Origin of the sequence: Streptomyces albidochromogenes (genome assembly GCF_005981925.1) — a bacterium.
Lineage (GTDB): Bacteria > Actinomycetota > Actinomycetes > Streptomycetales > Streptomycetaceae > Streptomyces > Streptomyces albidochromogenes.
The window spans coordinates 1-57,313 of sequence record NZ_VBVX01000003.1; the positions used below are offsets into that span (position 1 = coordinate 1).

Annotated in this window: 48 protein-coding genes and 1 pseudogene (1 of these 49 cut by a window edge); 24 read left to right on the top strand and 25 right to left on the bottom strand. The window is 72.3% G+C overall.

Annotated features, from left to right (window positions below):
* The 6 genes from E2E34_RS00725 to lepB form a co-directional block, all read left to right on the top strand.
* On the top strand, window positions 1–430 hold a 430-nt coding region (locus tag E2E34_RS00725; protein WP_138899936.1), incomplete at its 5' end, for a Zn-ribbon domain-containing OB-fold protein.
* Complete coding sequence (locus tag E2E34_RS00730) at window positions 430–1,476, top strand: thiolase family protein (RefSeq protein WP_138899937.1); 1,047 nt, start codon at window positions 430–432, stop codon at window positions 1,474–1,476. The genes E2E34_RS00725 and E2E34_RS00730, both read left to right, overlap by 1 nt.
* A complete protein-coding gene (locus E2E34_RS00735) occupies window positions 1,473–2,639 on the top strand; it encodes a thiolase family protein (RefSeq protein WP_138899938.1) in 1,167 nt (388 codons plus the stop codon). Before E2E34_RS00730 ends, E2E34_RS00735 begins: the two co-directional genes overlap by 4 nt.
* Before the next feature lie 94 nt (window positions 2,640–2,733).
* On the top strand, window positions 2,734–2,970 hold the full coding sequence (locus tag E2E34_RS00740) for a DUF397 domain-containing protein (protein WP_138899939.1): 237 nt from the start codon (window positions 2,734–2,736) through the stop codon (window positions 2,968–2,970).
* Between the two features lie 154 nt (window positions 2,971–3,124).
* Window positions 3,125–3,625, top strand: coding sequence for a glycosyltransferase family protein (locus tag E2E34_RS00745; RefSeq protein WP_138899940.1), 501 nt, complete (start codon window positions 3,125–3,127; stop codon window positions 3,623–3,625).
* Between the two features lie 99 nt (window positions 3,626–3,724).
* Window positions 3,725–4,372, top strand: a complete 648-nt coding sequence (gene lepB, locus E2E34_RS00750) for a signal peptidase I (RefSeq protein WP_138899985.1) — start codon at window positions 3,725–3,727, stop codon at window positions 4,370–4,372.
* 61 nt (window positions 4,373–4,433) lie between these two features.
* Here the strand turns inward: lepB and E2E34_RS00755 are convergent, their stop codons facing one another.
* The 6 genes from E2E34_RS00755 to E2E34_RS00780 form a co-directional block, all read right to left on the bottom strand.
* A complete protein-coding gene (locus tag E2E34_RS00755; RefSeq protein ID WP_138899941.1) occupies window positions 4,434–6,659 on the bottom strand; it encodes a terpene synthase family protein in 2,226 nt (741 codons plus the stop codon).
* A gap of 170 nt (window positions 6,660–6,829) precedes the next feature.
* The gene (locus E2E34_RS00760; RefSeq protein WP_138899942.1) at window positions 6,830–8,800 is read right to left on the bottom strand and encodes an N-acetylmuramoyl-L-alanine amidase; all 1,971 of its coding nucleotides are present in this window, start codon (window positions 8,798–8,800) and stop codon (window positions 6,830–6,832) included.
* Window positions 8,801–9,018: 218 nt separating this feature from the next.
* On the bottom strand, window positions 9,019–9,312 hold the full coding sequence (locus tag E2E34_RS00765) for a YkvA family protein (RefSeq protein ID WP_138899943.1): 294 nt from the start codon (window positions 9,310–9,312) through the stop codon (window positions 9,019–9,021).
* Between the two features lie 64 nt (window positions 9,313–9,376).
* Entirely contained in the window at window positions 9,377–10,408 is a 1,032-nt protein-coding gene (locus E2E34_RS00770) for a PHP domain-containing protein (protein ID WP_138899944.1), read from the bottom strand.
* Window positions 10,409–10,509: 101 nt separating this feature from the next.
* Window positions 10,510–11,523 carry a glutathione S-transferase family protein gene (locus tag E2E34_RS00775; protein WP_138899945.1) on the bottom strand — a complete coding sequence of 338 codons (1,014 nt, stop codon included), beginning with the start codon at window positions 11,521–11,523 and terminating at the stop codon, window positions 10,510–10,512.
* Window positions 11,524–11,721: 198 nt separating this feature from the next.
* A complete protein-coding gene (locus E2E34_RS00780) occupies window positions 11,722–12,873 on the bottom strand; it encodes an aminoglycoside phosphotransferase family protein (RefSeq protein ID WP_138899946.1) in 1,152 nt (383 codons plus the stop codon).
* Between the two features lie 230 nt (window positions 12,874–13,103).
* On the opposite strand from E2E34_RS00780, the gene E2E34_RS00785 reads away from it, so the two are divergent.
* Window positions 13,104–14,591, top strand: coding sequence for a DNA-binding protein NsdB (locus E2E34_RS00785; RefSeq protein ID WP_138899947.1), 1,488 nt, complete (start codon window positions 13,104–13,106; stop codon window positions 14,589–14,591).
* A 123-nt stretch (window positions 14,592–14,714) separates the two neighbouring features.
* Here E2E34_RS00785 and E2E34_RS00790 read toward each other — a convergent pair whose 3' ends face one another.
* Window positions 14,715–16,136, bottom strand: a complete 1,422-nt coding sequence (locus E2E34_RS00790; RefSeq protein WP_138899948.1) for a PP2C family protein-serine/threonine phosphatase — start codon at window positions 16,134–16,136, stop codon at window positions 14,715–14,717.
* 222 nt (window positions 16,137–16,358) lie between these two features.
* Here E2E34_RS00790 and E2E34_RS00795 point away from each other — a divergent pair, with 222 nt between their 5' ends.
* Window positions 16,359–16,856, top strand: coding sequence for a peptidylprolyl isomerase (locus E2E34_RS00795; protein ID WP_138899949.1), 498 nt, complete (start codon window positions 16,359–16,361; stop codon window positions 16,854–16,856).
* A gap of 118 nt (window positions 16,857–16,974) precedes the next feature.
* Here E2E34_RS00795 and E2E34_RS00800 read toward each other — a convergent pair whose 3' ends face one another.
* The 5 genes from E2E34_RS00800 to E2E34_RS00820 form a co-directional block, all read right to left on the bottom strand.
* Complete coding sequence (locus tag E2E34_RS00800) at window positions 16,975–18,066, bottom strand: glutamate--cysteine ligase 2 (RefSeq protein WP_138899950.1); 1,092 nt, start codon at window positions 18,064–18,066, stop codon at window positions 16,975–16,977.
* Between the two features lie 247 nt (window positions 18,067–18,313).
* Entirely contained in the window at window positions 18,314–19,378 is a 1,065-nt protein-coding gene (gene ku / locus E2E34_RS00805; RefSeq protein WP_138899951.1) for a non-homologous end joining protein Ku, read from the bottom strand.
* 85 nt (window positions 19,379–19,463) lie between these two features.
* On the bottom strand, window positions 19,464–20,480 hold the full coding sequence (locus E2E34_RS00810) for an NAD(P)/FAD-dependent oxidoreductase (RefSeq protein ID WP_138899952.1): 1,017 nt from the start codon (window positions 20,478–20,480) through the stop codon (window positions 19,464–19,466).
* On the bottom strand, window positions 20,477–21,022 hold the full coding sequence (locus tag E2E34_RS00815) for an isoprenylcysteine carboxyl methyltransferase family protein (protein ID WP_138899953.1): 546 nt from the start codon (window positions 21,020–21,022) through the stop codon (window positions 20,477–20,479). Before E2E34_RS00815 ends, E2E34_RS00810 begins: the two co-directional genes overlap by 4 nt.
* 13 nt (window positions 21,023–21,035) lie before the next feature.
* A complete protein-coding gene (locus tag E2E34_RS00820; RefSeq protein WP_138899954.1) occupies window positions 21,036–22,094 on the bottom strand; it encodes a type III polyketide synthase in 1,059 nt (352 codons plus the stop codon).
* A gap of 99 nt (window positions 22,095–22,193) precedes the next feature.
* Between E2E34_RS00820 and E2E34_RS00825 the strand changes: the two genes are divergently transcribed.
* The 5 genes from E2E34_RS00825 (at window position 22,194) to E2E34_RS00840 (ending at window position 26,056) form a co-directional block, all read left to right on the top strand.
* The gene (locus tag E2E34_RS00825) at window positions 22,194–23,096 is read left to right on the top strand and encodes a UbiA family prenyltransferase (protein ID WP_439333670.1); all 903 of its coding nucleotides are present in this window, start codon (window positions 22,194–22,196) and stop codon (window positions 23,094–23,096) included.
* 145 nt (window positions 23,097–23,241) lie between these two features.
* Window positions 23,242–23,517 (top strand): isoamylase early set domain-containing protein, encoded by a 276-nt coding sequence (locus E2E34_RS00830; RefSeq protein WP_138899955.1) that lies wholly within the window; start codon window positions 23,242–23,244, stop codon window positions 23,515–23,517.
* Window positions 23,518–23,695: 178 nt separating this feature from the next.
* Window positions 23,696–23,818, top strand: a complete 123-nt coding sequence (locus tag E2E34_RS36940) for a hypothetical protein (RefSeq protein ID WP_279637867.1) — start codon at window positions 23,696–23,698, stop codon at window positions 23,816–23,818.
* Window positions 23,819–23,829: 11 nt separating this feature from the next.
* Window positions 23,830–24,924, top strand: coding sequence for a carboxylate-amine ligase (locus E2E34_RS00835; RefSeq protein WP_138899956.1), 1,095 nt, complete (start codon window positions 23,830–23,832; stop codon window positions 24,922–24,924).
* Between the two features lie 556 nt (window positions 24,925–25,480).
* Window positions 25,481–26,056 (top strand): TetR/AcrR family transcriptional regulator, encoded by a 576-nt coding sequence (locus E2E34_RS00840; protein WP_138899957.1) that lies wholly within the window; start codon window positions 25,481–25,483, stop codon window positions 26,054–26,056.
* An 84-nt stretch (window positions 26,057–26,140) separates the two neighbouring features.
* On the opposite strand, the gene E2E34_RS00845 is transcribed toward E2E34_RS00840, so the two are convergent.
* A complete protein-coding gene (locus tag E2E34_RS00845) occupies window positions 26,141–27,076 on the bottom strand; it encodes a DUF3048 domain-containing protein (RefSeq protein WP_138899958.1) in 936 nt (311 codons plus the stop codon).
* Window positions 27,077–27,273: 197 nt separating this feature from the next.
* Here E2E34_RS00845 and E2E34_RS00850 point away from each other — a divergent pair, with 197 nt between their 5' ends.
* A complete protein-coding gene (locus E2E34_RS00850) occupies window positions 27,274–29,394 on the top strand; it encodes a SpoIIE family protein phosphatase (protein WP_138899959.1) in 2,121 nt (706 codons plus the stop codon).
* Window positions 29,395–29,418: 24 nt separating this feature from the next.
* Here the strand turns inward: E2E34_RS00850 and E2E34_RS00855 are convergent, their stop codons facing one another.
* Both E2E34_RS00855 and E2E34_RS00860 read right to left on the bottom strand, forming a co-directional pair.
* Window positions 29,419–31,182, bottom strand: coding sequence for a ThuA domain-containing protein (locus E2E34_RS00855; RefSeq protein WP_138899960.1), 1,764 nt, complete (start codon window positions 31,180–31,182; stop codon window positions 29,419–29,421).
* Between the two features lie 20 nt (window positions 31,183–31,202).
* The gene (locus E2E34_RS00860) at window positions 31,203–34,028 is read right to left on the bottom strand and encodes a PQQ-dependent sugar dehydrogenase (protein WP_425573378.1); all 2,826 of its coding nucleotides are present in this window, start codon (window positions 34,026–34,028) and stop codon (window positions 31,203–31,205) included.
* A 309-nt stretch (window positions 34,029–34,337) separates the two neighbouring features.
* Between E2E34_RS00860 and E2E34_RS00865 the strand changes: the two genes are divergently transcribed.
* On the top strand, window positions 34,338–35,090 hold the full coding sequence (locus E2E34_RS00865) for a transglutaminase domain-containing protein (RefSeq protein WP_138899961.1): 753 nt from the start codon (window positions 34,338–34,340) through the stop codon (window positions 35,088–35,090).
* A 90-nt stretch (window positions 35,091–35,180) separates the two neighbouring features.
* Here E2E34_RS00865 and E2E34_RS00870 read toward each other — a convergent pair whose 3' ends face one another.
* A complete protein-coding gene (locus E2E34_RS00870; RefSeq protein ID WP_138899962.1) occupies window positions 35,181–35,627 on the bottom strand; it encodes a subtilase-type protease inhibitor in 447 nt (148 codons plus the stop codon).
* Window positions 35,628–36,059: 432 nt separating this feature from the next.
* On the opposite strand from E2E34_RS00870, the gene E2E34_RS00875 reads away from it, so the two are divergent.
* Window positions 36,060–37,601, top strand: a complete 1,542-nt coding sequence (locus E2E34_RS00875) for an extracellular catalytic domain type 1 short-chain-length polyhydroxyalkanoate depolymerase (protein WP_208765107.1) — start codon at window positions 36,060–36,062, stop codon at window positions 37,599–37,601.
* Between the two features lie 105 nt (window positions 37,602–37,706).
* On the opposite strand, the pseudogene E2E34_RS00880 reads toward E2E34_RS00875, so the two are convergent.
* The 3 genes and pseudogenes from E2E34_RS00880 to E2E34_RS00890 form a co-directional block, all read right to left on the bottom strand.
* A pseudogene (locus tag E2E34_RS00880) lies at window positions 37,707–39,748 on the bottom strand (CocE/NonD family hydrolase).
* A 29-nt stretch (window positions 39,749–39,777) separates the two neighbouring features.
* On the bottom strand, window positions 39,778–41,088 hold the full coding sequence (locus tag E2E34_RS00885; RefSeq protein WP_138899963.1) for an ATP-grasp domain-containing protein: 1,311 nt from the start codon (window positions 41,086–41,088) through the stop codon (window positions 39,778–39,780).
* Window positions 41,089–41,176: 88 nt separating this feature from the next.
* Window positions 41,177–42,193 carry a LacI family DNA-binding transcriptional regulator gene (locus E2E34_RS00890; protein ID WP_138899989.1) on the bottom strand — a complete coding sequence of 339 codons (1,017 nt, stop codon included), beginning with the start codon at window positions 42,191–42,193 and terminating at the stop codon, window positions 41,177–41,179.
* Between the two features lie 283 nt (window positions 42,194–42,476).
* On the opposite strand from E2E34_RS00890, the gene E2E34_RS00895 reads away from it, so the two are divergent.
* From E2E34_RS00895 to E2E34_RS00910, 4 genes are all read left to right on the top strand, one after another.
* A complete protein-coding gene (locus tag E2E34_RS00895; RefSeq protein ID WP_138899964.1) occupies window positions 42,477–43,796 on the top strand; it encodes an ABC transporter substrate-binding protein in 1,320 nt (439 codons plus the stop codon).
* Between the two features lie 94 nt (window positions 43,797–43,890).
* Window positions 43,891–44,874, top strand: coding sequence for a carbohydrate ABC transporter permease (locus E2E34_RS00900; protein WP_138899965.1), 984 nt, complete (start codon window positions 43,891–43,893; stop codon window positions 44,872–44,874).
* 17 nt (window positions 44,875–44,891) lie between these two features.
* Entirely contained in the window at window positions 44,892–45,818 is a 927-nt protein-coding gene (locus tag E2E34_RS00905; protein WP_138899966.1) for a carbohydrate ABC transporter permease, read from the top strand.
* 53 nt (window positions 45,819–45,871) lie between these two features.
* The gene (locus tag E2E34_RS00910; RefSeq protein WP_138899967.1) at window positions 45,872–47,326 is read left to right on the top strand and encodes a GH1 family beta-glucosidase; all 1,455 of its coding nucleotides are present in this window, start codon (window positions 45,872–45,874) and stop codon (window positions 47,324–47,326) included.
* Between the two features lie 69 nt (window positions 47,327–47,395).
* Here E2E34_RS00910 and E2E34_RS00915 read toward each other — a convergent pair whose 3' ends face one another.
* From E2E34_RS00915 to E2E34_RS35195, 5 genes are all read right to left on the bottom strand, one after another.
* On the bottom strand, window positions 47,396–48,388 hold the full coding sequence (locus E2E34_RS00915; RefSeq protein ID WP_167518169.1) for an aldo/keto reductase: 993 nt from the start codon (window positions 48,386–48,388) through the stop codon (window positions 47,396–47,398).
* 32 nt (window positions 48,389–48,420) lie between these two features.
* Complete coding sequence (locus E2E34_RS00920; RefSeq protein WP_138899969.1) at window positions 48,421–49,410, bottom strand: Gfo/Idh/MocA family protein; 990 nt, start codon at window positions 49,408–49,410, stop codon at window positions 48,421–48,423.
* 126 nt (window positions 49,411–49,536) lie between these two features.
* The gene (locus E2E34_RS00925; RefSeq protein WP_138899970.1) at window positions 49,537–49,995 is read right to left on the bottom strand and encodes a CBS domain-containing protein; all 459 of its coding nucleotides are present in this window, start codon (window positions 49,993–49,995) and stop codon (window positions 49,537–49,539) included.
* Between the two features lie 51 nt (window positions 49,996–50,046).
* The gene (locus E2E34_RS00930) at window positions 50,047–50,343 is read right to left on the bottom strand and encodes a hypothetical protein (protein WP_138899971.1); all 297 of its coding nucleotides are present in this window, start codon (window positions 50,341–50,343) and stop codon (window positions 50,047–50,049) included.
* 66 nt (window positions 50,344–50,409) lie between these two features.
* Window positions 50,410–50,577, bottom strand: a complete 168-nt coding sequence (locus tag E2E34_RS35195; protein WP_167518170.1) for a hypothetical protein — start codon at window positions 50,575–50,577, stop codon at window positions 50,410–50,412.
* A gap of 256 nt (window positions 50,578–50,833) precedes the next feature.
* On the opposite strand from E2E34_RS35195, the gene E2E34_RS00935 reads away from it, so the two are divergent.
* The 4 genes from E2E34_RS00935 to E2E34_RS00950 all read left to right on the top strand — a co-directional run bounded on the left by E2E34_RS00935 (window position 50,834) and on the right by E2E34_RS00950 (window position 55,213).
* Window positions 50,834–53,260 carry an ATP-binding SpoIIE family protein phosphatase gene (locus tag E2E34_RS00935; RefSeq protein WP_244315451.1) on the top strand — a complete coding sequence of 809 codons (2,427 nt, stop codon included), beginning with the start codon at window positions 50,834–50,836 and terminating at the stop codon, window positions 53,258–53,260.
* Between the two features lie 94 nt (window positions 53,261–53,354).
* A complete protein-coding gene (locus E2E34_RS00940; protein WP_138899973.1) occupies window positions 53,355–53,831 on the top strand; it encodes a DUF5709 domain-containing protein in 477 nt (158 codons plus the stop codon).
* Between the two features lie 225 nt (window positions 53,832–54,056).
* Window positions 54,057–54,692 carry a hypothetical protein gene (locus E2E34_RS00945; protein WP_138899974.1) on the top strand — a complete coding sequence of 212 codons (636 nt, stop codon included), beginning with the start codon at window positions 54,057–54,059 and terminating at the stop codon, window positions 54,690–54,692.
* Between the two features lie 128 nt (window positions 54,693–54,820).
* Window positions 54,821–55,213: a hypothetical protein gene (locus tag E2E34_RS00950; RefSeq protein WP_244315452.1), complete on the top strand. Its 393-nt coding sequence runs from the start codon at window positions 54,821–54,823 to the stop codon at window positions 55,211–55,213.
* Window positions 55,214–55,367: 154 nt separating this feature from the next.
* On the opposite strand, the gene E2E34_RS00955 is transcribed toward E2E34_RS00950, so the two are convergent.
* Window positions 55,368–57,313 carry the 3' portion of a transglycosylase domain-containing protein gene (locus E2E34_RS00955; RefSeq protein WP_138899975.1) on the bottom strand. Its footprint extends 100 nt past the window's final position, so 1,946 of the gene's 2,046 nt are visible here — the last part of the coding sequence; the start codon falls outside the window, past its right edge; it ends in the stop codon at window positions 55,368–55,370.

Sequence of the window (57,313 nt, forward strand, 5' to 3'; positions counted from 1 at the left end):
CGACTACACGTACAGCCCCGGCCGGGCCCCCACCGACTACATCAACGCGCTCGCCGAGCGGCGCACCGTCGGCGAGCGCTGCCCCTCCTGCCGCAAGGTGTACGTGCCGCCCCGGGGCGCCTGCCCCACCTGCGGCATCGCGACCGCCGAGCGCGTCGAGGTCGGCCCGCGCGGCACCGTCACCACCTTCTGCATCGTCAACATCAAGGCCCGCAGCCTCGACATCGAGGTCCCGTACGTCTACGGGCACATCGCACTGGACGGCGCCGACCTCGCCCTGCACGGCCGGATCGGCGGCATTCCGTACGACCAGGTGCGCATGGGCCTGCGCGTCGAACCGGTGTGGACCGAGGGCGGCCGCTACCCCGACCACTACCGGCCCACCGGCGAACCGGACGCCGACTACGACGCGTACAAGGAGCTGATCTGATGCCGCGCGAGATCGCCGTCGTCGCCTTCGCGCAGACCGACCACCGCCGGCGTTCCGACGAGCTGTCCGAGGTCGAGATGCTGATGCCGGTGCTGCACGAGGTGCTGGCCGGCACCGGCCTGAGAACCGGCGACATCGGCTTCACCTGCTCCGGTTCGAGCGACTACCTCGCGGGCCGCGCGTTCTCCTTCACCATGGCCCTCGACGGAGTCGGCGCCTGGCCGCCGATCTCCGAGTCCCACGTGGAGACGGACGGTGCCTGGGCGCTGTACGAGGCCTGGGTCAAGCTCCTGACCGGCGAGGCCGACACCGCGCTCGTCTACGCGTACGGCAAGACCTCGCCCGGTGAGATCCGGGACGTCATGACCCGCCAGCTCGACCCGTACTACGTCGCCCCCCTCTGGCCGGACTCGGTGTCGCTCGCCGCGCTCCAGGCCCAGGCGCTGATCGACACGGGCCACACCGACGAGCCCGCGCTCGCCGCCGTCGCCTCCCGCAGCCGCACCGCCGCCCGGACCAATCCGCACGCCCAGCTCAGGGGCGCCGTCCCCGCGGGCGACTACCTCGTACAGCCGCTGCGTAAGGGCGACTGCCCGCCCATCGGGGACGGCGCGGCGGCGGTGATCCTGGCGGCGGGCGACACCGCGCGTGAGCTGTGTGAGCGCCCCGCCTGGATCCGCGGCATGGACCACCGCATCGAGGCGCACAGCCTGGGCGTACGCGACCTCACCGACTCTCCGTCGGCGCGGCTGGCCGCCGAGCGGGCCGGGGTCTTCGAGCGGCCCGTCGACACCGCCGAGCTGCACGCGCCGTTCACCTCGCAGGAGGTCGTCCTGCGCAGGGCGCTGCGCCTCGGCGGGGACGTGAACGTCAACCCGTCCGGCGGGGCGCTCGCCGCCAACCCCGTGATGGCGGCCGGGCTCGTCCGGATCGGCGAGGCGGCGGCCCGTATCCATCGCGGAGCGTCCGACCGGGCGCTCGCCCACGCCACCTCGGGGCCCTGCCTCCAGCAGAACCTCGTCGCCGTCCTGGAGGGGGAGTCATGAGCAAGGAACCCGTAGCCGTGGTCGGCATCGGCCAGACCAAGCACGTGGCCGCCCGCCGGGACCTCTCCATCGCCGGTCTCGTGCGCGAGGCCGCACGGCGCGCCCTGGACGACGCACAGCTGGACTGGGCGGACATCGACGCCGTCGTCATCGGCAAGGCCCCCGACTTCTTCGAGGGCGTGATGATGCCGGAGCTCTACCTCGCCGACGCGCTCGGAGCGGTCGGCAAGCCGATGCTCCGCATCCACACGGCCGGATCCGTCGGCGGCTCCACCGCCCTCGTCGCCGCGAGCCTGATCGCCGCCCGCGTCCACGGCACCGTCCTGACCCTCGCCTTCGAGAAGCAGTCCGAGTCCAACGCCATGTGGGGCCTGTCCCTGCCCGTCCCGTTCCAGCAGCCCCTGCTCGCCGGGGCCGGCGGCTTCTTCGCGCCGCACATACGCGCGTACATGCGCCGCAGCGGCGCCCCCGACACCGTGGGCTCCGTCGTCGCGTACAAGGACCGCCGCAACGCGCTCAAGAACCCGTACGCCCACCTGCACGAGCACGGCATCACCCTGGAGAAGGTCCAGGCGTCACCGATGCTCTGGGACCCCGTCCGCTACTCCGAGACCTGCCCCTCCTCCGACGGGGCCTGCGCGATGGTCCTGACCGGACGCGACGGCGCGGCCCGCGCCCCGCACCCGCCCGCCTGGGTGCACGGCGGCGCCATGCGCAGCGAGCCGACCCTGTTCGCGGGGAAGGACTTCGTCTCCCCGCGGGCGGGCAAGGACTGCGCCGCCGACGTCTACCGGCAGGCGGGGATCACGGACCCGCGCCGGGAGATCGACGCCGTCGAGATGTACGTGCCGTTCTCCTGGTACGAGCCGATGTGGCTGGAGAACCTGGGCTTCACCGCCGAGGGGGAGGGCTGGAAGCTCACCGAGTCCGGCGCCACCGAACTCGACGGCGATCTGCCCGTCAACCCGTCCGGCGGCGTCCTGTCCACCAACCCCATCGGCGCCTCCGGCATGATCCGCTTCGCCGAGGCGGCCCTCCAGGTGCGCGGGCAGGCCGGGGAGCATCAGGTCGACGGCGCTCGCCGGGCCCTGGGGCACGCCTACGGCGGCGGCGCGCAGTTCTTCGCCATGTGGCTGGTCGGCTCCCAGCCGCCCCCCGGCTGAGCCGCCGCCCCACGGCGCTCCTCACGCGGCCTGTCCGTCGCCGGGGACGATGGCTAGGCTGACCGGCGGACGACGAACCGGGAGGAGCAGGGACGTGGCCGAGACCATCACCGCGCAGCGGCTTGCGGGCCGGGACAAGCCGGAACTGGACCTGAGCAGAGCGGACTGGCAGTCGGGGAGTCAGGGGGCGGGCGACGTCCAGATCGCGTTCGTCGAGGGCTTCATCGCGATGCGCAACGCCGCCGCCCCCGGCAGCCCGCTGATCTTCAACCCGGCCGAGTGGCGCGCCTTCGTCCTGAACGCGCGCAACGGCGCCTTCGACCTGACGTAGCACCGCCGCGCCAGGGGGCCCCGCCGGCTCCCCCCGGCCGCCGTACGGCGCAGAGCCGAGCCGTACGGCGACCGGGCCCCGGGGCCGGCGGCGGCCCCGCGCCCCGGGCCGCCCCTGACGCCGCAAGGCCCCCCGGGCCACGTACCATGGCGGCATGTCCTTCCTCCGCCGCCGCCCCTCCGCCACGCCCGCGGGCCCGGAATTCGACGTCCTGGCCATGGACCCGGGCGACTGGCCGGGCAACCTCGGAGCGGGCCTGCTGCCCGCACCCGACGGCAGCTGCCAGGGTGTCTTCCTGCGCTACGACCTGTTCGGCGGCCGCGGCCCCGCGATGATCATCGGCAACCTCCCCGAGGGCTCGCCCGCCCGGGAGCTCGAGGAGGGCCAGGTGCCCTTCGAGGTGGCGCAGCTCCTCCTGGCGCTGGAGAACGACGAGCCCGTCACGGTCACCGGCAGCGAGGACATGCCGGTCATGCAGGGCGACAACCTGCTGATCGTCCGCCGTATCAAACTCTCCGAAACCCGCATCTCCTGCGTACAGTTCGACCGTAGCGACCAGGTGCTCGTCACGATCGCCAGCTGGGACCGGCCGATCACCGACGACCTGTACGCGCTGCTGAAGCCCCTGCCCGCGGAGTTGTTCCAGCAGGGCTGAGTCCCTGTGAGGCGAGGAGTGGTTGTGGCGGACACGGCGGTCGGAGCACCGGAGAGCCGGTACCGGAAGCCGGGGAGGAGGCAGCAGCGCTCCTTCTGGATGGAGCTGCCGCTCCTCGTCGGGATCGCGCTGGTGCTGGCGCTGCTGATGAAGACCTTCCTGCTCCAGGCGTTCTCGATCCCCTCGGACTCCATGCGGAACACCCTGCTGAAGGGCGACCGGGTCCTCGTCGACAAGCTGACCCCGTGGTTCGGGTCCCAGCCGGAGCGCGGCGAGGTCGTTGTCTTCCACGACCCGGGCGCCTGGCTGAAGAACGAGCCGACGCCGCGCACCAACGGTGTGCAGAAGGCCCTGAGTTTCATCGGACTGATGCCGTCCGCCGAGGAGAAGGACCTGATCAAGCGGGTCGTCGGAGTCGGCGGCGACACGGTGGAGTGCAAGGGCGAGGGGCCGCTGAGGGTCAACGGCAAGGCACTCGACGAGCCGTACGTCTTCCCCGGCAACACCGCGTGCAGCACCGACGAGGGCGGCCAGTTCAAGGTCACGGTGCCCGCGGGCCATCTCTGGGTGATGGGCGACCACCGCCAGGCCTCCGGCGATTCCCGCTACCACCAGCACGAGCCCGGCGCCGGCATGGTGCCCGTGGACGACGTGGTGGGGCGCGCGGTCGCGGTCGCCTGGCCGCTCGACCGGCTGGACAGCCTGCCGGTGCCCGACACGTTCGACCACCCGGGCCTCGACAAGTAGGCCGGCGGGCCGGCCGGCGCGGGGCCGCCCGCGCCGGTGGGCCCGCCGGCCCGCCTCCTCCTTACGCGAGCGCCGCGGCCGGCCGGCCCAGCAGGGTGCCGATCCGCGCGGCGGAAGTGCCGATCCCCGTCGGACCGCTCAGGTGCCACGGGGCGCCGCCCGAGCCGCCGCGCAGGTCCTCGTCGTGGTAACGGACGCATTCGCGGTGCCAGTTCAGGATCCCGGCCATCCAGTCCTGGAGTTCGCGCACATAGCCGTCGAGGATCTCACGGGCCTCGGCGTCCAGCGCGAAGTCGTCGTACAGCACCGGCAGTTCCACCGCGATGACGTGCTGGAACTGCCGCATCCGTCCCTTCATCAGCTCGTGCACCATGTCGACCCCGGTCGGGTAGTCGACGGCGAAGAAGTCCTGCACGACCAGGACCGCGTTGTGCACCTCGCCCTCGTACTCGATCTCCTTCTGGTACGAGAAGAGGTCGTTGAGCAGCGTGGCGTAGTCGACGGCAGAGTTCTCCAGCGAGCGGATGGGGCCGCTGCGGTAGATCTCGTCGGGTACGCGGTCCCCGTGCGACAGCCGGCACAGCCGCATCGTCATGTCCGCCCCGAAGGTGAACCGGCGCATCTCGATGTAGTCGACCGGGTCGGGAATCCGGTGCAGCGCCTGATTGGCCAGTTCCCACTCCCAGCTCGCGATCATGTCGTCGACCGACGTGCGGAAGGTCCGCCGCGAAGCGTCGTCCATCGGCCCCGCAGTCCGCTGCCACAGATCGGCCAGCCCCCGCTCCATCGCGTCGGCCGGCTCGGGCACGGGCTCCCCGTCCAGTGGCATGAACAGCCGCAGCCGCTCGTTGGCCGCGTGGGCGCCGGCCAGGTCGCGGGTGCGCCCGTAGATCACGGGGTACAGGTCGTCGCCGTACGTCCCCCAGGTCAGCCAGTTCGACGACAGGTCCAGCTCCTGCGGCGTCGCGTCCGGCTGGAGGCCCGCCGAGCAGAGCGGCAGGTCGATGTTGCGCGCCCGCCGCTCGTCCCAGACGTGCGAGGCGGGCCGGCCCGGCTGCGGCTCCAGCATCCCCATCCGCCGCGCCCACTCGATGTTGCGCTCGCGCGCCCCCGCCAGGTGCGGGCTCAGCTGGAGCCGGTACGGGAAGTCCAGATCGGGCACGATCGACGGGCCGACGTGCTGGTACGGCACATGGCTGTGCCGGCGCAGCCGCGCGGCCTCGGCCCGCGGCGTGAGGTGGATCGTCGCCGCCGCCATGCCCCAGCCGGTGCCGGCGGGCCCGGCCGCCTTCCCGCCGCCGTTCATGTACCGGCTCGACCGCATGTGCCACTCGTGGCCGCCCGACTGCCAGTCCTGGAGGCCCTTCGCGTACGCCAGTACGGCGGCGGTCTCCCCGGGGCTCAGCCCCTTCTCGGCGCAGAGCGGACCGACTTCGGTCAGCACGGTGTTCTCGAACTGCTGGAGCCGCGACGTCAGCAGGTCGTTGACGGCTTCGGCGGCCTCCTGCGTCGTGCAGCCGAGGAAGTGTTCGAGGACCAGCACGCCGTTGCTGTTCTCCTGCTCGTCCTCGACCTCGCGCTGGTACGAGAAGAGGTCGTTGCGCAGGTGCACCGCGTCCGAGAACGTGTCGCGCAGTACGCCGAGAGCCCGCTCGTGCGCCACCGACGCCGGCACCTCCGCGTTCGCCGCGAACTCGACCAGCCCCGCCGACCAGGGCGCGCCGCCCACCTTCCGGCGCATCTCGATGTACTCGACGGGGTTGGCGATCCGTCCCTCGTCCATGTTGGACAGTTCCCACAGCGACTCGTTGAGGAGGTGGCGGGTCGACTCGGCGAATCGTTCCCGCCAGGCCTGCGTCATGCTCGGCACGGTCCGCGCCCACAGATCCGCGAGACCCGCCTCCACCGGATTCTCCGGCTCCGGGGTGCCGTCGGCCAGATCCATCGGCATGAACGCGGGCAGCCGGTCGAGGTAGCGCTTGCCGCCCTCCCGGTCCAGCGAGCGCTTGAAGGTCTCCAGGAAGTGGTCGTCGAAGAAGAAGACCCACACGTACCAGTCGGTGACCAGCGCCAGTACCTCCGACGTGCAGTCGGGATGGGTGTACGCGCAGAGCAGTGCGTAGTCGTGGGCCTCCAGGTCGCGCTCCTCCCAGATGCCGGAGCCTTCCAGCATCTCCATCCGCCGCGCCCACTCCCTCGTGTGCCGACGGGCCTCGTCGACGTGGGGGTTGAGCCGCGCCGGATACGGAACGTAGAAGTCCGGCAGTGTGAAGGGCTGCTGTGCCATGTAACGTCCGGCCTTTCCAGGACGTCCGCGCGTCCACCGTCGCGCGGACCGGTCAATTCCGCCCAGCCCTACCCGTAGCCCGTACGGCCCACGCCCCGCGCCGGTTAATCACTCGAAAGGGCGCCATCGCCGCCCGCGGCCGATGGCGCCCCCGCGCTCGCCCTTCCTCGCTACGACGTGAGTACGCGCACGTCAGAGGCCTTCACATAGGCCACCCGGTGCCCGAACTGGACCACGTAGTACGCCTCTTCGCCCCGGATCACCCGGTGCCCCGAGGCGTCGAACACGGGGGCGAAGTAGTACTCGCCCGGTGCACGGTCGCCGATCACGTACCGCTGACCGGCGAGCAGCTTGTACGGCAGCGGCGAGAGGGCCTGCACCGGCACGGACGTCCCGGCATATGCCGCCGCCTCCGGGTAGGCCCGCCCGTACACCGGCACCTCGGTGGCGCCGTCCTTCGGCGTCAGCACCAGAGCGCGCGCGTTCACCGCCGTCGGCCGGCTGCGCGGGTTGTGGAACCAGGCCTTCTGCCCCAGGTACCAGATCGCCGTCCAGTCGCCGTTGCGCCCGGCGACGGCGTACTGCTGCCCCGTCGAGGCGCGGGCGCCCGTGTCGTTGACGCCGTTCGTCGAGTCCTGGCCGCCCGGGCGCAGCCCGATGTCCTTCACCAGCGGAGCGTCGTCGGCCGGCGCCGTGTGCAGCCGGACGGCGCCCGAGCCGTGCGGGGCGCAGGGTTCGCCGGCCTTCACGCAGCCCGTGTAGAGCGGCTGGTGGCGCGCGTAGTCGGGCCGGACGGTCACCACGCCGCCGTTCGGGCCCGCCGTCGGGGTGAAGGGCCTGCCGAGCAGCTCGAAGTAGTGCGCCCAGTCCCAGTACGGGCCCGGGTCGGTGTGCATCGAGCGGATGTTGGCGGTGACGGTGCCGGGGACGTTGTCGTGGCCGAGGACGTGCTGCCGGTCGAGAGGGATCCCGTAGCGCTTCGCCAGGTACTTCACCAGCCGCGCCGACGTGCGGTACATCGCCTCCGTGTACCAGGCGTCCGGCGAGGTCAGGAACCCTTCGTGCTCCAGGCCCACCGACTTGGAGTTGACGTACCAGTTCCCGGCGTGCCAGGCCACGTCCTTCAGCGGGACGTGCTGGGCGATGTGCCCGTCCGAGGAGCGCAGCGAGTAGTGCCAGGACACGTACCGCGGGTCCTGGACCAGCTTCAGGGTCGTGTCCCAGGTGGCCTCGGTGTCGTGGACGACGATGTAGTCGACGCCCTGGCTCCGGGGGCGGTCGGCCTTGTCGTGATTGCCGTAGTCGCCGTCACCGAACTCCTCGTACGGCGCCGGGAGCCACTCGCAGGCCACCGTCCTCGGGCACTCCGTGAGTCCCGTGCGGGCGGTCCGCAGACCCAGGTCCGCCGACTGCGCGCGGTCGGGCTCGATCCCGGGCGTGCCGGGCAGGACGATCCGCCGGCCGCTGTCGGTCGTACGCCGCTCGCCCCCGCGGATCACGTCGTAGACGTCGTCGGCGTACGTCGTCGCGGTCGCCGTGTCGTCGGCCCCGGAGAATCGGGCGACCGCCCCGTACCAGTCGGCCGGATCGGGGCTGAGCGGCCGCCCGAGGCGCTTCTGGGCGGCGGCCAGCAGCGCGGCCCCGCCCCGGATGTTCGCGGCGGGATCGCGCCGCAGCTCCGCCTCGGGAAGGCCGGTGAGGCCGGCGGCCCGCTCCAGGGTCCGCAGCCGCGCGGGGAGCTCGGAAGCCTCCGGGAGGCCGGCCTCCCCGCCGGTCCGCGCGGGGCGCGCGTCGTCACCGCGCGGGTCCTCGCCGGAGTCCGAGTGGTGCGGGGCCCGCGCGAGGGCGGTCCGGGCGTCGGTGAGATGCATCGGGCCGTAGCCGCCGGTCACACTCGGCGCGCCGCCGTGCGCGTCCCACCGGGACTGGAGGTACGCCACACCGAGCAGCACCCGCGCCGGCACCCGGTACTCGGCGGCGGCCGCCGCGTACGCGCGCTGCGACGCGACCGGCGCGACCGACGCGGGTCGCCCGGCCGTGGCGGACGGGCCGGCCGACAGCAGCGGCAGCACCAGCGCGGAACAGGCCACGAAGCTCCCCGCCCGCCAGGCACGGCTGCGCGCGCTCGTCCGACGAGACATGACGGATCCTTGCAAGGCGGCCTCCAGGGACGGGTGGTGCGCGAAGGACCTGCGGGGGAGAACTCGCCTTCAGGGGTATCGGCTACCGGACGATCCGTCAATGAGGCTCAGCAGCGCGGCATCGCGCACGTCAGCGCCGGTGCGGCGGAGTTTCGCGGCGACGGCGTGCGGGCCTGCGGCGCGTCAGTGGTGTGGACCAATCACCGTGCGCCGAAGCATCACTGACGTTTGGTCACCTGCTTGGTCACCTGGTGTCCGCCCCGCACCGACTTCAGCGCGAGCAGCAGCACGCCGATGTCGTCCAGGAACACCGGATCGGGCATCAGGTCCGCCGGCAGCACGAGGTAGGCGACTGCTGCCCAGAAGACCCACGGCCGCCCCTCCGGCAGTCCCGCCTCCCGCAGACTCCGGCGGGCGCGGACCAGCCGTACGAGCACGAAGACGGCAGCCGCGAGCGTCGCCACCACCAGCACCACGGCGATGACGAGCAGGGTCCAGGCTTCGGTGCTCATACGGCCTCCAGGCGGCTCACGTCCAGCGCACTTCCATGCCTCGTCTGCCCGCCCGAGGAGCGGTTCAGGCACCGGAGGACGGTACCGCGCGGGTACGGGTCCATGTCAGCAGATCGTCCATGGCCCAGGTGTTCACGACCCGCTCCGGCGGCACGCCGCACTCCTCCGCCCTTGCGCACCCGTAGATCTGCCAGTCGAGCTGCCCCGGCGCGTGCGCGTCGGTGTCCACGGAGAACAGCACACCCGCGTCGACGGCACGGCGCAGCAGCCGCCGGGGCGGGTCGAGACGCTCCGGCCGGCTGTTGATCTCCACCGCGGTGCCCGAGGCCGCGCAGGCGGCGAAGACCTCGTCGGCGTCGAACTGCGACTCGGGCCGCCCGCGCCCGGTGATCAGCCGGCCGGTGCAGTGCCCGAGGACGTCCGCGTGCGGGTTGGTCACGGCGGCGACCATGCGGCGGGTCATCGACGGGGCGTCCATGCGCAGCTTGGAGTGCACGGACACGACGACCAGGTCGACCCGTTCCAGCAGCTCGGGCTCCTGGTCGAGCGAGCCGTCGAGCAGGATGTCGCACTCGATGCCGGTAAGGAGCCGAAACGGCGCCCAGCGTTCGTTGAGTTCCGCCACCACGTCCAGCTGTTCGCGCAGCCGTTCGGGGGACAGGCCGTTCGCGACCGTCAGCCGGGGGGAGTGGTCCGTGAGGACCGCCCACTCGTGGCCCAGCGCCGCCGCCGTACGCCCCATCTCCTCGATGGGGCTCCCGCCGTCCGACCAGTCGGAGTGCAGGTGGCAGTCGCCGCGCAGCAGCGCGCGCAGCCGCTCGCCGCCCTCCGTCCGCGGTCCCGCGCTCTCCTCCTCCAGCCGCTCCAGGTACGCGGGCGTCCCACCGGCCAGCGCCTCGCGGACCACCTGCGCGGTCTTGGGCCCGACGCCCTTGAGCCGCTCCAGCGAGCCCGCCGCCGCGCGGCTCGCCGTCTCCTCCTCGGGGAGCGCGGCGACGGCCGCTGCGGCGGTGCGGAACGCGCGTACCCGATAGGTGGGGGCCTGGGCCCGCTCCAGCAGGAACGCGATCCGCTCCAGCGCCTCGACAGGATCCATCGGCACCTCTCGTACGTACCCGGGCCGGCAGGGACGTCCAGCTTCACCCGGCGCCGCGGCCGGCGCACGTCCGGATACGGCAGTGCCGCCGGGCAGCGGCCCTACGGCTGCCCCGCCGCCGACACCCGCTCCGCCACCGGCACCGGACCCGGCGGCGTACCGTCCCCGAACGGGCGGCCGCCCAGCTCCTCGCGGTGGTGCGGCGTCAGCCACCCGGACAGGTCCGGCCCCAGCGGCACGATGCCGGTCGGATTGACACCGGTGTGCACCCGGTAGTAGTGGCGCTTGATGTGGTCGAAGTCGACGGTGTCCCCGAACCCGGGCGTCTGGTACAGGTCTCGTGCGTAGGCCCACAGCACCGGGTTCTCGGTCAGCTTCCACCGGTTGCACTTGAAGTGGCCGTGGTAGACCGCGTCGAAGCGCACCAGGGTCGTGAAGAGCCGGATGTCCGCCTCCGTGACGGTGTCCCCGACGAGGTAGCGGCGGTCAGCCAGCCGCCGCGCCACCAGCTCCAGCCGCCGGAACACGTCCTGGCAGGCGTCCTCGTACTCCCGCTGGTGCGTGGCGAAGCCCGCCCGGTACACCCCGTTGTTCACATCGCGGTAGACGCCGTCCATGACCTCGTCGATCTCCGCGCGCAGCGGCTCGGGGTAGAGGTCCGGCGCGCCCGGCCGGTGCAGCGCCGACCACTCGGTGGCGAAGTCCAGTGTGATCCGCTGGTAGTCGTTGGTGACCAGTGCGCCGCTCGGCACGTCCACGACTGCGGGCACGCTGACCCCTCCGTCGTACCGCGTCTCCCGCGCGTCGTACGCCTCGCTCAGGAACCGGATGCCCAGGACGGGGTCGCGGTCGCCGGGATCGAGGGTGAACCGCCAGCTCCGGTCGTCCTGGACCGGATCGGCGACCGCCAGGGAGACGGCGTTCTCCAGCCCCAGCAGCCGCCGCGAGATCACCGCGCGGCTCGCCCAGGGGCAGGCGCGGCTCACCACGAGCCGGTAGCGGCCCGCCTCGACGGGCCAGCCGTCCGTGCCGTCGGCCGTGATGCGGTCCGCGAAGTGGCTCTTCGACCGTACGAAGGGGCTCTTCCCGTACGCGGCGTTGCCGTCCGTGCTCATCGTGGTCCTCCCTCCGGGGTGGATACACGGAGCCTTCCCCGTCAGCGCCCGATGCCTCACGGTCGATGACACACAGGCGGGTGACACCCATTGTGCCGCCGTTTCCGGGCCCTGGCCCGGGCCACGTGCCCCCGCACATGACGAAGCACCGGCCCACCCGGTGTCGAACCGGGCGCGGCCAGTGCTTTCCCCTCTCCGTCAGCGGGTGCCGACGGCGGCGCGGACGGCCCGGCGGGCCATCGCGCAGTCGTCGTGCAGCCGCCGGAGCAGCAACCGCTGCTCCTCACCGGTCGACAGCGCGCCCGCCGGTGTCTGCCCCGCCGCCCCGCCCACCGGGGCGGCCTCGCGCATGGTGCGCTGGACGGCGGTCTCGTACGTACGGATCTCCCGGGTCAGTACGAGCATCAGGTTCACCAGGAACGCGTCCCGCGACGCCGTGCCGGGTGCCTGGGCCAGCTGGCTGATCTGCCGGCGCGCCGCCGGCGCGTCACCGAGCACCGCCCACAGCGTCGCCAGGTCGTACCCCGGCAGGTACCAGCCGGCGTGCTCCCAGTCGACCAGGACGGGCCCGGCCGGCGACATCAGGATGTTGGACAGCAGCGCGTCGCCGTGACAGAACTGCCCCATGCTCTGCCGGCCGCCGGACGCGTGCGCCACCCCGTGCAGCAGTTTCTGGAGGTCACCCAGATCGCGGTCCGTGAGCAGCCCCAGCGCGTGGTACCGGGAGATCCGCGAGGCGTAGTCGAGCGGCGCCTCGAAGATGCCGGGCGGCGGACGCCACGCGTTGACCCGCGTGATCGCGCCGAGCACGGCCCGCAGGTCGGCGCGCGGCGGCGCCTCGACCGGGTGCCGGGTGAGCGCGGCGACCCGGCCGGGCATCCGCTCGATCACCAGCGTGCAGTTGTCGGGATCCGCGGCGATCAGCCGGGGCACCCGCACAGGCGGGCGGTGCCGGACGAACGCGCGGTAAGCAGCTATTTCGTGCCGGAACCGCTCCGCCCAGGCGGGGGAGTGATCGAGTAAGCACTTGGCGACCGCGGTGGCGCGGCCTGTGGTGCCGACGAGCAGTACGGAACGTCCGCTGCGACGCAGTACCTGCACCGGGTTGAACTCCGGGCAGATCCGGTGCACCGAGGCGATGGCCTTCCTCAGCTGCGCGCCCTGGGGGCCGGACAAGTCGAGTCTCCCGCTGAGCGGTGGGGATCCCAGCCCTGCCGCCGCGCGCCGGGCCCGTCCCGCGCCGAGAGACGCTCCGCCGGCGTGGTTGGGGTCGAGATACGGTCCGCTGCCCGTCGCCACGGGACGGTACGGCCGGGGCGGGGCGGACACGGAGGACGATGCTGTGTACATGGGACAGATCCCTTCGCGCGCCGACGAGTTACGTGCGCCGCCCGCCCCGGCAACCGGTCAGCACCCTGGGGAATGCCGGCCGGTTGCCGGAACGGGGTGGCGCTTTCTTACCTGACACCCGCCCGCGGGTGGCACACCATCTGGCGGACCCTGGCGAACCCTGGCGAATATGCCCGGCGCCTCTGACACGGGGCTACTGTCGAAATCAGCCGAGAACCTGGGGGCTTGAAGTGACCGGAGAACCCAACACCCGCCTGGCAGACCTGTTCGGCCTCGCCGGCTGGTCCAAGGGCGAACTCGCGAGACTGGTGAACCGGCAGGCGGCGGCCATGGGCCATCCGCAACTGGCCACCGACACCTCGCGCGTTCGACGCTGGATCGACATGGGGGAAGCCCCGCGCGATCCCGTGCCCAAAGTGCTGGCAGCTCTGTTCACCGAGCGACTCGGCCGTGTCGTGACCATCGAGGACCTCGGGTTCGACCGGCACGGGCGCACGGGGAAACGGCGGGACGTCAGGAACACGGATAATCCCGACGGTCTTCCGTGGGCGCCCGAACGGACGGCGGCGGTCCTCACCGAATTCACGGGAATGGACCTCATGCTCAACCGACGCGGCTTGGTGGGCGCGGGCGCCGCGCTCGCCGCAGGCTCCGCACTCAGCAGCGCCATGCACGACTGGATGCACACCGACCCCGCTCTGACGGCCGACGCTCCACGCTCCGACGATCCCCTGCACGCCGACCCCGCTGGGTACGACCGCTACGAGGCCGCCCCCATCGGGTCGCAGGAGATCGAAGAGCTCGAACGATCCGTCGAAGTGTTCCGCGCCTGGGACGCCGCCCGTGGCGGCGGGCTCCAGCGCAAGGCGGTGGTGGGCCAGCTCAACGAGGTGGGCGGCATGCTCGCCTACCACCACCCCGACCATCTCCAGCGACGGCTGTGGGGCGTCGCCGCCAACCTGGCGGTGCTCGCCGGCTGGATGTCGCACGACGTCGGCCTCGAACCCACCGCTCAGAAGTACTTCATCATCGCAGCCCACGCGGCCCGCGAGGGCGGCGATCGCCCCCGCGCGGGCGAGGCCCTCTCCCGGGCCGCCCGCCAGATGGTGCATCTCGGAAAGCCCGACGACGCACTCGACCTGATGAAACTCGCCAAGTCCGGGTCCGGCGACCAGATGCTGCCCCGTACCCGCGCCATGCTGCACACCATCGAGGCCTGGGCACAGGCCGCCATGGGCCGCGGTCAGGCGATGCGGCGCACCCTGGGGGAGGCGGAGGACCTCTTCGTCTCGGACAAGGGCGACGTCCCGCCGCCGAGCTGGATGCAGATGTTCGACGAGGCGGACATGCACGGGATGCAGGCCCTCGCCTTCCGTACGCTCGCCGAGCACGACCCCTCGGCGGCGATCACGGCCCAGCGGCACGCCAAGCAGGCGCTCGACCTCCGGGCCGGCGGCCGGCAGCGGTCGAAGATCTTCGACTACCTCTCCCTGGCCTCCGCGTGCTTCATCGCGGACGACCCGGAACAGGCCGACCGTTACGCACGCCTCGCGCTGGTGTCGATGGGGGAGACCTCGTCGCACCGCACGTGGGACCGGCTGCGCCAGATGTACCGGCTCACCGGTGAGTACGCCGGCTACCCGAAGATCGAGGACCTGCGCGAGGAGATCCAGCTCGCGCTGCCGACGAAGAAGGCGAACCCGAGCACCAGCATCTAGGCGGGCCGTTCCGGTCCACCGACTCCCCCCACCCTTCGAGAGCCCTACGACGTCCGCGCTTCCATCGACCACACGACCACCACGACCGCGACGAGCGCCACGGCCACTTCGGCGTTCCCGCCCCTATGCGGCGATCCGGGCGATCAGCACGCACGCGTCGCTCTCGCGCTCCGCCTCACCGAACTCCTCGACGGCCAGCCGTACGCACTCCTGCGCGCTGCGGGCCTCGGCGAAGCGCGGGGCCAGGTCCAGCAGCCTGGACGCGCCGGCATCGTCGGTGGCGGTGCGGCGCGAGATCCCGTCGGTGTGCAGAACCAGCAGGTCACCGGCGCGAAGCTGCACTTCGGCCTGCTCGTACGCGGCCCCGGACGTCGCCCCGAGCAGTACACCCTCGGGCGGCGTCAGCGAGCGCCCCGTCCCGTCGCGGAACAGCAGCGGGGCGGGGTGGCCCGCCTGCGCCCAGGTGAGGACCCGGGTGACCGGGTCGTAGCGGCAGCACATCGCGCTGCCGAGCGCGGGCTGGGTCGACGCCTCCAGCAACTGGTTGAGGTGCCCCATCAGGGCGCCGGGCGCGATCCCGGCCACCGCCATCCCGCGCAGCGCGCCCAGCAGCATGGCCATGGCCGACGTGGCGGCCACGCCGTGACCGGTCAGGTCGCCCACGGTCAGCAGCGTCTGCCCGTCGGGCAGCTCCAGCGCGTCGTACCAGTCGCCGCCGATCAGCTCGCTCGACGCCGAGGGCAGGTAGTGGGCGGCGAGGTCGAGCGCGGCCGGGCCGCCGTGCGGGAGCCGCAGCGAGCCGCGCCACGGCGGCAGTACGGACTCCTGGAGCTCGACGGCGATCCGGTGTTCGGTCCGGGCGATGTGCTGCTGGCGCCGCAGGGTGTCCTGGGTCTCGTGCACGGCCTGCCGGCTGCTGCGCAGCGCGGTGACGTCCCGCAGTACCGCCCACATCGAGGCGGTGCAGCCGTCGGAGTCGAGTACGGGCTCGCCCATCATGTGCAGCGTCCGTACGGCGCCGTCAGTGCGCCGGACGCGGAACTCGCCGTCGATCGGTTTCCCGTCGACCAGGCAGTCCGTCACCATCGACGCGAGTAAGCCCTGGTCCTCGGGCAGCAGCATGGACGGCAGCTCGTCGAGGGTCAGCGGTCCGCTCTCCGGGGCCCGGGCGAAGATCTCGTACAGCTCGTCCGACCAGTGCGCCTCGTCGGTCAGGAGGTTCCACTCGGCGCTGCCGACCCGGCAGAGCAACGACGTGCCGCCGGCGGCCGGAGGACGGCCGGCGGGAGCCTCCGCGGCCGGGGCGGGCAGCCCGGCCTTGAGGTGCCCCAACTGCGCGCCTAGATCGTCGAGTTGATGGACCGCCAGATCGCACAGGGCCCGCTGCCAGCGCCCCTGCGGGTCCTCGTCGTCCCCGGCGGCCGCGTCCCGGCGCACCGCGTCCACGTCCACGCGCAGCCTGCGCGTCTGCGAGATCAGCGCGTCGACGGAGCCCCGCTCGGGAGGGTGGGGCGCCGGAGGGTCCGCGAACAGATGGGACGGCATGTCGTACTCCGATACAGGCGCGGCCAAGCCAGGTCTGAGGGATGGACCGGAAGGATGGACCAGTACGACTGTGGCACAGCCGGGAAAGGCCCGTAAGGGCTTTGGCAACACTCGATACGGTGGTGCTCGCGGCATATGCCTTCGGCCTCGCGGAAGACACCAGAATCGCCTTCACGGGATGCCGGATGCACGAGACGTCGCCCGGGATGTCAGGATGGAACCATGACGATCAAGGCTTACTTCGACATCACCATCAACGACGAGCCCGCCGGGCGGATCACGTTCAACCTGTTCGACGACGTGGTCCCCAAGACGGCGGAGAACTTCCGCGCCCTGGCCACGGGCGAGAAGGGCTTCGGCTACGCCGGCTCCTCCTTCCACCGCGTCATCCCGGACTTCATGCTCCAGGGCGGCGACTTCACCCGCGGTGACGGCACCGGCGGCAAGAGCATCTACGGCGAGAAGTTCGCGGACGAGAACTTCCAGCTCAAGCACGACCGGCCGGGCCTGCTCTCGATGGCCAACGCCGGCCCGAACACCAACGGCTCCCAGTTCTTCGTCACCACCGTGGTGACGCCGTGGCTGGACGGCAAGCACGTCGTGTTCGGCGAGGTCGCCGACGAGGACAGCATGAAGCTCGTCAAGAAGATCGAGAGCTTCGGCACCTCCGGCGGCCGCCCGAAGGCCAAGGTCACGATCGCCGACTCCGGCGTTCTCTGACCGGCTCCCGGTCACCGGGTCTCCGCCGTGAGCGCGCCGGCCGACGCCATCCGTCGGCCGGCGCTCCCTCTCGCGCCCCTTCCGGCCCCCTGGGCCCGACCCGGACGGGGGCGGGCGACTACCCGCGGGTCCTGTTCACGCATTCGGTGACCACTTCGCGCAGACCACCGAACCGGCTCAGCAGCTCCCGCTGGACACGCGCCCCGTTTCCGACCTTGAGCAGCGTCGCGAGCCCTTCCTGCGCGGGAACCACGTCGCCGCTGTCCTCCAGGGCGTCCCGGACATGGTCGAACAGCGCTCGTACGACCGTCTCGGCCGGCGCCGGGCGCATCGTCAGCGGGTGGATCAGCTCGCCTTCGAGCCCCGACCGGCCCGCCCGCCACGCGGCCAGCCGCAGCAGCCCGACGCCGTGCCGCGCGGGCGGCTCGCCGTCACGCCACTGCCGGGCCGCCGTCTCCACCAGGCCGCGGACCAGGGTGGCCATGAGTACCGTGGTGGACGGGTCGAGGCACACGTCGGCGACCCTCACCTCGACGGTGGGGTAGCGGCGGGAGAGCCGGGCGTCGAAGTAGATCATCCCCTCGTCGCGCAGCGCCCCCGTGCCGACCATGGCGTCGACCTGTTCGTGGTACCGGTCGGCGCTGCCGAAGATCTCCACGGGTCCGGACGACGGCCACCGGCCCCACACCCGGCTGCGGTAGCTGCTGTACTGGCTGTCCTTGCCCTGCCAGAAGGGCGAGTTCCCGCTCATCGCGAGGAGGACGGACAGCCAGGGGCGGATCCGGTCCAGTACCGCCACGCCCTCCTCGTCGGACTCCACCGACACATGGACGTGGCAACCGCACGTCAGCTGCTCCTGCGTGGTCAGCCCGAACTGCTCCTCCAGCCACTGGTAGCGCTCACCGTGGCCGATGGACGGGCTGACCGGGAGCGGGGAGGTCGCCAGCGCGACGACGGCGGCGCCGAGGCCCTCGGCGTGGCGCGCGGCCTCCGCCCGCCAGCGGACGATCTCCTCCGCCAGATCGCCCATGCCGGTCTGCGGCCGGGTGCCGAACTCCAGCATCTGCCGGTGCAGCTCGGCCTCGAAGACCTCGGCGTCACCGCCGCCCTCCCGGGAAACCGAGGCCAGTACGGCCGTGGACAACGCCTGCGGCTCACCGGTCCGGGCATCCACCAGGAGGAGCTCCTCCTCCACTCCGACACTACGCACGACGACTGCCTCTCCGCGGCACGGCCGGCCGGAGGGACGCGGCACGGGCGCAAGCTCTAGTTCCGTATCTGCACCGCACGCGGCTGACGTCACACGGGGACGAAGGAAGCCCGCGAAGCGGTTTCTATCCCTCTGCCCTGCACCGGGGTCTTAATGCAACCGCTCTCGCCGCCGAGGCCGGTCAGCGGCACCACGCCCCGTGGACGCGATCAACGGGAGCCCGGTGCGGGCCCCGGCGGGGACGCGCCTAGGACGCCCGGGCCCCGCGCCGGCCACGCTTGCCGCCGAGGGCCTTGACCAGTTCCTCGCGGCTCATGGAGGAACGGCCCGGGACGCCGGCCTCCGTGGCGCGCCGGTAGAGCTCCGCCTTGGTCAGGGAGTCGAGCGACGACGCCTTCGTCCGCTTGTCCTCCGCCTTGCCCTTCCCCTCGGACTTCGCCGCGGTGCGGCCGGACCGGCGCTTGTCGGCGGCGTCCTTGATCCGGGAGACGGGGGCGCCGGAGGCGGTGGCCTTCTCCTCGCCGCCGGCCTTGGGGCTCTTGGCCTGGTCGACGCTGGCGCGCAGCGCTTCCATCAGGTCGACCACGTTCGTGGACTTTGCCGGGGGCTCCGCCTTCTCGACCGACTCGCCGCTGCGCTTCGCCTCGATCAGCTTCGTCACCTGCTCCTGGAAGGTGTCGTGGAAGTCCTCGGGGTTCCACTCCATGCTGAGCGTGTCGATGAGCTGTTCGGCCATCTTCAGCTCGCGGCCGGTGACCTCGGTGTCCTGCGGCAGGGCGCCGATCTCCTTGCGCGGATCGCGGATCTCGTCGGCCCAGTGCAGGGTGTGCAGCGTCAGGAGACCGCCCTCGGCCTTCACGGCCACCAAGTACTGGCGGTTGCGCATGACGAACGTGGCGATCCCCGCCTTGCCCGCCTCCGCCAGCGCCTTCTCCAGCAGGGCGTAGATCTTCGCGTACTCCTTGCCCTTGGGGCCGAGGTAGTACGTCTTGTCGAAGAAGACGGGTTCGACCTGTTCGAGATCGACGAAGCCGGTGATCTCCACCGCCTGGGAGCGCCCGGGCGCGATGTCCTCCAGTTCGCCGGGCTCGATGAGCACGTACTCGTCCCCGGCGTCGTAACCCTTCACGATCTCGTCGAGCGGCACCTCGTCGCCCGTGCGCTCGTTCACCCGCTTGTTGCGCACCCGGTCCGACGTACCGCGCTGCAACTGGTGGAAGTGCACCGTGTGACTGTCCGTCGCGGTGAACATCTGTACGGGCAAGGAGACCAGCCCGAAGGTCAGGGTCCCACTCCACACCGGACGCGCCATGGCCGCTGCCACCTCCTTCTGCCCTCCATGGCACCCCCGCCGGCCCCGATCCGCATCCGGGGGGCGGGCCCGCCGGCCCGGGGCGTCACTGGAGCGCGCGGACGGCCGCAGTGAAGAGGGACGGCATCCTCGCGGCCGCCGGTACGACCAGACGGGCGACGGCCGCGTGGCCGCTCATCCGCACGAGCCCCTCGGTCAGCAGGCGGTGGCGCAGGGACAGCTGCCGCCAGCACCGCTCGTACGCCTGCGGGCTGCCCGCCCGCAGGCACCGCACGGCGGCCTCGGCCGACGCCAGCGCGAGGGCGACGCCCTCGCCGGTCAGCGCGTCGGTGTAGCCCGCCGCGTCGCCGACGAGCAGGACCCGGCCCGCGGTACGGCGACGGGCCCGCTGCCGCAGCGGACCCGCCCCCCGCACGGAGCCGTCCGGGGGCCTCCCGTCCAGGAGTGGGCTCAGCTGCGGGAAGTGGCGCAGGTGCGCGTCGAAACCACGCTTCGCCGTGCTCAGGACGGCCACCCCGACCAGGCCGTCGCCGACCGGCGTCACGTACGCCTCGCCGCAGCCGGACCAGTGCACCTCGACGAAGTCCGTCCACGGCTCCATCCGGTAGTGGCGGCGCAGCCCGAAGCGCCGGGGCCGGCCGCTGGGCATGTCCAGGCCGAGCGTGTGGCGCAGCGGCGAGTGCAGGCCGTCCGCCGCCGCCAGCCAGCGCGCCCGCAGGCCGCCCGCCGTGACCGCGTCCGCGCTCTGGCTCACCCGCGTGATCCGGCCGGGGACCACCTCGACGCCGGCTTCGGCGGCCCGCCGCGCCAGCGCGGCGTGCAGCTCCGTACGGCGGACCCCGAGGCCCGGCGCTCCGGCGAAGGACGCCTGCGCGTGGTGGCGCCCGTCGACGTAACGGATACCGCGCAGCGTCCGCCCGCCCACCCGTACGCCCAGCGCCTCCAGTGCCAGCACGCCGCCGGGCATGATGCCCTCGCCGCACGCCTTGTCCACGGGCGCGGCACGCGGTTCGACGACGACCACCTCCATGCCGGCCCGCGCGGCGTGGATGGCGGTGGCCAGCCCCGCCGGCCCGCCGCCCGCCACGAGCAGGTCGATCACAGGCCGGCACCGGCCCGGCTGCCGGCCGCGCGCCCCGGGGCGAGCCCGAGGGCCGTGTTCTCGCAGCGGATCCGCACGGTCAGCAGCGCCGCGTTGAGCGCGGTGAAGAGCGCCGCCGTCACCCACGCCCCGTGCACGAGCGGCAGGGCCAGGCCCTCGGCGACCACCGCCACGTAGTTCGGGTGGCTCATCCAGCGGTACGGGCCGCCCGCCACCAGCGGCAGACCGGGCACGACCAGCACCCGGGTGTTCCAGCGGCGCCCCAGCGTACGGATGCACCACCACCGCAGCGCCTGCGCGGCCACCACGACGGCGGTCATGCTCCAGCCCACCACGGGGTCGAACGGCCGCCCGCCGAAACGCACCTCGGCCAGAGCGCCGACGAGCAGCCCGGTGTGCAGGACGACCATGGCCGGGTAGTGGCCGCGTCCCGCCTCGACGGCGTCCCGCGCCAGGCTCCAGCGGGCGTTGCGGCGGGCCACGACGAGTTCGGCGACGCGTTCCGCGCCGACCGCCAGGACGAGCGCGGTGTAACCGAGCATGCGTGTCCTCCTTCTACCAGCGCAGCAGGACGAGTTCGGAGCAGAATCCCGGCCCCATGGCGAGCATCAGACCGGCGGTGCCGGCGGGCGGGCGGCGTTCGGCCAGCGTGTCGCGCAGGACGTGCAGCACCGAGGCCGAGGACAGGTTGCCCACCGCCGCCAGGGACCGCCAGGTGACGTCGAGCGCCCCGGCGGGCAGTTCGAGGGTTTCCTCGACCGCCTCCAGCACCTTCGGGCCGCCGGGGTGACACACCCAGGCCGTGATGTCCTCGCGGCGCAGACCGTGACCGGCGAGAAACCCGTCGACGTCCGCGGCCAGGTTCTTGCGTACGACGTCCGGGACGCTCGCGTCCAGCACGACGCGGAAGCCCGAGCCGGTGATGTCCCACCCCATCACATGCTCGCTGTCCGGATAGAGATGACCGCGCGAGTCGACGACGGTGGGCCCGGCCCCGGACCCGGCCCGGCGGGCTCCGCACGCGACCACCGCCGCCGCCCCGTCCCCGAACAGCGCGCCGGCGACGAGGTTCGCGGGTGAGGCGTCACCGCGCTGGAAGGTGAGCGAGCACAGTTCCACCGACAGCAGGACCGCCACGCCGTCGGGACGCCCCAGCAGGCAGTCGTGCAGGCGCGCGACGCCGGCGGCCCCCGCGACGCAGCCCAGACCGAAGACGGGCAGGCGCTTGACGTCCGGCCGCAGCCCCAGGGGTCCCACCAGGCGCGCCTCGATCGAGGGCGTGGCGATGCCGGTCACCGACGTGAACATCAGCAGGTCGACGTCGCGCGGCGAGAGCCCGGCCGCGTCGAGCGCCGAGCCGACGGCCTCGGCGCCGAGAGCCACCGCGCCCTCGATGAAGGCGTCGTTGACCGCGCCGAAGTCGTGGAGCCGCGCGTACGCGCCGAGGGGGAGGGCGGTGTGCCGGGTGCTCACCTTCGCGCTGTCGTGGAGGCGGTCGAGAACGCGGCGGTCGGCGCCCTCGGGCAGGCTCACCCGGGCGATCATGTCCGTGATCTCTCGTTGGGCGTGCCGGTGGGGAGCGAGCACACCGTGAACAGCTGCGATCCGGGTCATGTGCGGTCCGAGGCCGGGGGCGGGAGACCTTGCAATGAGTAGCCCCGGCGCGCCGTCGCCACACGCCATGTCGCTCGTCCGGCGGCCTAGCATGACCGCGTGGACGTGGACGCCGACGTGAACCCGCGGGCAGCTCCCGCCGCCGGCCCGCCCCCGCCCGCCGTCGCCGCGAGGCGCCGGCTCCCGGCGGTTGCCGGGCTGCTGACGGCGTGCCACCCGGGCGCGACACTCGCCGTCGTCGCCCTGGTGACCGCGATGGCGGCCGCCGGCGGGCAGGACACGGCCGGATGCGCGCGGGTGGCCGGCGCGGTGCTGGCGGGGCAGCTGTCCGTCGGCTGGAGCAACGACGCCGTCGACGCCGCGCGCGACGCCGCCACCGGGCGGCGCGGCAAACCCGTCGTCGCCGGCGCGGTCGGCGTCGGCGCCGTACGCCTGGCCGCCGTCACCGCCCTGGCCCTGTGCGTTCCGCTGTCCCTGGCGTGCGGGCTCCTCGCCGGTACGGTCCACCTCGCCGGAGTGGCTGCGGGCTGGGCGTACAACCTCCGGCTCAAGGCGACCGCGATGACCTGGCTGCCGTACGCGGCGGGGTTCGCGGCGTTGCCCGCCTTCGTGTCGCTCGGGCTGCCGGGGCGGGCCTGGCCGCCGTGGTGGATCGTCGTCGCCGCGGCGCTGCTCGGGGTCGGCGCCCACCTGGCCGACGTGCTTCCCGACATCGGCGACGATCTGGCCACCGGGGTACGCGGCTGGCCCCAGCGGCTGGGGCCAGCCCGGGCGCGGTTGCTGCTGCCGGTCCCCCTGGTGGCGGCCACCGCGCTGCTGGTGTTCGCAGGGCCCGGTGCGGTGGGCGCCGCCGGGGCCGCCGCGTCGGTGGTCGCCACGGCACTGGCGGCGGGAGGCGCGCTGCTGGGCCGGCGCCGGCCCGGGCTGCCGTTCCTCGCGGCGGTCCTCGTCGCGGCGGTCGACGTGGCCCTGCTGCTGGGCCGGGGGGCGGCCCTCGCCTGACCCGGCGGCGCGGGGCGGCCCTCGCCTGACCCGGCGGCGCGTGCGGCCATCCGGGCGACCGGGGGCGGCGTCGGCGCAGCGACACGGGCCCCGAGGGCCGGCGGGCGGAGATCCTGAGGCACTCCCTCCGAGGAAAGGTTCAGCGATGCTGGAGCGCAGCCGACGCAAGAAGCACACGGAGATCACCTTCGTCATCCCGGCGGGCCGGGCCTGCGGGCAGGTCAGCGTGGTCGGGGACTTCAACGACTGGCAGCCGGGCGCCCACCCCTTCACCGAACGCGAGGACGGCACCCGTGCCGTCACCGTCAGCCTCCCCAAGGAGCAGCGGTACGGCTTCCGCTATCTCGCGCACGGCGACTACTGGTTCAACGACGGCCAGGCCGACGGGCAGGACGGGCACAACAGCGTCGTCCACACCTGAGGGGGCGGTGCACCGCGCGCCCGGCAGCGAGCACCGCGCACCGGGCCGGTCACCGCTGGTGAGCGGCGCCGCGGCGGCCGAAGACCGCCTGGTCGAGCGGGCCGTCCGGGTACACAATGCCTAGTACCGGGACCGATCGGGCGGCCGTGGGCTGCCCCGAGGAGAAAGAAGTGCGGTCATGAGTGCTCAGCACCGTACGACGTCGCTCGCCTGGGCCCGTGTGCGACAGGGGGCGATGCCGGCCGCCGAGACGGCCCGCCGTGTCTCCGTCCGCCGTCCGCGCACCGGCGCGGCGCGCTGACCGGGGCCGGCGTGATCACTGTGGGGGTCGAGGAGGAGTACCTCCTTCTCGACCCGGACTCGGGCCTGCCGATGCCGCTGGCCGAGGAGGTGCGCGGGTGCTCCGGCCTGGAGCCGGTCGTGGACCGCCGCGAGGTGCAGGCGGAGCTGCTCCAGGCGCAGGTGGAGGTCGCGACTCCGGTGTGCACCGACCTGGAGGAGGTCGGCGGTCATCTGCTGCGCCTGCGTCACGCGGTCGGCGCCGCGGCCGAGGAGTTCGGCTGCCGGCTCGCCGCGTGCGCCACGGCGCCGTTCCGGGAGGTGGCGCCGGTGCCGGTGACCCGGTCCCCGCGGTATCTGGCCATACAGACCCAGGCTCCGCAGCTGGTCGCCGAGCAGCTGGTCAACGGCATGCACGTGCACGCGGCCGTGTCCGACCCGGCGATGGGCGTCGCCGTACTGAACCGGATCAGGGTGTGGCTGCCCGTCCTGGTGGCCATGTCGGCGAACTCACCGGTGTGGGACGGCCACGACACCGGGTTCTCCAGCTGGCGCACCGTGATCTTCGGGCGCTGGCCGGTCAGCGGCCCCCCGCCGCACTTCGACGGCCTGGCCGACCACGAGCAGCGGGTCCGCGGACTGCTGACGTCGGGGATCATCACCGACCCCGGGCAGATCTACTGGCAGGCCCGGCTGTCCGACAAGTACCCCACCATCGAGGTGCGGTGCATGGACGTGCAGTTGAAGGCCGACGAAGCGGTCATGTTCGCGGGGATCGTGCGCGCGCTGGTCGCGACCGCCATCAGCGACGAGAAGGCCGGTGTCCCGTTGACCGCGTGCGCTCCGGAGCTGCTGCACGGCGCGAACTGGTACGCCGCGCGGGACGGCATCAGCGGTTCGCTGGTGGCCCCCGACGGCAGGCTGCGCAGCGCGGGCGACGTGATCGCTCAGCTGATGGACCACATCGCACCCGCCCTGGAGGAATCGGGCGACGCACGGGAGGTCGGCTCCCTGGTCCACCGGCTCCTGCAGCAGGGCACCTCGGCGGACCTCCAGCGCCGGACGCTGGCCGAGGGCGGCATACGGGCGCTGACCGACCTGGTCACCATGCAGGGCTCGCCTCAGTAATCCGGGCCTCCTCATGTCCTGGTGCGCGAGGGCGGCCCGTGGCGCCCGGAACCGCCGGGACCGGTCTGGGCCGTTCGCTCCCTCACCACATATCTGTCGTGGCGATGGTAGACATCCGCGACCACGGTGATTAGAGTTTCTGACGTAACCAACGAAGTCAGCACAGCGCGGCACAGACGACCGGCGCGTGCGGCCGACACGGCGCCGCACACCGAGTGAGACCGTTGGAATGGATCGGAAAGGGAGGAGCAGACGCCATCAGGAGCACCTGAGTCATCAGTGGTCGACCCAGGTACCGCAGACCCCGGATTGGAAGGTGGTCCCGGGTCAGGCATCCGAAATCCCCGCACTTCCGGCCTTCCCGGCGGACGTGCGGAACAACGAGAGTCGGCGCCCAGCGCCGATAGATGGTGTTGAACCCCTAAGGCCCCGGTGCCGGACGCACCGGGGTCCCTCTCTGTCCCGGGCTCTTTCCGGCGGCCGTCCGCCGGGTGTCTCGCCTGCAGTACTCTGCGTGCAGTGCTGTGGGTGTAGTACTGCGGATGGAGTGGTCTCAGTGGTGCGCAGGAACGACGAGCGACGGGCCGCCCTGGTGGACGCCGCGATCGAGGTGCTGGCCAGGGAGGGCGCCCGGGGGCTGACCTTCCGGGCCGTCGACGCCGAGGCCGGCGTGCCCGCGGGCACCGCCTCCAACTACTTCGCCAACCGCGACGCCCTGCTCACCCAGGCCGGAGCCCGGGTCTACGAACGGCTCCAGCCCGACGAGGAGACGATCGCCAGGCAGCGGGCGGGCGCATCCGACCGTGCCACGTACGTCGAGCTGATGCGCGAGCTGGTCGGGCGGGTCAGCGGCTTTCGCACCGGATACCTCGCCCTGCTCGAACTGCGCCTCGAAGCCACCCGGCGCCCCGGCCTGAGCGCGGTGCTGACCGAACGCGTCCGCGCCGACATCGAGGCCAACGTGGCCTACCACGAGGAGTCGGGACTGCCCGGCGACGTGACCGCCGTCCGGCTGCTGTATCTGGCGTTCAACTGGCTGATCGTCGAACAGCTCACGCTGCCAGGGGTGTTCTCCGAGGCCGAGCGGGACGCACTCGTCGTCGCCGCCGTCGAACGCGTCGTACAGCCGTGACCCTTCGCGCCGCACCGGCGTGAGCGGCGCCCCTGCCGCTGTGACCCGGCGCCACCGGCGTGATCGAACGGGCGGCCCGCGCGCTCAGCGTGCGACGTACGCGATCCACGTCTGCCCGGAGGCGAACGCCATGCGCTTGCCGTCGGGCGCCGTGAACACGGTGCCGGAAGCGGCGTCGTCCCTCGACCACCGCGCCTCGTACGCCTTCCCGTCGCGCAGTACGGTCGCCGAGCCCGAGCCCACGGTCTCCGTGAACGGCGTCCTGTTGCCCGAGCGGTCACCGAAGTCGGACGGGCGTACGGTCACTTCCTGCAGGATCACGGAGGCCGCGGCGAGCCGGCCCCCGGCGGCGGTCCGCGCGGGAGAGCCGTCCATCGTCACCAGCCACCGCTTCTCGCCGGCCGACCACGTGAAGGTGAAGCTCGCCGCCGGATAGCGCACGGTCCGCTCTCCCACGGGCGAACCGCCGGCCGGTGCCGGTCCGAAGCTCAGCCCGATGTCCTCGGCGGCGTTCGTACCGGACGCGCGGTACGGGATGTCGCCCGGCCGCAGATACAGGTTGTGCGGCGCGGGCCGGTCGCCGCCGCGGAAGTACGCGCCCGGGGCCTCGGACGGGGACAGCGCGTCGATCGGCGCCGCCTCGATGAGCGGCGTGAGCCTGCTCTGCGCGCCGGAGTAGGCGAGGGTGGGCTTCTTGAACTGCCGCAGCAGTTCCAGATCCGTCTCGCGGGCGCTGCGCACCGGGCCGACGACGGACGGCACCTGGGAGGAGTACACGGCCAGTATGCGGCTGAGCCCCGCCTCCACCTGCTCCAGGTAGACGAGGTCCGCCTCCTCCAGGCCCGTCGGCGGCCGGGCGGCCCCGACATTGTCGATCTTCACCGCCAGGACGCGGTCGCCCGGTGGTGACGTCGTGTCCGCCGTACCTCCGCCGCCCCCGCCCCCGCACGCCGCCGCGAGCAGCAGCGTCAGCGTCGCGAGCGTGGCCGCGGCTGATCTCTTCGCACGGGTCACGGGCATGGCTGCCACCTTCCGGTCGGACCGGGGAGCGCGCCGGGCGTGCCGCGCGGCGACACAGCTCCCTTGTCCATCATCACGCTGTCCGGGGGGTTGTCGGTTCGCCCGCGCGGCGACGGGTTGGGGCGGCGCAGGGGATGAAGGCGCATCCTGGGTAGGAGAGGATGGGAGACAACGGCGGCGGGCGGAAGGAGCCCGGGATGCGCGCGACCGACCCCGTGCCCGCCCCCCTCGATCAGGCGGGGGGCGTCGCCCCGTCCGCCCTCGAACAGGCCGGGGGCGCCCCGTCCGCGCCGGGCGGCCTGCTGGATCTGCTGAGCGTCGCGGCCGTGGTGCTGGACGCGCGGGGGCGGATCGTGCTGTGGAGCCCGCAGGCCGAGGAGCTGTTCGGTTACTCCGCCGAGGAGGCGCTCGGCCGGTTCGCGGGCCGGCTGCTGGTCCAGGAGAAGCACCTGGACCTGGTGAACGGCCTGTTCCGGGAGGTCATGGCGGGCGGCGCCGACTGGGCGGGCGTCTTCCCGATGCGCCACCGGGACGGCAGTACGCGGCTGGTGGAGTTCCGCAACATGAGGCTGGAGGACGACCGCAAGGACCTCTACGCCCTCGGCCTCGCAACCGACCAGGCCACGCTGCACCGGCTGGAGCAGGACCTCGCGCTGACCACCCGGCTGGTCGCCCAGTCCCCGATCGGCCTCGCGGTCGTCGACACCGATCTGCGGTACGTCACGGTCAATCCGGCGCTGGAGCGCATCAACGGCCTGTCCGCCGCCGAGCACGTCGGCCGCACCGTCCACGAGGCCCTGCCGTTCCTGGACACCGAGTCCATCGAGGCCGCGATGCGGGAGGTGATGGACACCGGCGTGCCGATCGTCGACCGGGAGTCCGTCGGACGTGTCGCCGCCGACCCCGACCGGGAGAAGGCCTGGTCGGTGTCCTTCTACCGGCTGGAGGGGTCCAACGGGAAGGTGCTCGGCGTCGCCACCTCCGTCGTGGATGTCACCGAGCGGCGGCGCGCCACCATCGAGGCCGCCCAGGCCCGCCAGCGTCTGTCGCTCGTGGCCGACGCCTCCATTCGCATCGGCACCACGCTCGACCTCGACGAGACCGCCCGTGAGCTGGCGGACGTGTCGGTTCCGGAGCTCGCCGACGTGGCCGCCGTGGACGTCCTCGACAGTGTGCTGAACGGCCGAGCGGCGGTCACGGCGCAGACGGGGCCCGCGGTGTTCCGGGCCCTCGCCGTGGCCAGCGCCTACCCCAGCGAGGCGGTGCGGGCCGCCGATCCGCCCGGCGAGGTGGCCCGGTACGAGGCCGACCGGCTCGTCACCCGGTGTGTGAACACGGGGCACCCCGTGCGCGTCGCCCACGTGAGCCCCGACGACCTGCCGTCCATCGCCCGCAGCCCCGAGGCCGCCGAGCTGCTGGCCGGCGCGGGGCTGCACTCCTACCTGGCCGTGCCGCTGATCGCGCGCGGTACGGTCCTCGGCGCGCTCGACCTCAAGCGCACCCGCAACCCGGAACCCTTCAGCGCCGACGACGAGGTGCTCGCGGGCGAGCTGGCCGCGCGGGCGGCCGTGTGCATCGACAACGCCCGCTGGTACCGCCAGGCGCGCAACACCGCCCTCACCCTGCAGCGCAGCCTCCTTCCCGAGCGGCCGCCGGCCCAGCCCGGCCTGCAGATCGCCAGCCGCTACCAGCCCGCGCAGGCCGCCGACGAGGTGGGCGGGGACTGGTTCGACGTCATACCCCTGACGGGCGACAAGAGCGCGCTCGTCGTCGGTGACGTCATGGGCAGCGGCATCAGCGCCGCCGCCACGATGGGCCAGCTGCGCACCGCCACCCGCACCCTCGCCGAACTCGACCTCCCCCCGGACCAGGTGCTGCACCACCTCGACCGCATCACCGACCGCATGGGGCAGACGATCACGACGTGCATCTACGCCGTCTACGACCCGCACAGCGCCCAGTGCCTCCTGTCCAACGCGGGCCACCTGGCACCCGTGCTGGTACGCCCCGGCCGGCCGCCCGAGCTGCTCGACCTGCCCACCGGAGCGCCGCTGGGCGTCGGCGAGGTCACCTTCCACACCACGGCCGTGCGGCTGAACCCGGGCGACCGGCTGGTCCTCTACACCGACGGCCTGGTCGAGACGCGCGACCAGGCCATCGACGACCGGCTGAACGACCTCCTCACCCACCTCGGCGATCCGCCGGGGTCCCTGGAGGAGACCTGCGACCTGCTGCTGCACGCCCTGCGTCACCCGGGGGACCACGACGACGTCGCTCTGCTCATCGCCCGGGCCACGGTCATGGACCGGGGCGCCTGAGCTCGCCCCGGGCGCCCCGGCCCCTCAGGGCAGGGTCCACTTCTGGTTGGCGCCGGTGTGGCAGGTCCACAGGTGGACGCGGGTGCCGTCGTTCCAAGTGCCGCCTTCCGCGTCGAGGCACTTGCCGGACTGCGGGTTGCGTACGGTCGTGTCGGCCTGGGGCTGCCACTGCTGGGCGCCGGTGCCGTTGCACGTCCACAGCTGGATCTTGGTGCCGTCCGCGCTCCCGCCACCGCTCACGTCCAGGCACTTGCCCAGCGCGCGGATCGTCCCGTCGCCCGGCAGGGACCACTTCTGCCCGTCCGCGCCGCCGCACGTCCACAGCTGGACCTGGGTGCCGTCGGCGGACGCGCCGCCCGCGACGTCCGCGCACTTGCCGTTGACCCCCTTGATCGCTCCGGTGCGCGGGCCCGGCGGCGTACCGCCGGAGGTCTTGATCCGGACGTTGCGGAACGACACCTGGTCGCCGTCGCCGTGGTTCTGCAGGCCGATGTGTCCCTGGCGCACGCTCCGGGCGGGGTCGGTGCCGGTGAAGTCGTTGATCTTGCGGCCGTTGAGGAAGACCTCCAGCCGCTCACCGGTCACGCGGATCTCGTACGTGTTCCACTCGCCGGGCGGGTTCAGCGCGGCGTCACGGGCGGTGAGGTCGGCGGACTTGAACCCGTACACGGATCCCGTCGTCCGGTCGGCGCTGTCCGTGGCGTCGATCTGTATCTCGTACCCGTTGTCGACCGCGGACCACGGGTCGTCGGACGCCGGGAAGCCCAGCAGGACACCCGAGTTGTCGTCGCCGTCCGCCCGCCAGTCGAGCTTCAGGGAGTAGTCGCCGGTGAACTCCTTGGCTGAGTACCACAGCATGCCCAGCCCGCCCTGCGACGTGAGCGTCCCGTCGGCCAGGGTGAACGAACCCGGTCCGGCCTGCTTCCAGCCCGCCGTTCCCGTGCCGTCGAACAGCGGTGTGTACCCCGTCTCCGGGCGGCAGTCGGCCTCCGTCATCCCCGCCGCCCACCGCACACCGCCCAGCAGGTGCCTGCGGAAGGCCGGTTCGGTGTACGACTCGTCGGTGTGACCACCGCCGGTGTAGAAGGCCCGGCCCCCCTCGTACCCCTTGCACCAGGAGATCGGGTGGTCGCCCGACATCGTGCCGCCCGTATAGCTGGACTCGTCGAGGGAGGCCAGGACCCGGGCCGTCGTACGGGGGTTGGTGCGGTAGTTGTACCACTCGTCGAAGCGCTGCCAGGTGGCGCCGAGATGAGCGGTCGCGTCGTGGGCCCGGTCCTCCACTCTGACGGTCGCGGTCTGGTTGTGCGGATGTGAGTGGAACAGCGCTCCGGCGAGTCCGGCGTAGAACGGCCAGTCGTACTCCGTGTCGGCGGCCGCGTGGACGCCGACGTAGCCGCCCCCTCCCTTGATGTACTGCTCGAACGCCGTCTGCTGGGTGCCGTTCAGCACGTCCCCGGTCGTGGAAAGGAAGACGACGGCCTTGTACTGGGCCAGGTTGGCGGTGGTGAAGGCCGCGGAGTTCTCCGTGGCGTCGACGGTGAAGTTGTGCGCGCCGCCCAGCTCGCGCAGTGCGGCCAGGCCGTCGTCGATGGAACCGTGGCGGAAGCCCGCCGTCTTGGAGAACGCGAGGACCTTGTACGCCGGGTCCGCCACGGCGGCACGGACAGCGGTCCTGGCCGGCTCGGCCGGTGCCCGGTCGCTCGCGGCCACGGCGGGCGCGGCGGACGCGCAGAGCAGCAGCGCCGCCGCGAGCCGGCAGACGGTGCGGGTGAGAGTGGTGCGCATATCGGTTGCCTCCTCTCCTGCTACGGCAGGGTCCATTTCTGGTTGGCGCCGGTGTGGCAGGTCCACAGGTGGACGCGGGTGCCGTCGTTCCAGGTGCCGCCTTCCGCGTCGAGGCACTTGCCGGACTGCGGGTTGCGTACGGTCGTGTCGGCCTGGGGCTGCCACTGCTGGGCGCCGGTGCCGTTGCACGTCCACAGCTGGATCTTCGTGCCGTCCGCGCTCCCGCCGCCGCTGATGTCCAGGCACTTGCCGAGCGCGCGGAGCGTTCCGTCGCCGGGCACGCTCCACTGCTGTCCGCCGCCGCTGCCGCAGGTCCACAGCTGGGCCTGCGTGCCGTCGGCGGAGGCTCCGCCCGCGACGTCCAGGCACTTGCTGTTGACTCCCTTCACCTGACCCGTGCGCTCACCGGCGCCCGCGGTGGTGAACCGGAAGTCGTCGACGTCGAACAGCGCGCCGGCGCCGCCCTTGAAGGCCAGGTACAGCGTGGTCGTGCCCGCCGGGCGGTTGGTCAGCGCGGTGCTGACCTCCTGGTACGTCTCCCAGCCGCCCGTCACGGGCACGGTCGCCGTGCCGAGCAGGGTGCCGGTGGGGGAGCCGGCCCGTACCTCGATCGTCCCGCCGGCGCCGGCCGAGGCGATCCGCGCGGTGAACCGGGTGGCGTCGTCGAGGGCGTACGGCTTGAAGGAGATCCAGTCGCCGTTGTCGATGTACCCGACGGTCCTGCCGCCGTGGGCCGGTGTGTGGCTGACGACCTGGACGCCCGAGGAGTCGCCGTAGTGCTCGCCCTGCCGGTGGCTGGGCTGGCTGATGTGCTGGGCGTGGGTGGTGAGCGCGGGCTGGCCGTTCGCCCCCTTGTCGGTGTACTCCGCGTCCCACACGCCGAAGATGTTCGCGTTCGGGTCGTGCTCCCCGTCCGCGATGGTCTGGACGGTGCCGGAGCAGCCGGTCGCGGAGGTCTGCGGGTGGCCGTGGCTGTCGTGTCCGACGATGAAGGTGATCTTCACCTTCGAGCAGTCGACGGAGGCGTCCTCGGGGTCGGTCACGGTCACCCGGTACGGGACGGCCGCGCCCGGGTCGATGATGCGCCCGTCCACCGGGAGTTCCAGTTTCACGGTCGGCGCGGTGTTGCCGACGGTGATCCGCACCGACGCGGTGGCGCTCCTGCCGGTGCCGTCGGAGACGGTGAGCTCGGCGGTGTACTGGCCGTTGGCCGTGTACGTGTGGGACGGGTTCGCGGCGGTCGAGGTGCCGCCGTCGCCGAACTTCCACGCGTACGTGAGCGGGTCCCCGTCCGGGTCGGTGCTGCCCGCGGAGGAGAACGCCACCGCCAGCGGCGCCTTCCCGGAGGTGCGGTCGGCCTTGGCCTGGGCGACGGGGGAGCGGCCGCCGGTGACGTGCTCGATGCGGTACAGCGCGGAGTTCGCGTCGCCGTTGAAGTAACCGGTGCCGTAGTCGAGGACGTACAGGGCGCCGTCGGGGCCGAAGGCCAAGTCCATCACCTGGGTGCCGTTCCAGGGAAAGGCGTTGATGGACTGGACCGTGCCGTCGGCTCCCTGCGCGATCCGCTTGATCCACTTGCGGCCGAACTCACCGGCGAAGAAGTTCCCGTCGTAACTCTGCGGGAACTTCACGGCCGAGGTGGAGGAGGCGTCGTACCGGTAGACCGGTCCGCCCATGGGGGATTCGGAACCGCTGCCGAACTCGGGCACCGAGCCGCCGTCGTACGGGATCCAGGCGGGCTGGGCCGGGGGCAGGTCGGTGAGGCCGGTGTTGCGGGGCGAGGTGTTCTTCGGCGCGGCGCAGTCGAACTTCGTACCGGAGGTCCCGGTGGCGAAGTTGTAGTCGGTGTACGCGTCGTTCTTGCCGGTGCAGTACGGCCAGCCGTAGTTGCCGGCCTTGGTGACGCGGTTGAACTCGACCTGGCCCGCTGGGCCCCGGGCCGCGCTCGCCGTGCCCGCGTCGGGCCCGTAGTCGCCGACGTAGACCGTTCCGGTGGCCTTGTCGACGCTCATCCGGAACGGGTTGCGAAAGCCCATGGCGTAGATCTCGGGGCGCGTCTTCGCGGTGCCCGGGGCGAAGAGGTTGCCCGTCGGGGTGGAGTACGAGCCGTCCGCGTTCACCTTGATGCGCAGCACCTTGCCGCGCAGGTCGTTGGTGTTTCCGGCCGAACGCTGGGCGTCGTACGCCGGATTGCGGGACGCGCGCTCGTCGATCGGCGTGTAGCCGTCGGAGGCGAAGGGGTTCGAGTCGTCCCCGGTGGTCAGGTACAGGTTGCCCTGGGCGTCGAAGTCGATGTCGCCGCCCACGTGGCAGCAGATCCCCCGCGAGGCCGGTACGTCGAGGATCTTCTTCTCGCTCGCGAGGTTCAGGGTGCCGTCGGCGGTGAGGGAGAACCGGGAGAGGCGGTTCACGCCGTCGAAGGGGGCGAAGTCCGCCGCCGTGCCGTCGCCGGGGGCGTCGCCGCCGGGCGTGCTGAGCTTCGGGGCGTAGTACAGGTAGACGAAGCGGTTGGAGGTGAAGCCGGGATCCACGCCGATGCCCTGCAGGCCCTCCTCGTCGTGGCTGTATACGTCGACCTTGCCGGCGATCTTCGTCGTGCCGGCCGCGTCCGTCAGCCGCAGCGTCCCGTCGCGCGAGGTGTGCAGCACCGAGCGGTCGGGGAGGACCGCCATCGTCATGGGCTCACCGGTTTCCGCGACGCCCTTGGCCAGGGTGACCTGCTGGAACTCCTCGGCCGCGGCGGCCTTCGCCACCTCGCGGTCCGTGTGCCGCGAGGTGGCGGAGGCGGGCCCGGCGGGGGCGAGGAAGCCGGCGGTGAGCAGTGCGGTAAGCAGGAATGCGGGGATATGGCGGAGTCTGAACGGTTTTTTGCGCACAGAAGTCTCCCAGAGGGGGTGGGGGTGCCCGGCGGACCGGGAAATGAGTCCCGCCGGGGGGAGCCAGGCGCGCGCCGTCGCGCCGGAAGGTGCGCCGGACACGTCTCCATGTCCGGTTCGTTGCAAGGAAGTTAGCGGCCCTTGTCCCCGCGCGTAACCCCTTTCGCAGCCGCTTTCGCAACTTCTTCCCCGGTGAGGACAAAGCGGCCGCGGCTTTCCGGGGGCGGGCCGCGGCGGCCCGGTGTCCCGGCCCGTGGCGGCGGACCGTACGATCCGGCCATGACGAGCATCGTGCTGACCCCGTGGTGGCGACACCGGCGGCCCGCCGCGGACCCGGCCGACGGGGCGGCCGGATCCGTGGCCCCGACCGCGATCCTCGACTGGCGCCACGAGCGCGTTCAGCGGCTGCTCGCCGACGCCCGGTCCACCGCTTCCCAGGCCGGTGACCACCCGCTGCTGCTCGCCGCGCACCGCCTGATCAGCGACCGGGTGCACGCGGTCTACGCCCTCGACGACGCGCAGTCCGCCTCGCTGACGCTGGCGCGCCGCCGCGGATCGTGCAGCCAGCGTCTCGCGGTGCTGGAAGCGGTCGCCCGCGCGGCGGGAATCCCCACCCGGGTACGGGGCCTGCTGATCGACGGCTCGTTCTGGTACCCGCGCTTTCCCCGGCTGCGCCGCCTGGTGCCGGACACGGTCGTGCTGGCCTGGCCGGAGTTCCGGCTCGGGCGGGAGTGGGTCGGCGTGTCCGAGCTGTACGCGCCCCTCGGCGCCCTCGCGGGGGCCAGTCCGGCGGGTTTCACGAACACGGGGTCGCAGACGCTCTTCGAGGCCCTGGCCTCCACCGCCGTGGACTGGGACGGCTCGACCTGCGGAGCGGACGGCTGCTCGTCCTTCGATCTGTCGGCGGTGGTGCGCCGGGACCTCGGGCGGTTCTCCTCGCGGGACGAACTCTTCGCGGCCCACGGCCAGACGCTGTGCCCGCCGGCCAGGATCGCCGGAGGCTGGGTGCTGGGCCGCCGCTCCGCGGCCTGACGGCCGGCGGCCTCCGGGTCCGCACGCCATGCCGCCCCGGCCGGTTTCCCCTCACCGGCCGAGGCGCCCCCTCGCGTGTGGACCGTACGGTCAGAAGGCGAACAGCGCCCCCTCGGCCAGTCCGGCCTCCATCAGGCAGGTGTTGCCGAAGGTGGTCGACCAGGAGACCGGCTTGCCCTGCCACACGCCCTGGGCGGTGATCACGACCGGGTCCCACTCGCGGGTGCAGATCCGCTGCGGTGACGTGTCGACGAGGCCGGAGAACTCGCCGTCGGCTGCCCGCAGTTCGGCGCAGGCGGCCTCGGGCGCGGGGTGTGTGCCGTTGGACGTGGGCGCACAGCTGAGCGTCACGGCTCGCGCGACGGTCGCCGTGCCCGCTTCCTCGCCCGTGCCCACGGTGAGCACTATGGCGGACGGAGCGTAGAGGCTGGTCGTACCGGCCGGCTCCGCGTGCGCGGGGGTCGCGGTGGCGGCGCCCGTGAGGGCGATGGCCGTGGCCGCGCCGACGGCGCCGAGCGTGTTCCGGATGCGACGCATGAAGAAAACTCCTTTGATTGCGAATGAGTTGCGGAGGTGTTGCGGTGAGGAGTGTTGCTGACGCGGACAGTGAGCGCACACTGATCAGCTCATTCCGGCCGCAAGCGGGGCGAGTGGCCTGACCGAATGGTCGTTCGGGCAGCTCGGGGGCGGTGTGCATGTCACTCGCAGGGGTGTCCATCATGTGGACATCCGGCGGTGGTATAACGCAGAACAAACGCCTGAGCTGCACTTTCTCTGAATTGGTTCACTCTTCACGTACGCCGCTTCGACCGGAAACCATCGCTTCCGGGGGCTGCTCCGTGGCAGACGACAACGTGTGCGGACCACACCCCGCGCCGCCGGTGACGGTGGCGCCGCCCCGTCCTGCGCGGCCTGCCTACGGCCCTAGAGTCCGACTCCCGGACGGGGAGACCCGCTGAAGGAGCCGCCATGTATACGAACCCGCCCCCGACGACGAAGAGACTCCCGGCCGTCGCCGTGCTGCTGGCGTTGCTCGCCACGCTGCTCGGCACCGGCTGGACCGCCTTCGCGCCCGCCGCCCGGGCCGCCTCGCTCACCGAGGTCACCGGCTTCGGCACCAACCCCGGCGCGCTGCGGATGTTCCGGTACGTTCCGGACGGGCTGCCGGCCGGGCGGCCCCTCGTCGTGGCCATGCACGGCTGCACGCAGTCGGCCGCCGCCTTCGACGCGGAGACCGGCTGGACGGCCTGGGCCGACCGGTGGGGCTTCGCGCTCCTGCTGCCGCAGCAGCAGTCCGCCAACAACCTGAACTCCTGCTTCAACTGGTTCGAGCCGGCCGACATCCGGCGCGGCTCCGGCGAGGCGCTGTCCATCAAGCAGATGACCGACCGGATGAAGTCCGACCTCGGCAGCGACCCCGCCCGCGTCCACGCCACCGGGCTGTCCGCCGGCGCGGCCATGACCAACGTCATGCTCGCCGCGTACCCCGACGTCTTCGCCTCCGGAGCGCCGGTCGCCGGCCTCCCGTACGCCTGCGCCACCTCCGTCGCCGCCGCGTACACCTGCATGAGCCCGGGCACGGACCTCTCTCCCTCGGCCTGGGGCGACAAGGTCCGCGCCGCGCACCCCGGTTACTCGGGACCGTGGCCCACCGTCTCCGTCTGGCAGGGCACGAGCGACGCGACCGTCGTCCCCGCCAACATGAGGGAGACGGTCGAGCAGTGGACCGGCGTCCACGGCACGGACACCACGGCCGACGTCACCGACACCGTCGGCGGCTACCCGCACGCCGTCTACCACGACAGCGCCGGACGCCCCGTCGTCGAGACGTACTCCATCACCGGCATGGGCCACGGCCAGCCCGTCGACCCCGGCTCCGGCGCCGAGCAGTGCGGCGTCGCCGGCGCGTACATCCTCGACGTCAACCTGTGCGCCTCGTACCGCATCGGCCGGTTCTGGGGTCTCGACGGCGCCGGGTCACCCGGAGGCGGCACCAAGAGCGCCGTGCTGCCGAGCCGGGCGGCGGACGACGGATACGTGAAGGCCTCGGCGACCGGCGGTGGGGCCGCCGTCGGGACCCTGGAGTCCAGCCACGGCGTGGCGGTCGGCAGGGGCGCGGACGGGCTGCACAACCGCGCCCTGCTCTCCTTCGACACCTCGGCGGTCCCGGACGGGGCCACCGTGCGGCGCGCCTACCTCACCGTCACGCACGCCTCCGGCAGCGGCGACCCCTGGGCGGCCGGAAACCGGATGCTCGTGGACGTCGCCTCCGGTTGCTTCGGCGCCGGGTGCGCGACGGGGGCCGACGACTGGAACGCCCCCGCCTCGGCGTCCGGCGTGGCGGAGATCGGCCGGTTCACCTCCGGCGCCGCCACGTCGGGCGACTTCACGGCGGTGAACGCCACGGGGACGACCCAGGTGCGCCTGCGCCTGGCCGCCGCCCCCGCCGCCACCGCGTACGTGTTCGTGAAGTCGGGGGCGGCGGCCACTCTCACGGTGGAGTGGGAGTGACGGCACCGGGCACGCGCCGGGCTGCGGGGCGGGCATGACGCGGCGCGGCGTGGTGCCTCCACCACGCCGCGCCGTACCGTGCGCATCACCCCTGGCGGGGACCGGTCACAGCAGGTCCCTCGCAGGGTCTCGTTCCAGGTGCGGGAGAAGACCCGCCGCTCGCCCTCGTACCCGTCGAGCGTCGCGTCCACGAAGAACTCGCTCTCGCTGCACCGCAGTTGGGTACGGGTCTCCACCCGCACGTCCCAGTCGTCCCGGCGAAACCGCATCGTCCAGGCCGACTCGCCGCCCACCGAGGTGAAGTCGTCGGCGGTGGCGGTGTAGCGCTCGTACGCGCGACAGCCCACGTCCAGCCCGATGTCGTCGATCCGCACGGTGCCCCGGTCCTTGACGATCTCCAGCGCGGACTCGTACCCGATGAGGTCGCGCTTGACCTCCCAGCGCTGCTCGGGGGCCGACAGCCGGGTGGAGGCGAGCGGCGGGGCGCCCTCGGGCTCGCCGAAGGGGCGCTGCGGCAGCTCGTCCGGTTCCTCCACCGGGCGCACCGGCAGCGTCAGGGTGCTCGACCGCTCGTGGACGCTGAGCAGGACCGGCCGGGGCGGCGGCCAGGCGAGCGGCCAGTACGACGTCGACAGGGAGAGCCGGATGCGGTGGCCGCGCGGGAAGACCTGGGCGACGCCGTTGAGCTGCACCGTGGCGCGGTAGCGCCGCCCCGGCTCCAGCGGTTTCGGTTCGCCCGTGCCGTCGCGGTGCGTCAGGTTCAGCACGCCGTACGTGACCCGGGTGGCCCGGCCGTCGGGTGCCACATCGGAGAGGCGGGCGGCGACCGTGGCCACCGGTTCGCTGACGGACAGGTCGAGTTCGACCGTCGGGGAGCCCAGGATCTCGACCGGTTCGCTCAGTTCCCCGGTGTCGAAGACCAGGGACCCGCCGTCCTCCTCGCGCTGGTCGTACGGCAGGTCCGGCGGGGCGTTGTAGGACGCCCACTTGCCGGCGAACTGCCCGACGGACAGCGGTGACTGCACGGTCATCGCCTCGCCGGCGTCGTCTCCGAGGGGCCCGGCGGCGTCGGCCGGCGTGACGATGCGGTGGCGCAGCAGCGGATGCGCGACGGGGCGGATGTGCGGCGAAGGCCACTCGGGTTCGCCGACCCACCGGCCGGGCCGCTCCTCGTACGAGGTGGAGGGCGGCACGCTCTCCTGCATCCACGTCTGCAGCATGGGCCCGTCCATGACGCCGTTGTCGACGCCCTTCAGCCAGTGGTCCCACCACTTGACGACCTCCTGGAGGTAGCCGATGGCCGGCCCGGGCTCGCCCAGGTGCGGGAACTTGTGGGACCAGGGCCCGATCAGCCCCTTGCGCGGCACGTCCAGGTTCCCCAGCAGCCGTGTCACGGCGTTGGAGTACCCGTCGGCCCACCCGCTGGACGCGAGGACCGGGCAGCGTACGGCCGTGTAGTCCTCGCACACCGAGGCGTGCCGCCAGTAGTCGTCGCGGCGCTGGTGGCGCAGCCACTCCAGGACCCACGGGCGGGTGTGCTCCATCCGTTCGTGCCACATGTCGCGCCAGCGGTCGCCGACCACCGCCGGGTCCGGCGGGCACGTGGCATACGCGAACATGGTCCCCGCCTCGGCGAGGTTGTCCGACAGCATCGCGCCGCCCATGTAGTGCATGTCGTCGGCGTACCGGTCGTCCGTGAACGACGCGATGACGACCGCGCGCAGGCTCGGCGGCTGCCGGGCCGCCGTCTGGAGGGCGGCGAACGCGCCCCAGGAGATGCCCATCATGCCGGTGGAGCCGTCGCACCAGGGCTGTTCCGCCAGCCAGGCGAGCACCTCCTCGGCGTCGGCCTGCTCCTGCTCCAGGTACTCGTCGGCCAGCACGCCCTCGGAGTCGCCGGTCCCGCGCAGGTCCACCCGCACGCAGGCGTAGCCGTGGCCCGCGATGTAGGGGTGGTGGATCGAGTCGCGCACCGCGGTCAGGTCGCGCTTGCGGTACGGGATGTACTCCAGGACCGCCGGCACGGGCTCCTCGTCCGAGGAGACCGGACGCCAGACGCGGGCCGACAGGTGCGTGCCGTCGGACATGGGGACGACGACGTGTTCTTCTTCCTTCGTCGCGTGCGGCAGATTGCTCACGAAACGCATACGGCTGGGCCGCTCCTTTCCTCGGGTGCTCAGACGTTCTTCTGGTCGCGCCCGCCCGGCGTGGTCTCGTCGAAGGCCAGGTTCAGTGCCGCCACACAGCGGTCGTACTTCTCCCGCAGTTCCTCCTCGCTGTCACCGCCCGTGAAGATGTGGGCCAGCTCGTAGCTGTAGCTGTCCTGCTGCGGGGTCTCCGAGAGGCGCTGCCCCTCCTCGGGCACCACGTCGACCCGGACGCCCGGGATCTCCCGTTCGATCCGCTCGATGTCCTCGGCCGTGGGCACCTGACGCGCCGCACCGTCCGCGAACCAGCGGTAGTACCACTTGGCGGCCACCTTGTACCGGCCCGCCCGGTGCGGCAGCGCGGGGTCCTTGCCCAGCGCGAGGCTGATCATGCAGTGGTGGTTCGGGACACCGTCGACGTACTCGAACAGCTCGGCGTGCGACTGCGAGTGCCGGGGGTTGATCTCCAGCAGGTTGATCGCGTCGGCCTGCGGGTCGTAGAAGTACTCGATGCTGAACGTCGCCGCCTCCATGCCGATCTGCCGCATCACGCGCTCGGACACGTCGTGCAGGCGGCGGATCACCGGCTCGGGCAGGGCGGAGGGGTACTGGTGGCGCAGGAAGCTGGAGGAGTCGGGGTAGTTGATCGAGTCGAGGACGCCGTAGACGGTCACCTCGCCGTTGTGGACGTACCCCTCCACCGCGACCTGGATTCCGGACAGCGCCTCCTCGGCCAGGCAGACCTGACCGCCGACCCCGGCCATCTCCTCGGGCAGGTCGAGCCGGTCGAGGATGTACTCGAAGGGCCGGCCGACCCGGGCGACGCCCTTGCGGATCTCGTCGACCGCCTCGCGGAACTCCTGCTGGTCCTTGACGCCGAAGGCCAGTTCCGAGGAGTACGACAGGGCGGGCTTCAGCCACATCGGGAAGTTCACGCCCTCGGGCGGACGCGGGTCGTCCGTCTCCAGATCCACCCGCCCGAAGCGCGGATGCGCGTCGGCGACCTTCTGCTGTTCGAGCCGGCTCCAGTACTTGTGCTCGCACTTGACCACCGACTCCAGGCCGGTGCTGCGCGTGCCGTACCGCTCGCTGAGCATGGGCACGAGCGTGCTCACGGGGAAGTCCCAGTAACCGACGATCGCGTCGATGCTGCCGTCGAAGTCGTCCAGCACCTTCTGCGCCTTCTCGAACAGGTCCGCCACCGAGACCTCGCCGTGCTGGAGCTCCTCGATCGTCAGAAGCGGGTGGAAGGCGTAGCTCTCCACGTCGGGCACGGCGCGCAGGGTGGGCAGGTTGGCCTCGTCCAGGCCCAGCACGAATATGTTCTTGCGGTCGCTCACTGACTCTCCTTCGTCGGCTCGTCCCGATCGCCTTCCTCGTCAGGCGCTTCTCACACATCGGATCGGGGAACCGGCGGTCCGGGCGGGGTCAGGAGGAGCCGCGCACGACGAGCGAGGTGGGGAGCACGATGTGCTGCCTCGGCGCTTCGGGGTCGGCGATCTCGCGCAGCAGCACCCGGGCGATCGTCGTGCCGATCTCCTCGGTGGGCTGGCGCACACTCGTCAGGGGCGGGTCGGTGTGGCGGGCGAAGAACGAGTCGTCGAAACCGACCACCGCCACGTCGTCCGGGACGCGCCGCCCCCGCCTGCGCAGTTCCGCCATCGCGCCGACGGCCATGACGTCGGACGCCACGAAGACGGCGTCGAGATCGGGTGCGGCTTCAAGAAGCGAACGCATGGCCCGCTCTCCACCCGCCTCGGTGAAGTCGCCCGTCGCGACGAGGCGCCCGTCCGCGGCGCGGCCGGCCTCCGCCAGCGCGTCCCGCCAGCCCTGCAGCCGGGTGCGGCCCACGTCCATGTCCAGGGGGCCGGTGATGGTGGCGATCTCCGTCCGGCCGCGGGCGATCAGGTGGCGGACCGCGGCGGCCGCGCCGCCCAGGTTGTCGGCGTGGACGTGGCTGAGGGGCTCGGCGGGGGAGCGGCGGCCGGCGAGCACGGTCGGCAGCCCCATGTCCTCCAGCAGGCCGGGCAGCGGATCGCGCTCGTGCACCGAGACCAGCAGCACGCCGTCGACGCGCCGTTCGGCCACCGAGTCGGTGAGCTGGTCCTGTTCGCCCTTGTCCCGTACGAGCATCAACTGGAGCTGCGTCCTGGTGTCGGCCAGCGCGGTGCTGACGCCCCGGATGACGGCGGAGAAATAGGGCTCCGAGCCCAGCCGGCTCTCCGACTCGGGGATCACCAGGGCGACGGAGTTGGTCCTGCTGGTGACGAGACCGCGGGCGACGGAGTTCGGCACGTAGTTGAGCTCGGCGATCGCGGCCAGGACGGCGGCGCGGGCCTCGTCGCTGACGAGCGTCGAGCCGTTGATGACACGTGAAACAGTCGTACGCCCCACTCCGGCGCGCGCGGCCACGGTTTTGATGGTCGGCCGCTGCCTTCCCCCCATGGCTTCCTCCTCGTGGAACGGCGTCCGGGCGCCGTTCACCAGCGCATTGTGCCAGAAGGCGATCGGGCGGGCCGGACGTCGGCGGATTGTCCCGCGACATCTGCCCGCAACGAAGTCGATTCAAGTTCTTGACAGAGAGTATGCGCGGCGGCCACTCTTCGAGCACTTGGTGGGAACGTTCCCACCTCGCCAGTGGGAACGTTCCCACTTCACCAATCGAGGCCACAGAGCGGACAGACCGGCCGGAACGCCGGGGCGTCGGCGCCGCCACTGGGAGGGCTACATGGACAGGGCTCGCAAGCTGTTGCGTACAAGGGTTGTGGCTGCCGTTTCGACCGCCGCCGCACTCGGTCTGGTCGTCGGATGCAGCGGCGGCCCGGACGGCGGGGGAGGGACCGGAGGCGGCGTCAAGGACGGCAAGACCACCATCACCATGGGCCTGTTCGGCGTCATGGGATACAAGGAGACCGGCCTCCTCGACCAGTACATGAAGGAGAACCCGAACGTCCGCATCGAGGCTGAGGTCGCCGGCGACGAGCAGACGTACTACACCGCCCTCCAGACGCACCTCGCGGCGGGCAGCGGGCTCAAGGACATCCAGGGCATAGAGATCGGGCGCGCCAAGGAGCTGGCCGACACGCAGGCCGCGCGGTTCGCCGATCTGTCCGGCGTCGAGGGCGCCGACCACTTCCTGCCGTGGAAGCTCAGCCAGGTCACGGCCAAGGACGACAAGGTCATCGGCTTCGGCACCGACATCGGGCCCATGGCCGTCTGCTACCGCAAGGACCTGTTCGCACAGGCGGGTCTGCCGACCGACCGCGATGAGGTCGCGAAGCTGTGGGAGGGGGACTGGTCGAAGTACGTCGAAGCGGGCAAGGACTTCAAGAAGGGCAACAAGAACGACAAGGTCGCCTTCATGGACAGCGCCAGCGGCCTGTTCAACGCCATGATCTACGGCAGCTCCGAGCAGTTCTACGACGAGTCCGGCGAACTCGTCTACAAGGACAACCCCGCCGTCACCGAGGCGTGGCAGCTCGCCGCCGAGGCCGGCGGCACCGGACTCACCGCGAAACTGCGGCAGTTCCAGCCGGGCTGGGACCCGGGCCTGGCCAACGGCACCTTCGCGACGGCGGTCTGCCCGGCCTGGATGCTCGGCCACATCAGTGAGAAGGCGGGGCCGGCGAACAAGGGCAAGTGGGACGTCGCCAAGGCGCCCAAGGGTGCGAACTGGGGCGGCTCGTTCCTCGGCGTCATCGACAAGAGCCCGGTGAAGGAGGAGGCGAAGAAGCTGGTCGCCTGGCTGACCGCACCCGAGCAGCAGGAGCACGTCTTCAAGAAGATCGGCAACTTCCCGTCCTCGCAGGAGGCCCTGAAGGCCCCCGCCGTCGTCGAGGCCAAGTCCGCGTACTTCAACGACGCCCCGATCGGAAAGATCTTCGGCCAGGCCGCCCAGGAGATCCCCGACAAGCAGGTCCTCGGGCGCAAGGACGGCACGATCAAGGACATCTTCTCGCAGGGGCTGACGCTCATCGAGTCGCAGAACAAGAGCCCCGACGCGGCCTGGAAGGCCACGGAGGAGCGGATCGAGAAGGCCACCGGCTGAGTCCGGCCGCCCCGTTGTCCCGGCGGCCGCCGCGATCCCGAGCGGTCGCCGGGACACCGCAGCCCCACCCACGTCTCACGAAGGATGCCCTCTCGTGGCCACCTCCCTCCCGACCACCCGGACCGGCGAACGGGAACGCTCGCGCCGGCGGCGGCGGACGCTGCTCCACCGGCTCGACCTGCGCGGAGCGCCGTACGCCTTCATCACACCGTTCTTCGTGGTGTTCGCGGCCTTCAGCTTCTATCCGCTCGTGTACACCGCCTGGATCTCCCTGCACCGGGTCGAACTCGCCACCATGAACGTCATGGAGTGGGTGGCGTTCGACAACTACACCGCGCTGTGGCAGGACGAACGCTTCTGGAACGCACTGCTCAACACCCTCACTCTCGGCGCGCTGTCCACCGTGCCGCAGCTGCTGATCGCGCTGGGCCTGGCGCACCTGCTCAACTACCGGCTCCGCGGTTCGACGTTCTTCCGCGTCGCCGCCATCACCCCGTACGCGACGTCGGTCGGCGCGGCGGCGCTCGTCTTCACCATGCTCTTCGAGCGCGACTTCGGCATGATCAACTGGATGCTGAGCCTGGTCGGCGTCGACAACATCGACTGGGAGAACAACAAGTGGGCCGCGCAGGCGGCCATCTCCACCATCGTGATCTGGCGCTGGACCGGCTACAACGCGCTGCTGTACCTCGCGGCGATGCAGGCCGTCCCGCGTGAGCGCTACGAGGCGGCCGCCATCGACGGAGCCTCCCGCTGGCAGCAGTTCATCTCGGTGACCGTGCCCGGCATCCGGTCCACCATCGTCTTCACCATCGTGCTGTCGACCATCGGCGCCACCCAGCTCTTCGGTGAGCCGCTCATCTTCGGCCAGGGCCCCATGGGCGTCACCGGCGGGGCGGACAACCAGTACCAGACCCTCGGACTGCTGCTGTACGAGGAGGGCTGGAAGAACTACCAGATGGGGCGCGCGGCCACCGTCGCCTGGGTGATGTTCCTGCTGCTGATCCTCGTCTTCGTCGTCCAGCGGGTCGTCAAACGCCTCGCGTCCCGCCGAGCGTCCTCAGTACGTACGTCCTGACCAGGAGCGAGCCCGCCATGACCACCGACAGCCTCCCCGCCCGGACGGACGTCCGCCCGCAGCCGTCCCGCAGCGAACCGCCGGCCCGGCGCCCGCTCCTCGCGCGGCTGCGGCCGGGGGCCGGCCGCCAGCACCACGCCGGCCCCGTCACCTACCTGCTGCTCACCGTCGCCGCGCTGTTCTCTCTCTTCCCGCTGTACTGGACGATGGTCGCGGCCTCGACCGACAACACCCGCGTCAGCCAGACGCCGCCGCCGTTCCTGCCGGGTCCGCACCTGCTGGAGAACCTCGGCAAGGCATGGCAGGACGCCGCGCTCGGCAAAGCGATGATCAACAGCCTCGTGGTGGCCGGTGTCATCGCGCTGTCCACCGTGCTGTTCGCCACCCTGGCCGGCTTCGCCTTCGCCAAGCTGCGCTTCAAGGGACGCAACATCCTGCTCATGCTCGTCATCGGAACGATGATGGTGCCGCCGCAACTCGGCGTCGTCCCACTGTTCATGATGATGACGGAACTCGGATGGGGGCAGAAACTCCCCGCTGTCATCTTCCCCACCCTGGTCAGCGCGGTCGGCGTGTTCTTCATGCGGCAGTACTTCACCGAGGCGCTGCCCGACGAGCTCGTCGAGGCCGGCCGGGTGGACGGCGCCCACTCGCTGCGCATCTTCTGGAGCATCGTCCTGCCGATCGCCAGGCCCCCGATGGCGGTCCTGTTCATGATCACCTTCGTGCACGCCTGGAACGACTTCTTCTGGCCGTTCATCGTGCTCGACATGACCAACCCGACGGTCCCCGTCGCCCTCACCCAGCTGAGCGCGGGCTACATCCGCGACCAGTCCCTCATCATGGCCGGCGCCCTCCTCGGCACGCTGCCGCTGCTGGCGATGTTCGTCGTCTTCGGCCGCCAGATCGTCGGCGGCATCATGCAGGGCGCGGTCAAGGGCTGAGCCCGCCCCCAGGCACACACCCGACCCCTCCAACCTCGGAAGGACCTACGTACGTGGTCACCGCAATCCGACCCACCGCGACCGCTCCCGGGACCGCGGACCGCCGTGTCTTCCCGCCCGGCTTCCTCTGGGGCACGGCGACCGCCGCGTACCAGATCGAAGGAGCCGCGGCGGAGGACGGGCGCACCCCGTCCATCTGGGACACCTACTCCCGCACACCCGGCAAGGTCCGCAACGGCGACACCGGGGACATCGCCACCGACCACTACCACCGCTGGCGCGAGGACGTCGCCATCATGGCCGACCTCGGCGTGGGCGCCTACCGCTTCTCCCTCGCGTGGCCCCGCGTCCAGCCCACCGGCCGGGGGCCCGCCGTCCAGAAGGGGCTCGACTTCTACCGCAGGCTGACCGACGAACTGCTGGAGAAGGGCATCCAGCCCGTCGCCACGCTCTACCACTGGGACCTCCCGCAGGAACTGGAGAACATGGGCGGGTGGCCGGAGCGCGCCACCGCCGAGCGCTTCGCCGAGTACGCCGGCCTGGCCGCCGAGGCCCTGGGCGACCGGGTGTACACCTGGACGACCCTCAACGAGCCCTGGTGCAGCGCCTTCCTCGGCTACGCGTCCGGCGTCCACGCACCGGGCCGTACCGATCCCGTCGCCGCGCTGCGCGCCGCGCACCACCTCAACCTCGCTCACGGCCAGGCCGTCCAGGCACTGCGCGCCGGCCTGCCCGGCGACGCCCAGGTGTCCATCACCCTCAACGTCCACCACGTGCGTCCGCTCACCGCGAGCCCCGAGGACGCGGACGCCGCCCGCCGCATCGACGCACTGGCCAACCGCGTCTTCACCGGCCCCCTCCTCGGCGGCGCGTACCCGGAGGACCTGCTGCGCGACACCGCCCACCTGACGGACTGGTCGTTCGTACGGGACGGCGACACGGCCGCGATCCGTCAGCCGCTCGACTTCCTGGGCGTCAACTACTACACGCCCACCCTGGTCTCCGCCGCCACCGAGGGCGCCGGCCACGGCTCCGACGGGCACGGCGACAGCGCCCACAGTCCCTGGCCGGGCGCCGACGCCGTGAACTTCCACCTGCCGCCGGGCGACCGGACGGCGATGGGCTGGGCGGTGGACCCCAGTGGCATGTACGAACTGCTACTCCGGCTCAAGACCGACTTCCCGGACCTGCCGCTGGTCATCACGGAGAACGGCGCGGCGTTCGACGACTACATCGACCCGCACGGCGAGGTGGTCGACCCCGACCGGATCGCGTACCTGCACGGCCACCTGACGGCGGTGCACCGGGCGATCAGGTCGGGAGTGGACGTCCGCGGCTACTTCCTGTGGTCACTGCTCGACAACTTCGAGTGGGGATACGGGTACAGCAAGCGTTTCGGCGCGGTGTACGTCGACTATCCGACGGGCCGCCGCACCCCGAAGGCGAGCGCCCGCTGGTACGCCGAGGTGGCCCGTACGGGCGCCCTGCCGGCGCTCGACGTGACCTGACCGGCCGCGGGACACAACGGCTCGGCCCGGCGTGCGGTGCGCACGCCGGGCCGAGCCGCGTCCGGCGGCTCACCAACGGTGGTGCACCCGCGCGCGCACGCGCCGGTCGTACAGTTCGCGCACCGCGTCGAGGGTGGCCCGCGACAACGCCGGCGCGTCCGCGGCCGCCGCGTTCGCGCGGGCCTGCTCGGGTGAGCGCGCCCCCGGGATCACACTGCTCACACCGGGCTGCTGGATGATCCAGCGCAGCGCCGTCGCGGCGGGCGTCGCGCTGCCGGGAGCGAGCGCGGCGAACTCGGCCGCGGCCTCGACACCCGTCTCGAAGTCGACGCCGGAGAACGTCTCACCCTGGTCGAACGACTCCCCGTGCCGGTTGTACGTCCGGTGGTCGTCGCCCGCGAACACCGTCTCCTTGGTGTACCTGCCGGACAGCAGCCCGGACGCGAGCGGGACCCTGGCGATGATGCCCACCCCGGCCTTCACGGCGGCCGGCAGCACTTCCTCCAGCGGCTTGAGGCGGAAGGGGTTGAGGATGATCTGCACGCTTGCCGTTCCCGGACGCGCCATGGCGGTGAGCGCCTCGGCGCACGTCTCGACACTCACGCCGTACGCGGCGATCCGCTGCTCGGCCACCAGCGTGTCCAGCGCGTCGAACACCGCGTCGCCGGCGTAGACGGACGACGGCGGGCAGTGCAGCTGCACCAGGTCGAGCGTGTCCACACCGAGGTTCGCGCGGGACCGGTCGCTCCAGGCGCGGAAGTTGTCCAGGACGTAGTGCTCCGGCAGCTGTTCGGCGCGGCGGCCCATCTTGGTGGCGACGAACACACCGGCGTCGGGCCGCTCGCGCAGATAGCGGCCGATCAGCCGCTCGCTGCGCCCGTCCCCGTACACATCGGCCGTGTCGAAGAACGTGACTCCCGCTTCGACGGCCGCGTCCAGGACGTCGAGCGCGTCCTGTTCCCGTACGTCGCCCCAGTCGGCGCCCAGCTGCCACGTGCCGAGGCCGACCACGGAGACGTGACGGCCGGTCCTGCCCAGAACTCGTTGATCCATGAAATACATCCTAGGTCGGCTCGCCGGCTGTCCGTCCTCCCTCACTCGCCCGGAAAGCGCAGCCCGACGAGCGCGCGGACCCTGTCCAGCGTCTCCATGACGTCGAGCGTGCCGCGCAGCGGCACCAGCGGCGACTCGGTGCGCTTCTCCCGCAGGCAGCGCATCACTTCACGCGCCTGATGGTCGTACCCGTGACCGGTCTGCGGGTCCGCGACGAGCGTGCGCGCCGCCTGTCCGTCCCGCCGCAGGATCGCGGTCCGCGGGTTGTAGAAGTCGGCGGGGAACTCGATCCGTCCCTCGGACCCGTGGACGACGGCGCCGCGCGCACTGTCGGCGGTCAGCGAGCACGACAGGACGGCCATGGCGCCGTTGTCGTGGCCGAGGACCATCGCTGTGCTCTCGTCCACCCCGGCGCCGCTCAGATCCGACCAGGCCGCCACGTGCCGGGCGGGGCCCAGCAGCAGGTGGGCGAAGGACACGGGGTACGTGCCGAGGTCGAGGAGGGCGCCGCCGCCCGCGGCGGGGTCGCGCAGCCGGTGCCCGGGGACGTGCGGCGCCCGCACCCCGAAGTCCGCGTGCACCGAGCGGACCTCCCCTATGACGCCGTCGTCGATCAGCGAACACACCTGCTGGATCAGGGGGTTGAGGTACGTCCACATCGCCTCCATCAGGAAGAGCGACTCGCGCTCCGCGAGCTCGGCCATCGCCGCCGCCTGCGCCCGGTTGAGAGCGAACGGCTTCTCGCACAGCACCGCCTTCCCGCCGCTGAGGCAGGCGGCGGTGGCCGCGGCGTGGTGGGCGTGCGGTGTGGCGACGTAGACGACGTCGATGTCCGGATCGGCCGCCAGGTCCTGCCAGCCGCCGTACGCACGCGGGATCGCATGGCGGTCGGCGAACACGGCGGCGGAGCGCTCCGAACGCGATCCCACCGCGAGCACCTCCGCCTCCGGGACGGTGGCCAGGTCCTCGGTGAAGGCGGCGGCCATGGGGCCGGTGGCGAGGATCCCCCAGCGGACCGGACGTTCGGGCATGCGCTGTCTCCTGAGGTGGCGGAAGCGGTACGGGACAAGGGTGGGAACGTTCCCACCGCCGGTCGAAGACTCACGCACCACCCCACCGCTGTCAAGGCACCCGGAGGTGCCCGCTCCGCGCGCGGGTCACGGCCCGTCGACGAGACGGGACATCAGACAGGCCGCCGTGACGGCCCCCACCAGCCGGACCTCGTCACCGTCGCGCTCGATCACCGCGACCAGCGGACTGCGCGTACGGGCCATGAGAGCCGCCACCTGCAGCAGACCGGCGTCCGGACCGACCACCGGCGGCGCGTACGTGCGCGGCGGCAGCCATTCGCCGACCGTCAGACCGGCGATCCTCTCCGCGACCTCGTCGAGGTGCCGGTCGTCGATCACGGAGACGAGGAACGGCTCCTCCAGCAGGTACTCGGGCACGAGCTGCTTGATCAGCTGGGAGCCGGGCACGATGGCGTACGGCCGCTGGTCCGAGTCGACCACCAGCAGCGCGGGGAGCTTGTGCCCGGCGAGCAGCCGCGCCGCGTCCACCGCGTCGGCGTCGACTGATATGTGGGGGTAGGTTTCCGCGAGATCACGGGCGAGCATGGCCGTTCTCCTTGCCGGAGCGCAGTCCCTACGGCCGTGAGAGCGGCGGCGTCACGGCGCCGTGGAGCTGTGGGGTGGAGAGGGCACAGTGGCGGCGCCGCCGGCCCGGACCGCCGCCACCACGGCGTCGTGCAGGTTCCGGCTGTCGGCCTCCGAGGGCGACGGCACGGGACTGCCCGCCATGGTGAACCAGTCCGCCGACCCGCTGTACTGCACGGCGATCCGCGCCTCGCCGTCGGCCCAGGTGGTGTGCACCGTCAGGTCACCGGTCAGCACACCCACCTCTTCGGTGAGCACCCCGCCGCGGCCCGTCAGCACACCGAGCGTCGTCCATGAAGCCCAGTCCATGTTTCCCAGTCTCGCATCTGTGGCCGCATCCGCGACCGGCGCGAACAGGGGCTACGAACGGGGGAGTCAGCCCTGGTCCCGGTCGTCCGCACGCGCCTCGTCAGCCGGCCGGTCGGACCGCTCCCCGGGACCGGACGTCCCTTCGGCGGACTTCCGCTCCTCCTCACGGGCCCGGCGCTTCTCCTCCTCCAACTGCTTGCGGACCTCTTCGGGCTTCTCTCCGAGCTGGTTCACGGCCCACTCCCTCGGTTCGTCACGGCGTCGTCCCGCGGCCAGGCTCACACAGCGCCGCCGCGGCCGCACGCCGGCGGCCGCGGCACGCTGGGCCGTCGGCCGCCCGTTTCGCCCGCCGGGCAGGCGAACGCCCGGGGTGGTCGATAGCCTGATCAAGAGAACGAGGACACCGATGACGCCCACGCGTCAAGAAGGGTGCCGATCGTCCGGCCGTACCAGGACCGATGAGATGCCGATCCCGGGGGTGCGCGTGCGCATGGCTCGCAGCAACGAAGATCCCCTCGACGCGGGCAACGCCGCCGGGCTGCTGGTGGACGGGGCCGGGACGATCCTCGGCTGCACACCGGCGGCCGAGACACTCCTGACCCGCCCGGCCGAGGACCTGTGCGGGCGGCGGCTCCAGGAGCTGCTGGCCGACCCCGCGGGCTGGCCCGCGATCATGGCGCGGCGCGACGGCCCCGTGTGGGAGGGCCGGGTCGCGGTGCGCGAGGCGGGGGGAGGGGAGGCGGACATCGTGTTCCGGGTGCTCCCGCTGGCTCCGGAACAGCCGGACCGCGAGGCGTCGCGCTTCTTCCTCCTGGGCGCGCCGTGGCCGCTGGTGGTGCGGTGGCGGCAGGACCACGCCTTCATGCAGGAGCTGTTCCTCCAGGAGCGCGTCGGCTTCGCCATGTTCGACCGGGAACTGCGCCTCGTGCGGACGAACACACAGCTCCTCCCGTACACGGGCCTGCCCGACGAGCTCGGCGGCCTGCACCTCGCGGAGTTCCTCTGGTCGGAGGACGCGCGCGTCATCGAGGAGCGCCTGCGCGACGTGCTCGCCACCGGGACGCCGCTGGTGTCCATGGACGCTCTCGTACGGACCCGGATCGAACCGGGGACGGGACGGATCATGGCGTTGTCCGCGTTCCGGCTCCAGGAGCCGGACGGACGGGTCATGGGCGTCACCGCCCTGTTCACCGATGTCACCGACCAGCGCGGCGCCCAGGAGCGCCTCGACCTGCTGCACCGCGCCACCGCCGTCCTCGGCAACTCGCTGTCCGTCGCCGAGACCACACAGGACCTGGCCGACGTGCTGGTTCCCGTACTGGCCGACCTGGCGGCCGTCGACATCGCCGAGGCCGTCTTCGCCCATGAGGAGCCGGGCCCCGCCCACCAGCGGCACCACGTGCTGCGCCGGTCGGCCGTGGCCGGCGTGGCCGACGGACAGCAGATCGTTCCACGAGTGGGCGGCGCCCTGCGGGTGGACATCAGCGAGGCCCCCAGGGGCCACGTCTGGCCGCGCCTCCCCGGCCTCGGGCCGGACGGCACCGACGGCACGCCCGGCCCCATGCCGCCTCCGGTGCCCGGGCTCGACGTCCGCTCCGGCATGAGCGCGCCCCTGCGGGCGCGCGGAAAACTCCTGGGCCGGGTCACGGTGTGGCGCGCGGGCAGACGCCGCCCCTTCGGGGCGGACGACCTGGCCCTGCTGGAAGAGGTCGCCTCCCGCGCCGCCCTGGTGGTGGACAACGCGCGCCGGTACGCGCGCGAGCGGCACGCCTCCGTGAGCCTCCAGCGCAGCCTGCTGCCCCCGACGTCGACCGAGACGGCCGCGGTCCAGAGCGCCAGTGTTTACCACCCCACGGACACGGCCGGGGGCGTCAGCGGGGACTGGTTCGACGTCATCCCGCTGTCGTCCGCGCGGGTCGCGCTCGTCGTCGGAGACGTCGTCGGCCACGGCCTCCAGGCCACGGCGATGATGGGCCGGCTGCGGACCGCCGTACGCACCCTCGCCGACCTGGACCTCGAACCCGACGAGCTGCTCACCCACCTCGACGACCTCGTCTCGCAGCTGACGGTCGAGAGCAGCACGTACGAGAACGGCACGGCCGGCTCCACGCCGCAGAGCGCCTACGACTCGTTCGGCGCCACCTGCCTGTACGTCACGTACGACCCGGTCTCCCGGCAGTGCGCCATGGCGAGCGCCGGGCACCCCCCGCCCGCGCTGCTGGCCCCCGACGGGACCGCCCGGTACGTCGACGTCAGCCCCGGCCCGCCGCTGGGCGTCGGCGGACTGCCGTTCGAACCCGTGGAGCTGGAGATCGAACCCGGCAGCGTACTGGCGCTCTACACCGACGGTTTGGTCGAACGGCCGCGGGCCGACCTCGACGAGGGGATGGCGGCGCTCAGGAAGCGGCTGACCACCGCGAACGCCCTGGACCGCCCGCTGCGGGACGTCGGCCGCGAGGTGGTGGCGGACCTGGCCCCGAGCCCGCTGTCGGACGATGTGACACTGCTGCTCGCCCGCACCCGGGGGGTGTCCGCGCAGGACAGTGTGCGCTGGGTCCTGGAGCCGGACCCCGCGGTGGTCGCCGACGCCCGCGCCCTCGTGGTGCGCCAGCTGTCCCGCTGGGGACTGGACGAACTCGCCTTCACCACCGAACTGGTGGCGAGCGAGCTGGTCACCAACGCCATCCGGTACGCGGGCGGCGGCCCGGTCGAACTCAGGCTCATCCGTACGTCGACCCTCATCTGCGAGGTGTCCGACCCCAGCAGTACGCAGCCCAGGATGCGCCGCGCACGGGCCACCGAGGAGGGCGGACGCGGACTGTTCCTCATCGCGCAGCTCACCGAGCGGTGGGGCAGCAGGTACACACGCCACGGGAAGACCATCTGGACGGAACAGCCGCTGCCTGGCTCCCCATGACGGCGAAATGCCGGACAAACAGTGTGGCGCCGTTACGGCCGGGTACCCAGATGCGCGAACGAGGAGCACCCACCCCCGAGGAAAGGAGCAGCGCATGTCCGAGGAAGCCGCGCGCGGTGACGACGTGTACCAGCCCGAGAACTCCGACGCGCAGAACCGGCCGACCGACGACCTCGACCTGGAGAACGCGATCGGGGAACGCGACCTGGACGAGATGCTCGACGAGGGCTACTCACCGCCCGAGCGGGCCCTCGGGGTGACGAAGCACGGCACCACGGCGGAGGAGCAGCGCGAGGGCGAGTCCCTCGACCAGCGGCTGGCCCAGGAGACCCCCGACGTGCGCCCGCCGGACGGCGACGAGGTGGGTGACCTGCCCGGAGGCGAGGGCGAACCCCTGGAGGAGCAGGCGGCCGACACCCGCGCGGGGCGCATCGCCCCGGTGGCGGAGGAGGCGCCGCGACGCAACATCGGCGTACTGGGCCGGGACGTGGGCATCGACGGTGGCGCCGCGTCGGCCGAGGAGGCGGCGATGCACGTCGAGCCGCCGGCGGACGAGGACGAGGCGTTGTAGTCCGCCGGTACGACGCACGGCACGACAGGCGGTCCGGCGACAGGCGGTCCGGCGCGCGGAGATGACACCGCTGACACCACCGGCACTACACCGAGTGAAACTGGGCGCCTTGCTCGACACCGTACGCAGGGCTGATGTCGAATAGTGGCACGCACGTGGTTCTGCGTGGTCGACAGATGTGAGTAGCATCCGCCCCCAACAGTCGTGCAAGGAAAGTGAGCTGTCATGGCAGAGGACAATCCCACGCTGCAGTCCCAGTACGCCGGTCAGGTCGACGCCGACCTGGCGCGCAACACCGCCGAACAGGAACGCGTCCGGTCCGAGGTGGACGCGCTGCGCGGCCGGCTCGAAGCGCTGGAGAAGGACCACGAACTGCTGCTGAGCATGCGCGCGGCCCTGGGCACGCCGTCGGGGAGGAAGGCCAAGCAGACCAAGCCGGCCAAGCAGACCGGGGCGGCCGGGAGCGCCGCCCCGACGGTGCCCGGCGCCCGGCGCGCCAAGTCGGCGTCCACCGGCGCCAAGAGCCCCGGCAGGCGCACCGCCGAACGCACCGGCAAGGCGGCGCCGGCGAACACCGGGGCGAAGGCGGGCAAGACCTCGCCCCCGCTGCGTGAGCTCGTCGTCGCCGTCCTCGCCAAGCACGACGAACCGCGGTCGGCGGCCGAGGTCACCCAGGAACTGACCGAGGCACACCCCGGACGCACCCTCAGCGTCACCGTGGTGCGCAACGCGCTGGAGGCCTCGGTCGCCAAGAACCAGAGCGAGCGGACCAAGCAGCAGAAGTCCGTGTACTACCGGGCCGTCAAGAACGACGGTGCGAGCGAGGAACCGGCCGCCGAGGCGGCCGCCGTCGGCGCGTAACGGACCGCGCGGAGACCGGAAAGCCTCGAACACGCGCTGAACATGCCGCCCGCACCGTGCGTACTACGGGCTACCTGCGCCCGAGCCAGGTGTGGCGAAACGTCTCTGTGTCGACGACAGGAGCGGACATGACTGATCGCGTGGAATCGATGATGCAAGGTCTCCCCGGCGGCGGCGCCGAGCTCTCGGTGGTGCTGACCCTGCGGTGGGACGACGTGGCCGCGCTCGGCCGGGAGGCGAGCCGGCTGGCCGAGCAGCGCGGGGCGCCCGTGACGCTCGACGAGGCGGCCAGCCACCGGCTGCGCACCTGGTCGTCGGTCGCGAACGCGCCGGACGAGCGCAAGAGCACGGTGTCTCCACCGGGCCCGGCGCCTGCCGCGCTCACCGGCACTCCCGCCGCCGACCGGACCAGGCCGCATGTGGGCCACCTGAGCGAGACCGCTCCGGTGGCCTCCATCCCGCAGCACGCCGCCCCGTCGACGCAGACCCCGGTGGGAGCGGGCGCCGCCGCGCACAGGTGAACAGCGCCCGCACGCCGGGCAGCCGCCGGTGGCGGGGGGTTCCCCGCACCACCCGCGCGCACGGAAGGGGGCCGGCGTCCGTCCAGGACGCCGGCCCCCTTCCGTGCGCGGTCGCGGGGGTGCCGCTGCCACCGCGCACGAGGCGGCGCGGGTCCTAACGGGCCGCGGCGGACGCCCCGTCGCCTGCGTCGTCCGCTCCCGGCAGGGTCGCCGCCATGTACGACGACCACACCCGCAGCGGCAGGAAGTCGCCCCGCTCCACGCCCGGTCCGCCCGCCCCGGACAACGGGAGCAGGGCGGCCTCACCCGGCCGGGTCCGGAAGACGGTCACGGCGGTCGACACTTCCTCGGTGTAGCCGACGAACCAGGCGGCCCGCAGCCGTTCGTCCGCGCCGGTCCGCCCGGCGGCCACCGGCCCCAGCGCGCGCAGTGTGCCGGGCTCCAGGGCGTCCACCGCGACGTCCCGCATCGCCCGCGACACCTCCCGGGCCACCTCCGTGTCGAGCACCTGCCGGCCGGGCGGCCGCTCCAGCCCCTCCAGGCGGGTGCCCCGGTAGGTGACCGACGTGACCGAGTACGGGTCCGTACGCCGGCCGTCCTGCGCGAAGGTGGCGTACGCGTCCGCCATCCGTACGGCACTGGGCGTGGAGGTGCCTGCGGAGAACCGCCGCTCCAGGGGCGCCATGCTCTGCGGCAACAGGCCCGTACTGACCGCGAGATCACGCACCTTCGCCAGACCGACGTCCTCGCCGAGGCGGCTGTAGACGCCGTCGCCGTCGCCCACCAGCGCCTCGCGCAGGGTGGGCAGACCGGTGGCGAAGGGCAGGACACCGCCCGGGAGGGGGCCGCCGGTGCCCGCCCGCTCCTGGGGCGACAGCGGCGTCCCGGAGACCAGCGCGCCCGTCGCGTCGTAGAAACTGTCGGCGGACACCGGCGGCGGGGGCACGGCGCTCCCCGCCGACCGCACACCGTGCTGGAGCGCCGCCGCCAGGACGAACGGTTTGAAGGCCGCACCGACCGGCACCCCCGCCGTGTCGGCGTTGTTGGTGAAGTGCCGCGTCGCGTCGGGACCGCCGTACAGCGCCAGCACCGCCCCGTCGCCCGGGCGGACCGACGCGGCGCCGACCTGGACGTCGCGGTCGGTGCTCCGGCGTTCGGGGTCCAGCGTCCGGGCGGTGGCACTGTCGACGCTCTGCCGCAGCCGCTCCACGCTGTCGCGGTCGAAGGTGGTGCGGATCCGGTACCCGCCGCGCCCCAGGTCCTCGGCGGTCAGCCCGGTGCGTTGCGCGATGTACTTGTTCGCCACGTCCACCAGGTAACCGGTCTGCCCCGACAGGCCGGTGGGCACGGACTGCCGGCGCGGCTCCGGGAACTCGGTGTACTCGGCCCGCTCCTGCCGCGACATGTGACCGAGCTCCACCTGCCGGTCCAGGACGTACCGCCACCGCGCCTGTGCCCGGCGGTGGTTCGCCTCGCTCAGGGACGGGTCGTAGTCCTGCGCCCCCTTGAGCAGCGCGGCCAGCAGCGCGGCGCGGCCGGGGTCGAGGTCCTTCGCGTCCATGCCGTAGTAGGCCCGCGCGGCGGCCTGCACCCCGTAGGCGTTGCGCCCGAACCAGCTGGTGTTGAGATACCCCTGGAGGATCTCCGCCTTGGACAGGGAGCGGGAGAGTTTGACCGACAGGCACAGTTCGCGCAGCTTGCGGTCAACGGTCTGCTCCGGCGTCAGGTAAGTGTTCTTCACGTACTGCTGCGTGATGGTCGAGCCGCCCTGGATCTGCCCCCCGCGCGCCATGTTCACCACCGCCCGGCCGACGCCCGCCACGGAGAAACCCGGGTCGCTGTAGAAGTCGGCGTTCTCCGCCGCGATCACGGCGTTCTGCAGGGAGGGCGGGATGTCGGACAGCGGGACGGCCTGCCGGTTGACCGCCCCGACGACGGCCATCTGCGTGCCGTCGGCCCAGTAGTACACGGTGGCCTCGGCGCGCGCGGAGGCGTTCACGTCCTCGATGCGCACGGTGGAGTACACGTAGGCGACCAGGGCGGCGACCGTACCGCAGCACAGCAGCAGCAGACCGAGCAGCTGGCGCCAGGACGGGACCA

Excerpts from the sequence above, each read along its gene's own strand:
- E2E34_RS00775 (WP_138899945.1), bottom strand. The coding sequence starts at position 11,523 with ATGAGCACGGACGGCAACGCCGCGTACGGGAAGAGCCCCTTCGTACGG.
- E2E34_RS00845 (WP_138899958.1), bottom strand. The coding sequence starts at position 27,076 with ATGCCCGTGACCCGTGCGAAGAGATCAGCCGCGGCCACGCTCGCGACG.
- E2E34_RS00815 (WP_138899953.1), bottom strand. The coding sequence starts at position 21,022 with ATGCTCGGTTACACCGCGCTCGTCCTGGCGGTCGGCGCGGAACGCGTC.
- E2E34_RS00830 (WP_138899955.1), top strand. The coding sequence starts at position 23,242 with ATGCTGGAGCGCAGCCGACGCAAGAAGCACACGGAGATCACCTTCGTC.
- E2E34_RS00915 (WP_167518169.1), bottom strand. The coding sequence starts at position 48,388 with ATGTATTTCATGGATCAACGAGTTCTGGGCAGGACCGGCCGTCACGTC.
- E2E34_RS00765 (WP_138899943.1), bottom strand. The coding sequence starts at position 9,312 with ATGAGCACCGAAGCCTGGACCCTGCTCGTCATCGCCGTGGTGCTGGTG.
- E2E34_RS00850 (WP_138899959.1), top strand. The coding sequence starts at position 27,274 with ATGCGCGCGACCGACCCCGTGCCCGCCCCCCTCGATCAGGCGGGGGGC.
- E2E34_RS00770 (WP_138899944.1), bottom strand. The coding sequence starts at position 10,408 with ATGGATCCTGTCGAGGCGCTGGAGCGGATCGCGTTCCTGCTGGAGCGG.
- E2E34_RS00780 (WP_138899946.1), bottom strand. The coding sequence starts at position 12,873 with ATGTACACAGCATCGTCCTCCGTGTCCGCCCCGCCCCGGCCGTACCGT.
- E2E34_RS00940 (WP_138899973.1), top strand. The coding sequence starts at position 53,355 with ATGTCCGAGGAAGCCGCGCGCGGTGACGACGTGTACCAGCCCGAGAAC.
- E2E34_RS00920 (WP_138899969.1), bottom strand. The coding sequence starts at position 49,410 with ATGCCCGAACGTCCGGTCCGCTGGGGGATCCTCGCCACCGGCCCCATG.
- E2E34_RS00870 (WP_138899962.1), bottom strand. The coding sequence starts at position 35,627 with ATGCGTCGCATCCGGAACACGCTCGGCGCCGTCGGCGCGGCCACGGCC.
- E2E34_RS00890 (WP_138899989.1), bottom strand. The coding sequence starts at position 42,193 with ATGGGGGGAAGGCAGCGGCCGACCATCAAAACCGTGGCCGCGCGCGCC.
- E2E34_RS00730 (WP_138899937.1), top strand. The coding sequence starts at position 430 with ATGCCGCGCGAGATCGCCGTCGTCGCCTTCGCGCAGACCGACCACCGC.
- E2E34_RS00820 (WP_138899954.1), bottom strand. The coding sequence starts at position 22,094 with ATGACCCGGATCGCAGCTGTTCACGGTGTGCTCGCTCCCCACCGGCAC.
- E2E34_RS00760 (WP_138899942.1), bottom strand. The coding sequence starts at position 8,800 with ATGTCTCGTCGGACGAGCGCGCGCAGCCGTGCCTGGCGGGCGGGGAGC.
- E2E34_RS00755 (WP_138899941.1), bottom strand. The coding sequence starts at position 6,659 with ATGGCACAGCAGCCCTTCACACTGCCGGACTTCTACGTTCCGTATCCG.
- E2E34_RS00950 (WP_244315452.1), top strand. The coding sequence starts at position 54,821 with ATGACTGATCGCGTGGAATCGATGATGCAAGGTCTCCCCGGCGGCGGC.
- E2E34_RS00865 (WP_138899961.1), top strand. The coding sequence starts at position 34,338 with ATGACGAGCATCGTGCTGACCCCGTGGTGGCGACACCGGCGGCCCGCC.
- E2E34_RS36940 (WP_279637867.1), top strand. The coding sequence starts at position 23,696 with ATGAGTGCTCAGCACCGTACGACGTCGCTCGCCTGGGCCCGTGTGCGA.
- E2E34_RS00795 (WP_138899949.1), top strand. The coding sequence starts at position 16,359 with ATGACGATCAAGGCTTACTTCGACATCACCATCAACGACGAGCCCGCC.
- E2E34_RS00735 (WP_138899938.1), top strand. The coding sequence starts at position 1,473 with ATGAGCAAGGAACCCGTAGCCGTGGTCGGCATCGGCCAGACCAAGCAC.
- E2E34_RS00945 (WP_138899974.1), top strand. The coding sequence starts at position 54,057 with ATGGCAGAGGACAATCCCACGCTGCAGTCCCAGTACGCCGGTCAGGTC.
- E2E34_RS00875 (WP_208765107.1), top strand. The coding sequence starts at position 36,060 with ATGTATACGAACCCGCCCCCGACGACGAAGAGACTCCCGGCCGTCGCC.
- E2E34_RS00925 (WP_138899970.1), bottom strand. The coding sequence starts at position 49,995 with ATGCTCGCCCGTGATCTCGCGGAAACCTACCCCCACATATCAGTCGAC.
- E2E34_RS00745 (WP_138899940.1), top strand. The coding sequence starts at position 3,125 with ATGTCCTTCCTCCGCCGCCGCCCCTCCGCCACGCCCGCGGGCCCGGAA.
- E2E34_RS00855 (WP_138899960.1), bottom strand. The coding sequence starts at position 31,182 with ATGCGCACCACTCTCACCCGCACCGTCTGCCGGCTCGCGGCGGCGCTG.
- E2E34_RS00790 (WP_138899948.1), bottom strand. The coding sequence starts at position 16,136 with ATGCCGTCCCATCTGTTCGCGGACCCTCCGGCGCCCCACCCTCCCGAG.
- lepB (WP_138899985.1), top strand. The coding sequence starts at position 3,725 with ATGGAGCTGCCGCTCCTCGTCGGGATCGCGCTGGTGCTGGCGCTGCTG.
- E2E34_RS00895 (WP_138899964.1), top strand. The coding sequence starts at position 42,477 with ATGGACAGGGCTCGCAAGCTGTTGCGTACAAGGGTTGTGGCTGCCGTT.
- ku (WP_138899951.1), bottom strand. The coding sequence starts at position 19,378 with ATGGCGCGTCCGGTGTGGAGTGGGACCCTGACCTTCGGGCTGGTCTCC.
- E2E34_RS00905 (WP_138899966.1), top strand. The coding sequence starts at position 44,892 with ATGACCACCGACAGCCTCCCCGCCCGGACGGACGTCCGCCCGCAGCCG.
- E2E34_RS00930 (WP_138899971.1), bottom strand. The coding sequence starts at position 50,343 with ATGGACTGGGCTTCATGGACGACGCTCGGTGTGCTGACGGGCCGCGGC.
- E2E34_RS00935 (WP_244315451.1), top strand. The coding sequence starts at position 50,834 with ATGGCTCGCAGCAACGAAGATCCCCTCGACGCGGGCAACGCCGCCGGG.